Annotated in this window: 58 protein-coding genes and 1 riboswitch; of the genes, 23 read left to right on the forward strand and 35 right to left on the reverse strand. The window is 51.4% G+C overall.

The window, feature by feature from the left end; genetic code table 11:
- Window positions 1-95 precede the first annotated feature (95 nt).
- Window positions 96-199: riboswitch (yybP-ykoY riboswitch) on the forward strand.
- 131 nt (window positions 200-330) lie between these two features.
- A complete protein-coding gene (gene mntP / locus NNO08_RS14720; protein ID WP_260864149.1) occupies window positions 331-897 on the forward strand; it encodes a manganese efflux pump MntP in 567 nt (188 codons plus the stop codon).
- Here mntP and rlmA read toward each other — a convergent pair.
- From rlmA to mgrB, 6 genes are all read right to left on the reverse strand, one after another.
- On the reverse strand, window positions 894-1,703 hold the full coding sequence (gene rlmA / locus NNO08_RS14725) for a 23S rRNA (guanine(745)-N(1))-methyltransferase (protein ID WP_271456996.1): 810 nt from the start codon (window positions 1,701-1,703) through the stop codon (window positions 894-896). The genes mntP and rlmA overlap by 4 nt on opposite strands.
- A gap of 63 nt (window positions 1,704-1,766) precedes the next feature.
- Window positions 1,767-3,512, reverse strand: coding sequence for a peptidoglycan glycosyltransferase FtsI (gene ftsI, locus NNO08_RS14730; RefSeq protein WP_271456997.1), 1,746 nt, complete (start codon window positions 3,510-3,512; stop codon window positions 1,767-1,769).
- A gap of 219 nt (window positions 3,513-3,731) precedes the next feature.
- On the reverse strand, window positions 3,732-3,941 hold the full coding sequence (gene cspE / locus NNO08_RS14735) for a transcription antiterminator/RNA stability regulator CspE (protein WP_001062678.1): 210 nt from the start codon (window positions 3,939-3,941) through the stop codon (window positions 3,732-3,734).
- Between the two features lie 12 nt (window positions 3,942-3,953).
- Window positions 3,954-4,097, reverse strand: coding sequence for a DUF2627 domain-containing protein (locus tag NNO08_RS14740; protein WP_003034983.1), 144 nt, complete (start codon window positions 4,095-4,097; stop codon window positions 3,954-3,956).
- 638 nt (window positions 4,098-4,735) lie between these two features.
- Complete coding sequence (locus tag NNO08_RS14745) at window positions 4,736-5,020, reverse strand: YebO family protein (protein WP_271442553.1); 285 nt, start codon at window positions 5,018-5,020, stop codon at window positions 4,736-4,738.
- Window positions 5,021-5,094: 74 nt separating this feature from the next.
- The gene (gene mgrB, locus NNO08_RS14750) at window positions 5,095-5,238 is read right to left on the reverse strand and encodes a PhoP/PhoQ regulator MgrB (RefSeq protein ID WP_202038431.1); all 144 of its coding nucleotides are present in this window, start codon (window positions 5,236-5,238) and stop codon (window positions 5,095-5,097) included.
- Window positions 5,239-5,402: 164 nt separating this feature from the next.
- Between mgrB and NNO08_RS14755 the strand changes: the two genes are divergently transcribed.
- The gene (locus NNO08_RS14755; RefSeq protein WP_061068061.1) at window positions 5,403-5,642 is read left to right on the forward strand and encodes a YobH family protein; all 240 of its coding nucleotides are present in this window, start codon (window positions 5,403-5,405) and stop codon (window positions 5,640-5,642) included.
- 106 nt (window positions 5,643-5,748) lie between these two features.
- On the opposite strand, the gene kdgR is transcribed toward NNO08_RS14755, so the two are convergent.
- Window positions 5,749-6,540, reverse strand: a complete 792-nt coding sequence (kdgR, locus tag NNO08_RS14760; protein WP_005120190.1) for a DNA-binding transcriptional regulator KdgR — start codon at window positions 6,538-6,540, stop codon at window positions 5,749-5,751.
- Between the two features lie 175 nt (window positions 6,541-6,715).
- Between kdgR and NNO08_RS14765 the strand changes: the two genes are divergently transcribed.
- Window positions 6,716-8,089 carry an MFS transporter gene (locus tag NNO08_RS14765; protein ID WP_271442554.1) on the forward strand — a complete coding sequence of 458 codons (1,374 nt, stop codon included), beginning with the start codon at window positions 6,716-6,718 and terminating at the stop codon, window positions 8,087-8,089.
- Window positions 8,090-8,136: 47 nt separating this feature from the next.
- On the opposite strand, the gene htpX is transcribed toward NNO08_RS14765, so the two are convergent.
- The 4 genes from htpX to NNO08_RS14785 form a co-directional block, all read right to left on the reverse strand.
- Window positions 8,137-9,018, reverse strand: coding sequence for a protease HtpX (htpX, locus tag NNO08_RS14770; protein ID WP_271450102.1), 882 nt, complete (start codon window positions 9,016-9,018; stop codon window positions 8,137-8,139).
- 192 nt (window positions 9,019-9,210) lie between these two features.
- Window positions 9,211-11,259: a carboxy terminal-processing peptidase gene (gene prc, locus NNO08_RS14775; protein ID WP_271456998.1), complete on the reverse strand. Its 2,049-nt coding sequence runs from the start codon at window positions 11,257-11,259 to the stop codon at window positions 9,211-9,213.
- A 19-nt stretch (window positions 11,260-11,278) separates the two neighbouring features.
- Window positions 11,279-11,965, reverse strand: coding sequence for an RNA chaperone ProQ (gene proQ / locus NNO08_RS14780; protein ID WP_137381595.1), 687 nt, complete (start codon window positions 11,963-11,965; stop codon window positions 11,279-11,281).
- Between the two features lie 96 nt (window positions 11,966-12,061).
- Window positions 12,062-12,559 (reverse strand): GAF domain-containing protein, encoded by a 498-nt coding sequence (locus tag NNO08_RS14785; RefSeq protein ID WP_048211393.1) that lies wholly within the window; start codon window positions 12,557-12,559, stop codon window positions 12,062-12,064.
- Between the two features lie 128 nt (window positions 12,560-12,687).
- Here NNO08_RS14785 and yebS point away from each other — a divergent pair, with 128 nt between their 5' ends.
- From yebS to NNO08_RS14805, 4 genes are all read left to right on the forward strand, one after another.
- Window positions 12,688-13,971 (forward strand): membrane integrity lipid transport subunit YebS, encoded by a 1,284-nt coding sequence (yebS, locus tag NNO08_RS14790; protein ID WP_271450101.1) that lies wholly within the window; start codon window positions 12,688-12,690, stop codon window positions 13,969-13,971.
- On the forward strand, window positions 13,940-16,573 hold the full coding sequence (locus NNO08_RS14795; RefSeq protein WP_271442557.1) for a PqiB family protein: 2,634 nt from the start codon (window positions 13,940-13,942) through the stop codon (window positions 16,571-16,573). Before yebS ends, NNO08_RS14795 begins: the two co-directional genes overlap by 32 nt.
- Window positions 16,574-16,711: 138 nt before the next feature.
- The gene (rsmF, locus tag NNO08_RS14800; protein ID WP_271456999.1) at window positions 16,712-18,133 is read left to right on the forward strand and encodes a 16S rRNA (cytosine(1407)-C(5))-methyltransferase RsmF; all 1,422 of its coding nucleotides are present in this window, start codon (window positions 16,712-16,714) and stop codon (window positions 18,131-18,133) included.
- A gap of 100 nt (window positions 18,134-18,233) precedes the next feature.
- Window positions 18,234-18,470 carry a YebV family protein gene (locus NNO08_RS14805; RefSeq protein WP_101742234.1) on the forward strand — a complete coding sequence of 79 codons (237 nt, stop codon included), beginning with the start codon at window positions 18,234-18,236 and terminating at the stop codon, window positions 18,468-18,470.
- Between the two features lie 27 nt (window positions 18,471-18,497).
- On the opposite strand, the gene NNO08_RS14810 is transcribed toward NNO08_RS14805, so the two are convergent.
- Window positions 18,498-19,679: an MFS transporter gene (locus NNO08_RS14810; RefSeq protein ID WP_271457000.1), complete on the reverse strand. Its 1,182-nt coding sequence runs from the start codon at window positions 19,677-19,679 to the stop codon at window positions 18,498-18,500.
- 126 nt (window positions 19,680-19,805) lie between these two features.
- Here NNO08_RS14810 and NNO08_RS14815 point away from each other — a divergent pair, with 126 nt between their 5' ends.
- Both NNO08_RS14815 and NNO08_RS14820 read left to right on the forward strand, forming a co-directional pair.
- Entirely contained in the window at window positions 19,806-20,723 is a 918-nt protein-coding gene (locus NNO08_RS14815) for a LysR substrate-binding domain-containing protein (protein ID WP_271457001.1), read from the forward strand.
- Between the two features lie 72 nt (window positions 20,724-20,795).
- Window positions 20,796-20,987 carry a YebW family protein gene (locus tag NNO08_RS14820; protein ID WP_271442561.1) on the forward strand — a complete coding sequence of 64 codons (192 nt, stop codon included), beginning with the start codon at window positions 20,796-20,798 and terminating at the stop codon, window positions 20,985-20,987.
- Here the strand turns inward: NNO08_RS14820 and pphA are convergent, their stop codons facing one another.
- From pphA to yobA, 5 genes are all read right to left on the reverse strand, one after another.
- The gene (gene pphA, locus NNO08_RS14825) at window positions 20,988-21,629 is read right to left on the reverse strand and encodes a protein-serine/threonine phosphatase (protein ID WP_271450099.1); all 642 of its coding nucleotides are present in this window, start codon (window positions 21,627-21,629) and stop codon (window positions 20,988-20,990) included.
- Between the two features lie 240 nt (window positions 21,630-21,869).
- Window positions 21,870-22,652: an HNH endonuclease gene (locus NNO08_RS14830; RefSeq protein WP_271442563.1), complete on the reverse strand. Its 783-nt coding sequence runs from the start codon at window positions 22,650-22,652 to the stop codon at window positions 21,870-21,872.
- Window positions 22,653-23,240: 588 nt separating this feature from the next.
- Window positions 23,241-23,579: a YebY family protein gene (locus NNO08_RS14835; RefSeq protein WP_040232386.1), complete on the reverse strand. Its 339-nt coding sequence runs from the start codon at window positions 23,577-23,579 to the stop codon at window positions 23,241-23,243.
- A gap of 16 nt (window positions 23,580-23,595) precedes the next feature.
- Window positions 23,596-24,468 carry a copper homeostasis membrane protein CopD gene (gene copD, locus NNO08_RS14840; RefSeq protein ID WP_271442565.1) on the reverse strand — a complete coding sequence of 291 codons (873 nt, stop codon included), beginning with the start codon at window positions 24,466-24,468 and terminating at the stop codon, window positions 23,596-23,598.
- A 3-nt stretch (window positions 24,469-24,471) separates the two neighbouring features.
- Window positions 24,472-24,846, reverse strand: a complete 375-nt coding sequence (yobA, locus tag NNO08_RS14845; RefSeq protein ID WP_271450097.1) for a CopC domain-containing protein YobA — start codon at window positions 24,844-24,846, stop codon at window positions 24,472-24,474.
- A 142-nt stretch (window positions 24,847-24,988) separates the two neighbouring features.
- On the opposite strand from yobA, the gene NNO08_RS14850 reads away from it, so the two are divergent.
- The 3 genes from NNO08_RS14850 (at window position 24,989) to exoX (ending at window position 26,668) form a co-directional block, all read left to right on the forward strand.
- Window positions 24,989-25,219, forward strand: coding sequence for a DNA polymerase III subunit theta (locus tag NNO08_RS14850; RefSeq protein WP_005120732.1), 231 nt, complete (start codon window positions 24,989-24,991; stop codon window positions 25,217-25,219).
- A 106-nt stretch (window positions 25,220-25,325) separates the two neighbouring features.
- Complete coding sequence (locus NNO08_RS14855) at window positions 25,326-25,982, forward strand: carbon-nitrogen hydrolase family protein (RefSeq protein ID WP_271450096.1); 657 nt, start codon at window positions 25,326-25,328, stop codon at window positions 25,980-25,982.
- Window positions 25,983-26,005: 23 nt separating this feature from the next.
- The gene (gene exoX / locus NNO08_RS14860) at window positions 26,006-26,668 is read left to right on the forward strand and encodes an exodeoxyribonuclease X (RefSeq protein WP_271441797.1); all 663 of its coding nucleotides are present in this window, start codon (window positions 26,006-26,008) and stop codon (window positions 26,666-26,668) included.
- Here exoX and ptrB read toward each other — a convergent pair.
- The 4 genes from ptrB to yebG all read right to left on the reverse strand — a co-directional run bounded on the left by ptrB (window position 26,650) and on the right by yebG (window position 30,330).
- Entirely contained in the window at window positions 26,650-28,725 is a 2,076-nt protein-coding gene (ptrB, locus tag NNO08_RS14865) for an oligopeptidase B (RefSeq protein WP_271457002.1), read from the reverse strand. The genes exoX and ptrB overlap by 19 nt on opposite strands.
- Before the next feature lie 86 nt (window positions 28,726-28,811).
- On the reverse strand, window positions 28,812-29,471 hold the full coding sequence (locus tag NNO08_RS14870; RefSeq protein WP_271441795.1) for a tellurite resistance TerB family protein: 660 nt from the start codon (window positions 29,469-29,471) through the stop codon (window positions 28,812-28,814).
- 91 nt (window positions 29,472-29,562) lie between these two features.
- Window positions 29,563-29,919, reverse strand: coding sequence for a protein YebF (gene yebF, locus NNO08_RS14875; RefSeq protein ID WP_271441794.1), 357 nt, complete (start codon window positions 29,917-29,919; stop codon window positions 29,563-29,565).
- A 120-nt stretch (window positions 29,920-30,039) separates the two neighbouring features.
- Window positions 30,040-30,330 carry a DNA damage-inducible protein YebG gene (gene yebG / locus NNO08_RS14880; protein ID WP_271450094.1) on the reverse strand — a complete coding sequence of 97 codons (291 nt, stop codon included), beginning with the start codon at window positions 30,328-30,330 and terminating at the stop codon, window positions 30,040-30,042.
- A gap of 132 nt (window positions 30,331-30,462) precedes the next feature.
- On the opposite strand from yebG, the gene purT reads away from it, so the two are divergent.
- On the forward strand, window positions 30,463-31,641 hold the full coding sequence (gene purT, locus NNO08_RS14885; RefSeq protein ID WP_271457003.1) for a formate-dependent phosphoribosylglycinamide formyltransferase: 1,179 nt from the start codon (window positions 30,463-30,465) through the stop codon (window positions 31,639-31,641).
- 102 nt (window positions 31,642-31,743) lie between these two features.
- On the opposite strand, the gene kdgA is transcribed toward purT, so the two are convergent.
- The 3 genes from kdgA to zwf form a co-directional block, all read right to left on the reverse strand.
- Entirely contained in the window at window positions 31,744-32,385 is a 642-nt protein-coding gene (kdgA, locus tag NNO08_RS14890; protein WP_005120716.1) for a bifunctional 4-hydroxy-2-oxoglutarate aldolase/2-dehydro-3-deoxy-phosphogluconate aldolase, read from the reverse strand.
- A 34-nt stretch (window positions 32,386-32,419) separates the two neighbouring features.
- Entirely contained in the window at window positions 32,420-34,231 is a 1,812-nt protein-coding gene (gene edd / locus NNO08_RS14895) for a phosphogluconate dehydratase (RefSeq protein WP_086523748.1), read from the reverse strand.
- Between the two features lie 234 nt (window positions 34,232-34,465).
- On the reverse strand, window positions 34,466-35,941 hold the full coding sequence (gene zwf / locus NNO08_RS14900; RefSeq protein ID WP_137381576.1) for a glucose-6-phosphate dehydrogenase: 1,476 nt from the start codon (window positions 35,939-35,941) through the stop codon (window positions 34,466-34,468).
- 540 nt (window positions 35,942-36,481) lie between these two features.
- Between zwf and NNO08_RS14905 the strand changes: the two genes are divergently transcribed.
- Both NNO08_RS14905 and pyk read left to right on the forward strand, forming a co-directional pair.
- A complete protein-coding gene (locus tag NNO08_RS14905) occupies window positions 36,482-37,351 on the forward strand; it encodes a MurR/RpiR family transcriptional regulator (RefSeq protein ID WP_137381864.1) in 870 nt (289 codons plus the stop codon).
- A 119-nt stretch (window positions 37,352-37,470) separates the two neighbouring features.
- Window positions 37,471-38,913 carry a pyruvate kinase gene (gene pyk, locus NNO08_RS14910; RefSeq protein ID WP_137381575.1) on the forward strand — a complete coding sequence of 481 codons (1,443 nt, stop codon included), beginning with the start codon at window positions 37,471-37,473 and terminating at the stop codon, window positions 38,911-38,913.
- Window positions 38,914-38,997: 84 nt separating this feature from the next.
- Here pyk and lpxM read toward each other — a convergent pair whose 3' ends face one another.
- The 3 genes from lpxM to znuA form a co-directional block, all read right to left on the reverse strand.
- A complete protein-coding gene (lpxM, locus tag NNO08_RS14915; RefSeq protein ID WP_271457004.1) occupies window positions 38,998-39,969 on the reverse strand; it encodes a lauroyl-Kdo(2)-lipid IV(A) myristoyltransferase in 972 nt (323 codons plus the stop codon).
- A 120-nt stretch (window positions 39,970-40,089) separates the two neighbouring features.
- Complete coding sequence (gene mepM, locus NNO08_RS14920; RefSeq protein WP_071887356.1) at window positions 40,090-41,409, reverse strand: murein DD-endopeptidase MepM; 1,320 nt, start codon at window positions 41,407-41,409, stop codon at window positions 40,090-40,092.
- Window positions 41,410-41,424: 15 nt separating this feature from the next.
- Window positions 41,425-42,369 (reverse strand): zinc ABC transporter substrate-binding protein ZnuA, encoded by a 945-nt coding sequence (gene znuA / locus NNO08_RS14925; RefSeq protein WP_005120703.1) that lies wholly within the window; start codon window positions 42,367-42,369, stop codon window positions 41,425-41,427.
- A gap of 78 nt (window positions 42,370-42,447) precedes the next feature.
- Between znuA and znuC the strand changes: the two genes are divergently transcribed.
- Together znuC and znuB are read left to right on the forward strand one after the other, a co-directional pair.
- Window positions 42,448-43,203 (forward strand): zinc ABC transporter ATP-binding protein ZnuC, encoded by a 756-nt coding sequence (gene znuC, locus NNO08_RS14930; protein ID WP_040232396.1) that lies wholly within the window; start codon window positions 42,448-42,450, stop codon window positions 43,201-43,203.
- The gene (gene znuB, locus NNO08_RS14935) at window positions 43,200-43,985 is read left to right on the forward strand and encodes a zinc ABC transporter permease subunit ZnuB (protein ID WP_137381571.1); all 786 of its coding nucleotides are present in this window, start codon (window positions 43,200-43,202) and stop codon (window positions 43,983-43,985) included. The genes znuC and znuB overlap by 4 nt, the downstream gene beginning before the upstream one ends.
- A gap of 87 nt (window positions 43,986-44,072) precedes the next feature.
- Here znuB and ruvB read toward each other — a convergent pair whose 3' ends face one another.
- From ruvB to aspS, 6 genes are all read right to left on the reverse strand, one after another.
- Window positions 44,073-45,083 (reverse strand): Holliday junction branch migration DNA helicase RuvB, encoded by a 1,011-nt coding sequence (gene ruvB / locus NNO08_RS14940; RefSeq protein ID WP_271450086.1) that lies wholly within the window; start codon window positions 45,081-45,083, stop codon window positions 44,073-44,075.
- 8 nt (window positions 45,084-45,091) lie between these two features.
- Complete coding sequence (ruvA, locus tag NNO08_RS14945; protein WP_137381569.1) at window positions 45,092-45,703, reverse strand: Holliday junction branch migration protein RuvA; 612 nt, start codon at window positions 45,701-45,703, stop codon at window positions 45,092-45,094.
- Between the two features lie 80 nt (window positions 45,704-45,783).
- On the reverse strand, window positions 45,784-46,305 hold the full coding sequence (ruvC, locus tag NNO08_RS14950; RefSeq protein ID WP_003034867.1) for a crossover junction endodeoxyribonuclease RuvC: 522 nt from the start codon (window positions 46,303-46,305) through the stop codon (window positions 45,784-45,786).
- Window positions 46,306-46,339: 34 nt separating this feature from the next.
- Window positions 46,340-47,083, reverse strand: coding sequence for a YebC/PmpR family DNA-binding transcriptional regulator (locus NNO08_RS14955; protein WP_003833836.1), 744 nt, complete (start codon window positions 47,081-47,083; stop codon window positions 46,340-46,342).
- Window positions 47,084-47,111: 28 nt separating this feature from the next.
- Window positions 47,112-47,555, reverse strand: coding sequence for a dihydroneopterin triphosphate diphosphatase (nudB, locus tag NNO08_RS14960; RefSeq protein WP_271457005.1), 444 nt, complete (start codon window positions 47,553-47,555; stop codon window positions 47,112-47,114).
- Window position 47,556: 1 nt separating this feature from the next.
- A complete protein-coding gene (gene aspS / locus NNO08_RS14965) occupies window positions 47,557-49,329 on the reverse strand; it encodes an aspartate--tRNA ligase (RefSeq protein ID WP_271441788.1) in 1,773 nt (590 codons plus the stop codon).
- Between the two features lie 286 nt (window positions 49,330-49,615).
- Between aspS and NNO08_RS14970 the strand changes: the two genes are divergently transcribed.
- The 5 genes from NNO08_RS14970 to cmoB all read left to right on the forward strand — a co-directional run bounded on the left by NNO08_RS14970 (window position 49,616) and on the right by cmoB (window position 53,316).
- Window positions 49,616-50,182, forward strand: a complete 567-nt coding sequence (locus tag NNO08_RS14970) for a hydrolase (RefSeq protein WP_271457006.1) — start codon at window positions 49,616-49,618, stop codon at window positions 50,180-50,182.
- Window positions 50,179-50,997, forward strand: a complete 819-nt coding sequence (locus NNO08_RS14975) for a DUF72 domain-containing protein (RefSeq protein WP_271457007.1) — start codon at window positions 50,179-50,181, stop codon at window positions 50,995-50,997. The genes NNO08_RS14970 and NNO08_RS14975 overlap by 4 nt, the downstream gene beginning before the upstream one ends.
- A 174-nt stretch (window positions 50,998-51,171) precedes the next feature.
- On the forward strand, window positions 51,172-51,567 hold the full coding sequence (locus NNO08_RS14980; RefSeq protein WP_003833847.1) for an MAPEG family protein: 396 nt from the start codon (window positions 51,172-51,174) through the stop codon (window positions 51,565-51,567).
- Window positions 51,568-51,607: 40 nt separating this feature from the next.
- Window positions 51,608-52,351, forward strand: coding sequence for a carboxy-S-adenosyl-L-methionine synthase CmoA (cmoA, locus tag NNO08_RS14985; RefSeq protein WP_271441785.1), 744 nt, complete (start codon window positions 51,608-51,610; stop codon window positions 52,349-52,351).
- Window positions 52,348-53,316 (forward strand): tRNA 5-methoxyuridine(34)/uridine 5-oxyacetic acid(34) synthase CmoB, encoded by a 969-nt coding sequence (gene cmoB / locus NNO08_RS14990; RefSeq protein ID WP_271457008.1) that lies wholly within the window; start codon window positions 52,348-52,350, stop codon window positions 53,314-53,316. The genes cmoA and cmoB overlap by 4 nt, the downstream gene beginning before the upstream one ends.
- A 235-nt stretch (window positions 53,317-53,551) precedes the next feature.
- On the opposite strand, the gene cutC is transcribed toward cmoB, so the two are convergent.
- Both cutC and NNO08_RS15000 read right to left on the reverse strand, forming a co-directional pair.
- Entirely contained in the window at window positions 53,552-54,298 is a 747-nt protein-coding gene (cutC, locus tag NNO08_RS14995; protein WP_271457009.1) for a copper homeostasis protein CutC, read from the reverse strand.
- A gap of 3 nt (window positions 54,299-54,301) precedes the next feature.
- Complete coding sequence (locus NNO08_RS15000; protein ID WP_202038388.1) at window positions 54,302-54,868, reverse strand: VOC family protein; 567 nt, start codon at window positions 54,866-54,868, stop codon at window positions 54,302-54,304.
- Between the two features lie 238 nt (window positions 54,869-55,106).
- On the opposite strand from NNO08_RS15000, the gene argS reads away from it, so the two are divergent.
- Window positions 55,107-56,840, forward strand: a complete 1,734-nt coding sequence (gene argS, locus NNO08_RS15005) for an arginine--tRNA ligase (protein WP_271441781.1) — start codon at window positions 55,107-55,109, stop codon at window positions 56,838-56,840.
- Window positions 56,841-57,083: the final 243 nt, after the last annotated feature.

Consider the following 57,083-nt stretch of genomic DNA (forward strand, 5'->3'; position numbering starts at 1 on the left):
ATCTATAAATAAACCTAAATGAAAATTGTTTTCATTTAGAAGTCAAATAATATTTCTGCGTTTCTTGTTTTATATTCCAAAAATATGTTAAGGTTGCGCCCGTCGTTGGGGAGTAGCCGATTTCCAGACTCCGGAAATGTACGTGTCAACATACTCGTTGAAAAACGTGGCACGTACGGACTGAACATCACGTTTAGTCAGGCGAGACCATAGGCACATCAACTGCAATGCATATTTGAATGGCTCTGTATAGACAGTGGGTCCGCTCAGTGTGCATGGTTACTGGGGGCAGTGATGTGTTTTATGGAATACCCCGGTCAGGACGCTGTTATGAATATCACCGCAACTGTTCTTCTCGCTTTCGGCATGTCGATGGATGCTTTCGCGGCATCAATTGGCAAAGGCGCCACCTTACATAAACCTAAATTCTCTGAAGCCCTGCGTACCGGCCTTATTTTTGGTGCAGTCGAGACCCTTACGCCGCTAATTGGCTGGGGAATGGGCATGCTTGCCAGCAAATTCGTGTTGGAGTGGAACCACTGGATCGCCTTCATCCTGCTGATCTTTTTAGGTGGCCGAATGATAATCGAAGGTTTCCGCGACAATGGCGATGAAGACGAAGAGCCACAGCGCCGCCACGGTTTTTGGCTACTGGTTACCACCGCAATCGCCACCAGTCTCGATGCAATGGCCGTCGGCGTAGGTCTGGCCTTTCTTCAGGTGAACATCATCGCGACTGCGCTTGCTATCGGCTGCGCCACATTAATTATGTCTACTCTCGGGATGATGATCGGGCGTTTTATTGGCCCGATGTTGGGCAAACGCGCGGAAATTCTGGGTGGGGTAGTCCTGATTGGTATCGGTGCCCAGATTCTCTGGGCACACTTTCACGGTTAATCTACACGTTGCCAGATATGAATACTAAAGTCTGTCTGGCAGTCAAATACCGATTTCTCCGCCAACGCCTCCCAGACTTCCGGTTTTGCTCGCCAGGCAAACGGCGTCATTTGCAGTAATGCGACCGCCTCACTACCATTGAGCTGCATCGGATACCCCAGTGCAATACTCTGTTGCAGGACAAAGCCGTCAAGCTGCTCTGTATGAGGCGCATGCAGACGCACCTCATCATAAATCAGCCCCTTAAGCTCCATTAAATGCCGTGGGCCTGGCGTTGCCGTAATCACCCACCCACCCGGTTTAACCACACGAGCCAGCTCTTGCGCTTTGCAGGGGGCGTAGATCCTGATAATGGCGTCCATTGACGCATCGGCAAACGGCAGACGATGGCTTGAGGCAACGCAAAAAGTCACTTGTGGATAGCGCCGGGCTGCAGCCTTAATCGCCACCTTCGAAACGTCCAGACCAAAGGTCGAGCCATTCGCTATCGCATCCGCGAAAGCGCGGGTGTAGTACCCTTCCCCACAGCCGATATCCAGAATCGACACATGACTTTTTCCCAGCCTCTCGCTGAGCGCGTTCACAATCGCATCGCGCAGCGGTTGATAGTGCCCGGCATCCAGAAATGCCCGGCGAGCCTGCATCATTTCCGCACTGTCACCCGGATCGCGTGACCGCTTATGCTGAACCGGTATCAGGTTGACATACCCCTCTTTTGCCACGTCAAACTGATGCCGTCCAGGGCACACAAAACTGTTATTCGCTTGAGTAAGAGGCTGATGACAAAGGGGACAGGAAAACGACATGACAACTCCGGCTGGTGATTTAAGGGCGCAAGTGTAACGCGATTCGCGCCCCGCGAAAATAACTTACAGCGACGGTGAGGCCTGGCTACTACCATGCATCACCAGCAGATGGTCAGAATCGGCTGGCATCCCGTCGGGTTTCACGTTTTCCAGACGCAGGACATCCCCCATGATCTGGCTGAACACCGGGGCCGATACCGCACCGCCGTAGTAAGCGCCGTTTTGTGGGTTATTTATCACCACGACCAGCGCGAATTTCGGATCACTGGCAGGGGCAACCCCTGCCGTATAAGCCACGTATTTATCGACGTACTTACCGTCATCGCCTATTTTTTTTGCCGTCCCGGTTTTCACCGCAACACGATAATCCCTCACCGCAGCCTTGGTCCCACCGCCGCCGGGTAGCGCAACGCTCTCCATCATATGTTCAACCTGATGCACCAGCGCCTCTGGCATTACACGAGTTCCTATCACTGGTGGGTCGATACGTGTAATTGAAAGCGGTCGGTAGACGCCAAAACTGCCGATAGTGGCATAGACATGTGCCAGTTGGAGCGGTGTCACCATTAACCCATAGCCGAATGCAAAGGTCGCGCGGTCCAAATCGCTCCAGTAACGTCGCTGGGGCATTAAGCCGCTACTTTCCCCGGTGAGACCTAAGCCAGTTGGATCACCGAAGCCAAAGCTTTTATAGGTATCCAGCAGTTTCTGTACCGGCATTGCCAGCGAAAGGTGCGACACGCCGGTATCGCTCGATTTCTGCAAAATACCGGTAAGCGATAGCTCAGGGTAAAACCCGACGTCGCGGATACGATGGCCATCAACATTAAAGGGGTGGGTATCAATCACGCTGTCAGGCTGTACAATCCCCTGCTGCAGAGCGGTCATAATCACTAATGGTTTGACTGTTGAGCCAGGTTCAAAGGTGTCACTAATTGCACGGTTGCGGAAATCATCCAGTACCGCGCCTTCGCGGTTATTAGGGTTAAAATCGGGAAAACTTGCCATCGACAGGATTTCACCGGTGGCAATACTTACCAGCACCGCCGCACCAGAATCCGCTTTATTCCATGTCACGGCATTGTCCAGCGCATCTTCAGTCACCGTCTGCAAACGCTCATCAATACTGAGCTGCAATTCGTGCGCGGGGACCGGCATCACTTCCGTGATATTTTCAATCACATGCCCAAACTTGTCTTTGCGCACAAGACGAGAGCTGGGTTTACCCATCAACTGACTGTTGAAGCTTTTCTCCAGGCCTTCAATACCTTGTCCATCAATGTTCGTAAAGCCGATGAGATTCGCCGCCACATGACCTGCGGGATAGAAACGGCGGGATTCTTCGCGCAGATTGATCCCCGGGAGATTAAGATCATCGACCCACTCTGCCTGCTGCGGAGAAATCTGTCGTGCCAGATAGATAAAACGTCCGCCAGGGTTACTGTTTACACGTTCCGCCAGTGAACTGAGTGACAGATGCAGGGTTCTGGCCAGTGCTTGCCAACGTTCGTTATAACCCACGCCCCCCTTGCTAATAATGGTCTTGGGATCGGCCCAAACTGCATTCACCGGCACGCTTACTGCGAGGGGACGTCCTTCTCTGTCGGTAATCATCCCGCGCGGTGAGGCGATTGTGACTTCACGTAACGAACGCATATCCTCCTGCTTGACCAGACTCGTAGGGGTGACGATTTGTAACCACGCAACCCGACCAAGCAACAATCCCAGACTCAACAATATTGCCACACAAAGCAGGGCAAAACGTACGGGAGTAAAATTGCGCGCATCGCCGTCGTTTTTCTTTTTCACCGGGGCTCCAGCAAGATAGTTTTTCAGGTGACTGATTTAACGGGAATTGCCGGGATAAAGCGGGGAAAACAATGCTACGAACATCACGCCTTTGCAACAAAGCACTAATGGAGAGGCATTCAGAAATATTTTGACGTAACTTGAATTAAAAAGCCCCGCATAAGCGAGGCTTTATATCTGAATTGGTTGCGCCTGAGCGCTTCAAATCAGTGGTGTCGATCAGATAGCTGTTACGTTAACAGCAGCCGGACCTTTCTGGCCGTCCTGAATTTCGAACTCAACGTTCTGGCCTTCAGCCAGAGTTTTGAAGCCGTTACCCTGGATAGCGGAGAAGTGTACGAACACGTCTTTGCTGCCATCAGCCGGAGTAATGAAACCAAAACCTTTAGACTCGTTGAACCACTTAACTTGACCTTTAATCTTTGCCATTTGCAAAATTCCTTAGAGTATTTTCTTCGCCCGCAGGCATAACATAGATAAAACTGAGACATTACTGCTTGAGGCACTAATATAAGGTTCGGCAGAGAAGCGGTATTCAACGTCAACGTGTTTACTCAGGACTTCTTTACTGAAAATGCCACACATAAACAGAACTGTACCTCGTTTAACCCAAACCGTGTTATCACATACAACGTTAATAATGGCAAGCCATTTTTAAACGTGTCTCGATCGGTCGCACAAATCCCGCAGTTCATCAAACAACAACTGCACAGTTATGCGCCAGGCCAAGTAGAGATATATCCCCGCCTCTCACCCTTGCCCCGGCAGGCCTGCGCCGTAGCAGGGACTTTTCTACCATAGCTCATCAGGTTGAACTGTTCCAGATTATCTGTCACAGCCTCTGCCGGATATCATTTTTTATGCTGAGTAATGCATAAAATATCACAAGCATAAAAATGAGATCAGCATTCTGGTTTTGCACCAAAATAATGAAAGAATGATGACAATGCACAAAAAAAAGTAAGAGAAACGTTTCGCTGATAATAAAACGATCGGTATCACAAAAATGACACAATCATATTATTAATCTATGGATAATTATATTTATGTCGAACCAGAGATAAGATATTAATTGGTCAGAGCATCTGGAAAAGCGCAGGTTCCACGTGTGCCAGCGCAGTAATTACTGGATTGTTGCAGAAGAAAATAATCTGATATCGTTGACGACAGGATGAAGCATCTGAGAATAGCATCTACAGACTCTCACCCTGTCTTTCTGTTTACTACCGTTCGGCTACCAGGCGAATGATGTCATCATCTTCATCCTGAGTTTGCACCGCAGCAGGCTCTTCTGCTTTTTCCGGTTCGTTAGCTTCACAAAGACGACGGAGCAATGCGTTCTGTCGTTTTTGCTGATCCAACAACGCCTCAAGCAGTTCAATCTGCTCGTTAGTACGCGAACTTGCCCGATTGATGAAAAACCACAATACAAGCCCGATTACCAGAACCACCACCGATACCGCTAAAGACGCAAAACTCAACGCGCCAGAATTCAAAACTTCGTTCATTTCACCACCTCAATGTAGACAGCGTAGTTTACCATTGCCGCACAAGAAGGTAATCAACTGTTACTGAAATGCGCTTACCAGGGAATAAATTTATTGATGGCGCAAATTCCGCTGAAAAATTGTACGTCCTGATCGCACATGATGTTGAACACCTGCGCCCACATCAGCATGCATACCAGCACGACAACTATCAGGACCACCCATCGAATTTTTTTCACTCCAACTCCACTCTCCAAACCTACAGCTTATGTTGATAAATTATCATGAGTTACCTAAACCCTAAGTTAACTGTAACGGCATTAAATGTTTTTAGGAATGATTCACTTGTTTCATCCCGTGTACAGGCTAATCTAAGAATAACGAGAAAAGATAAGAGGTTGTAATGCGTCTGATTATCCGCGCTATTGTGTTGCTCGCTCTGGTTTGGATCGGTTTATTACTGAGTGGCTACGGCGTTTTGATAGGAAGTAAGGAGACTGCAGCAGGTCTGGGCCTGCAATGTCAATATCTGACCGCCCGCGGGACCAGCACCGCGCAATACGTCCATACCAACAGCGGCATCATTGGCCTATCAGATTGTCCCCTGTTGAGGAAAAGCACCGTAGTTATCGATAACGGTTAATATAGCAGCAAAAAGTCAGTACGTTATTTGCTCCGGCTACGACGGCAGGTCGTAAAAAAACCCGATACGCTGTATCGGGTTTTTTGCGTTTCGCAACGCGTTAAAATCAGAACGGGTAATCGTTGTAACCCATTTGCTCTGAAATCTTACGCGCTGCGGTGTGCAGCATTTCGACATATTCGTGCAAACGTTCTTCAGAAAAACGCAGCGTCGGGAATGAGATACTCAGACCCGCAATAACCACGCCGAAACGATCAAATACCGGTACACCGATGCAGCGCAGTCCTTCTTCCTGCTCTTCGTTGTCTTCGCCATAGCCCTGCTCACGGACTTTGTCCAGCAATACCAGTAATTCATCGGTGTTCGTGATTGTACGATCTGTACTGCGTTTGTACTCAATACCATCCAGAATTTGTTTCACTTCATCGCGGTCACGCCATGCCAGCAGTACTTTACCAATAGCGGTACTGTACAGCGGATTACGACGACCTACGCGGGAATACATGCGCAAATTGTACATCGAGTCAATTTTATGGATGTAGACAATGCTGTCTTCATCCAGCGCACCAAGATGTACTGTTTCTTTGGTCAGACGCGAAAGTTCACGCATCTGGATGTCAGCGCTACGGATCAGATCAACGTTCTGTAATGCACGCGCGCCCAGCTCAAATAGTTTCAGGGTCAGGGAATATTTCTCAGACTCGCCTTCTTGTGCCACATAACCCAGCGTTTTCATGGTCTGCAAAAAGCGATAAACGGTGCTTTTCGACATCATGACGCGTTGTGACAATTCGGTAATACCAATTTCGCGCTCTTCACCCAGCGCCTGCAGGATGCCAAAAACCTTCAGCACAGAAGATACAGAATCGGGTTGTTTATCCAGATCTGCGATAGCCATTTACCACCTCATTGCGAGTGTTTTATAAAAATCAGAACCGGTTTTTATTATAATTTCACGTACCAACCGCCGCAATCTGTCTTTGCTCACTTAGTTACAAATCTGCGACCTAACGCCTGAATATCAATGCTAAAATTATTATTCTCATCATAATTTCCGACAAAATTGACTTCCTATGGAAAAAATTCAGGCCGATGGCCTGCCATTGCCCCAGCGATATGGTGCAATTTTAACCATTGTTATTGGCATCTCTATGGCAGTACTGGACGGCGCAATTGCTAACGTTGCCCTGCCGACGATTGCCACCGATCTTCAGGCCTCCGCAGCCAGCTCAATCTGGGTCGTTAACGCCTACCAAATCGCGATTGTCGTATCACTCCTGTCTCTCTCATTTTTGGGTGATATGTTTGGCTACCGACGCATATACAAGTGCGGACTGGTGGTATTTCTGCTCGCATCACTCTTCTGTGCCCTCTCCGATTCGCTGCACATGCTCACACTGGCGCGAGTGGCTCAGGGTTTCGGCGGCGCGGCATTGATGAGCGTGAATACAGCACTCATTCGCCTGATTTATCCGCAGCGCCAGCTTGGGCGAGGCATGGGGATCAACTCCTTTATCGTGGCGGTTTCCTCAGCAGCAGGCCCGACTATTGCGGCAGCGATCCTTTCGATTGCCTCGTGGAAATGGTTGTTTCTGATTAACGTTCCACTGGGGATTATCGCGTTGCTGCTGGCCATGCGCTTCCTGCCACCTAATACACCGCGTAACAATAAGCCACGTTTTGATCTGCCCAGCGCGGTAATGAATGCACTAACGTTCGGTTTGCTAATCACCGCACTAAGTGGTTTTGCACAAGGGCAATCGCTTAAGTTAATTGGTGCTGAGCTCGTAGGTCTCATCGTGGTAGGTTTTTTCTTTATCCGTCGCCAGCTCGCACTACCGGTACCGTTATTACCGGTTGACCTGCTGCGCATTCCGCTGTTTTCGCTCTCGATTTGCACGTCAATCTGTTCATTCAGCGCGCAAATGTTGGCGATGGTTTCCCTGCCCTTCTTTTTGCAAACCGTACTGGGTCGTAGCGAAGTCGAAACAGGACTACTACTGACCCCATGGCCACTCGCAACCATGGTCATGGCACCGCTGGCTGGTTATCTGATTGAACGCGTTCATGCGGGTCTTTTAGGTGCGCTGGGTATGGCCGTCATGGCAAGCGGGTTATTCTCGCTGGTGCTACTGCCTGCAACGCCTTCTGATTTTAATATCATCTGGCCGATGATTTTATGCGGTGCGGGTTTTGGCCTGTTCCAGTCACCGAATAACCACACCATCATCACCTCCGCGCCGCGTGAACGCAGTGGCGGTGCGAGCGGGATGCTGGGAACGGCACGCTTGCTTGGACAAAGTACCGGGGCAGCACTGGTTGCATTGATGCTAAACCAATTTGGCGACAGCGGTACGCACGTCTCGCTGATTACTGCGGGCATCCTGGCAACTGTTGCGGCTATTGTTAGCGGATTACGCATAACCCAGCCCCGGATTAAGGCATAAAAAAAGCGCGTCTTTCGACGCGCTTTCTCTTTTTCGTTTACCACGGATTACTTCAGGTATTCACCACTACGCAGCGCTTCAATGCGTTTATCCAAAGGTGGGTGAGTCATAAACAGCTCACTCAACGATTTGGATTTACCGTTGATGCAGAACGCCATCATGCTGGTCGCTTCCTGCGGCTCATAACTGGTTTTCAGACGCTGCAATGCAGCAATCATCTTCTCACGACCAACCAGTTTTGCAGAACCGGCATCCGCATGGAATTCACGATGGCGTGAGAACCACATGGTAATAATGCTCGCCAGAATACCGAACACCAGTTCCAGCACCGTCGCCACGGCAAAATAGATTAATGGGTTACCGTTACTTTCCTCACCTTCATCGCGGTTCCCACCCATAAAACCAGCGGCAATTTGCGCAAGAATACGCGAAATGAAGATAACAAAGGTGTTCACTACCCCCTGAATCAGCGTCATGGTAACCATATCGCCATTGGCAATGTGGCTAATTTCATGCGCAATAACAGCTTCAGCTTCATCCGGGCTCATGTTTTGCAGCAGGCCAGTACTAACCGCTACCAGCGAAGCATCCCGGCGTGCGCCGGTAGCAAACGCGTTAATATCAGGCGCGTGATAGATAGCGACCTGCGGCATTGCAATTCCGGCCTGACGAGCCTGAGTCGCTACCGTATTCATCAGCCAGCGTTCTCTCTCATTACGCGGCTGCTCAATAACTTCTCCACCAACGGACTTTAACGCCATCCATTTGGACATCAGCAGCGAAATGAAGGAACCACCAAAACCAAACAGCAGTGCCATGATTAACAAGCCTTGAACGCTGCTTGACTGAATCCCTGTCAGGCTCAATACCAGCCCGAAAACGACCATCACAGCCAGGTTCGTCAGCAGGAAGAGCGCGATTCGCATCATAATTTTCTTTTAACCTCAATTTAACAAAACGCACTATGCGATTACCCATATCGTATGGGTCTTACGGCTATTTTCAAGCATGCATAGGTGCTAAGTCACCAGAAAGACACAACTTTACATTTTATCGTATCAGACTGACGACTTCATGCGCTTGTTAAAAAAACAGGCACAATTTCTTGTGCCTGTTTGACGTTATTGACTGGTCGCGGGCTGTTCCGCTGGCTTTTCTTTTTCAAGATGCGCCAGGTCGAGCGCGATTTTCACCGTTTCATCCAGATACGGATCTGGCTCCTGGTAATCCTTCGGCAGATCGTCCAGTTTCTTCAGCAACGGCTTTCCTTCTCGCTTAAACCGATCGTTGATACGCGCCAGACGCATTGCGTCATCTTCGTTATTCTCTTTCTCACGCTGGGCGTAATTCAAAGAGGCGATGTTGCGCTTATCCTTCATTGCGTTGAAACGCGCAATGTCTTTCATGATGTACTGGAACTCAGGATCGTTCGCAATACGTGCATTGTGCTCTTTCAGCAATTCCGGCCCAAACGGCGTCAGGTTATCGGACTTGGTGTAGGTTGCAGCATCAATGCTGTCCCACGGCAGCGCGTTATCTTCGAACTTCTCACCGGTTTCGGTTTCTTCATTACCTGTTGGCATGATGATATCCGGCGTTACGCCCTTACGCTGCGTACTGCCACCATTAACGCGGTAGAACTTCTGAATGGTGTACTGAACAGAACCCAGTGCCGGCCATTCCGGACGCAGCATCTGATCGTAAATACGATTCAGAGAACGATACTGCTGTACGGTACCCTTACCAAACGTCGGTTCACCGACAATCAGTGCACGGCCGTAATCCTGCATCGCTGCGGCAAAAATCTCTGATGCAGAGGCACTGAAGCGGTCAACCAGCACCACCAGCGGGCCTTTGTAGTAAACAACGCCATCGGTATCGCTGTCTTCGCGCACCTTGCCGTTGTTATCACGGACCTGGACAACCGGACCAGAAGGGATAAACAGACCGGAAAGCGAGACCGCTTCGGTCAGTGCGCCACCACCGTTGGTACGCAGATCGATAATCACGCTGCTGACATTCTGTTTTTCCAGTTTCTGCAGCTGAACTTTGACGTCATCCGTCAGGCCAACATAGAAACCAGGAATATCCAGTACGCCGACTTTTTCTTTGCCAACGGTTTTCACCGACATTTTAACGGCACGGTCTTCCAGACGAATACGCTCACGCGTCAGCGTAACTGTACGTGTCTTGGTGCCCTTACCCGCAGGCAGGATCTCAAGGCGAACTTTGCTGCCTTTTGGTCCTTTGATCAGTGCGACAACATCATCCAGACGCCAGCCAATCACATCGACCATGCCTTTACCGGTCTGACCGACGCCAACAATACGATCGCCAACGCTTATCGCTTTGCTCTTCGCTGCCGGGCCACCTGCAACCATGGAATTAATGACGGTGTAGTCATCATCCATTTGCAGAACCGCGCCAATACCTTCCAGAGACAAGCTCATTTCAGTATTGAACTGCTCAGTATTACGTGGAGACAGGTAGTTAGTATGTGGATCAATTTCACGTGCAAACGCGGTCATCGCCAGTGAGAACACATCTTCACTGTTTGTCTGCGCCAGACGGCGGATGGCGAATTTGTAACGACGTGTCAGTGTTTCACGGATTTCAGCGTCGGTTTTACCCGTCAACTTCAGGCTGAGTTCGTCAAATTTAACCTTGCCGTCCCACTGCGCATTCAGCTCTGCTTCGCTTTTCGGCCACGGAGCTTTACTCCGATCGAGGTTAAAGTTGTCGTTACCGGTGAAATCCATTGGACGAGCCAGTACGCTTAATGCGTACTGGTAGCGTTCAAACCGACGCTTTTGCGCCAGATTATAGAGATCGTAAAAGACATCGAGCTTGCCCGAACGCAGTTCATCACCGAGGACGGTTTTCTTTTTGGCAAACTGCTCGATATCGCTCGCCAACAGCACGTTATGGCTGTAGTCGAGCAGATTCAGATAGCGGTCAAAAATTTTCGCCGAAAACGCCTGATCCAGATCGAACTGGCGATAATGTGAACGCGTAAAGCGTGATGTCACACGTTCACTCACCGTCGCATGCTGGGTTTCTTCCTTTAAAACGGGGATTTGATCGGCACGCGTGATGTCTTCCACAGCGAGTGCCTGGCCTGCAAATGCAAGCAGACCAGCTAACGCAGTAAGCCTAAAAAAAGTGTTCATGCCAGGCCTGGCCTCCGTTTCAGAACACCAGGTGTTCTGCGCGTACAATCAAAGACATACCCGAATTCAGCTGTACACGGACGCCATCTTTGGTGATTTCTAATACGGTGGCATCCATCGCATTATTACCTGCTTTCACCTTCAGAGACTGCCCTACCGTCAGCACTGAAATATCAGATACTGGGGTATGCTGTTCTTCACGAGGAGCACGCGGTGCTTTTGCCACTGGTTTTTCAGCGCGAGGTTTACGCTCAGCACTTTCTTTACGACGCGGTGCAGGACGCGGCTTGCGCTCACGACGCGGTGCGTCTTCTTTTTCACCAGCAGCGGCCGCCGCTTCGCGTTTTTTCGCCTGTTGCTCTGCACGTTGCGCCTGAACGCGGGCTTTAGCTTCTTCAAGCTGTTTACGCGCATGTTCAACGTGTTGCTCATCCAGCTCACCACATGGGTTGCCGTCGAGGTCGACACGCGTTGCGCCCAGCTTAACGCCGTACAGATAACGCCAGCTTGAAGTATAGAGACGTAAGGCCGAACGGAGCTGTGTTTTACTGAGGTTCATTTCGCCCTCAACACGCTCTACCAAATCCTGAAAAATGCCAATTTTCAGCGGGCGCGCTTCGCCTTCCGCACTAAAACACTGCGGGAAGCGTTCGGCCAGAAACGCGATGACTTCTTTACTGCTATTCAACTTAGGTTGATTTTCCATGAAATTTCCTGATTACAACGGACGTAGCCAACAAGCGCAGGCATGAACAGGCGTCATTATAATGACGTCATCAGTAATTGCTACGTTATCCGTTGATTATCCTGCGACGGTCGCAAAGAATTTTTTGTAATCCGTCGTTGCAAGCACGGTTTCAAGCTGTGCTACAAGCGTCCGCAGACCCTGTTCATCTTCTTCAGTAAAGCGACCAAACGCTGTGCTATCAATGTCCAACACGCCGATAATTTGATTCTCAACCGTAATCGGCAGAACGATTTCCGCATTGCTGGCAGCATCGCAAGCGATATGGCCATCAAAGGCATGCACGTCCTCTATACGCTGAACCTGGTTCTGCGCCACCGCAGTACCACACACGCCGCGCCCTACCGGGATGCGAACGCAGGCGATTTTCCCCTGGAAGGGACCGAGCACTAGCGTAGTGTTCTCAAGCAGGTAAAAACCTGCCCAGTTCACTTCTGCAAGACGTTCGTACAATAACGCGCTGGTATTCGCCAACGTTGCCAGAAAACTGGTTTCACCTGCCATTAATGCCTGAAAATCACGGTTCAGATCCGTGTATAGCTCTATTTTGTTCATTATGTAATCACTTAGTTGTCTTACTTAAAACTGCACCCTACTAAAATAAACATTAAATGCGTAAATGCTCAAGATCATTCCCATCATGGGTTAAGATAACATTACTTCAACACTTTGATTCGCGATACATGGCCCTAACTTATCCACGCATCACGCCGACTAAAAAAATAGCGATCAGGTCCATTGGTGAAGCGCTACCCCGTGCGCATTACCAACGATGCCCTGAATGTGACCTGCTGTTTAGCTTGCCGAAAATGCGTTCGCACCAAAGTGCATTCTGCCCTCGCTGTCAGGCCAAAATTCGTGACGGCCGTGACTGGTCGTTAACGCGGCTGGCGGCAATGGCTTTCACCATGCTGTTACTGATGCCCTTCGCATGGGGAGAGCCGCTGCTGCACATCTATTTACTAGGCATACGCATTGACGCGAATGTAGTACAGGGCATCTGGCAGATGACCCGGCAAGGCGATCCGCTAACAGCATCCTTCGTGATGTTTTGCGTCATTGGTGCTCCCGTGATACTCGTGTCATCAATCGCTTATCTGTGGTTTGGTAATATTCTCGGTATGAACCTGCGCCCGGTATTATTGATGCTGGAAAGGCTTAAAGAGTGGGTCATGCTTGATATCTATCTTGTTGGCATCGGCGTCGCCTCTATCAAAGTGCAGGACTATGCTTTTCTGCTGCCCGGAGTGGGACTCTATGCATTTATCGCACTGGTGATCCTGAGCATTTTGACGCTGTCGCACCTCAATGTTGAGCAGTTGTGGGAACGTTTTTATCCACAAAGGCCCGCACGCCGCCCCGACGGACAGCTTCGTGTATGCCTCGGCTGTCACTTTACAGGTTATCCTGATGCCCGAGGCCGCTGTCCCCGTTGCCATATTCCATTACGCTGGCGCAGAAATCAGAGCATCCAAAAGTGCTGGGCAGCTCTGCTGGCCTCGATTGTCCTGTTGCTGCCTGCTAATCTGCTGCCCATCTCGGTAATTTACGTTAACGGTGCCCGTCAGGAAGACACTATTCTGACCGGTATCATGTCCCTGGCGAACAGCAACGTTGGCGTAGCGGCCATTGTTTTTATCGCCAGTATCCTGGTGCCATTCACTAAAGTGATTGTGATGTTTACGTTGTTGTTCAGCATCCAGTTTAAATGTGAACAAGGATTACGCACCCGCATCCTGCTACTCCGTATGGTGACCTGGATTGGTCGCTGGTCGATGCTGGACCTGTTTGTTATCGCCTTAACAATGTCACTGATAAATCGCGATCAGATACTTGCTTTTACTATGGGACCGGCTGCGTTTTATTTCGGTGCAGCGGTAATATTGACTATTCTTGCAGTGGAATGGCTGGACAGCCGCTTACTTTGGGATGCACATGAGTCAGGAAACGCCCGCTTCGCAGATTGAAGCGCAAATTAAAACAAAACGCCGTATCTCTCCGTTCTGGCTGCTGCCGTTCATCGCGCTAATGATTGCTGGATGGCTCATCTGGGGCAGCTATGAAGATCGTGGCAATACCGTGACCATCGACTTTATGTCCGCGGACGGCATTGTACCAGGCCGAACTCCCGTGCGCTATCAGGGTGTCGAAGTTGGCACCGTGCAGGATATCAGCCTGAGTAAAGATCTGCGTAAAATTGAAGTTCGCGTCAGTATCAAGTCCACCATGAAGGATGCTTTGCGCAAAGACACGCAATTCTGGCTGGTCACGCCGAAGGCATCACTGGCGGGGGTTTCTGGCCTCGATGCGCTGGTTGGCGGGAACTATATCGGGATGATGCCGGGCACCGGCGAACCGGAAGATCATTTCGTCGCGCTCGACACACAGCCAAAATATCGGCTGAATAATGGCGATTTAATGTTGCATCTGCAGGCTCCCGACCTCGGTTCCCTTAACAGCGGTTCGTTGGTTTATTTCCGCAAGATCCCGGTAGGCCGGGTCTATGACTACACCATCAACCCCAATCATCAAGGTGTAACCATCGATGTCCTGATTGAGCGTCGCTTTACCAATCTGGTGAAAAAAGGCAGTCGTTTCTGGAATGTGTCCGGGGTGAATGCCGATGTCAGCCTGAGCGGCGCAAAGGTAAAACTGGAAAGCCTGGCCGCGCTGGTCAATGGCGCCATAGCCTTTGACTCCCCAGAAGATTCGCAACCTGCTGCCGCCGACGATACGTTTGGGCTATATCAGGATCTCGCCCACAGCCAACGTGGCGTGATTGTCAAACTGGCGCTACCCAACGGCGATGGACTGAAGGCTGGATCAACCCCGCTGATGTATCAGGGCCTGGAAGTCGGTCAACTGACCAGACTGGATTTGAATCCAGGGGGTAAAGTCACCGGTGAAATGACCGTCGACCCCAGCGTTGTAACGCTACTGCGCGATGGCACGCGCATTGAGTTACAAAACCCCAAATTATCATTAAACGATATGAACCTGAGCTCGCTGCTAACAGGAAAAACGTTTGAACTGGTGCCCGGCGAAGGTGAGCCACGTAGCCAGTTTGTGGTGATCCCCGGTGAACAGTCCCTGCTTCATGATCCCGGCGTTATGACGCTTACGCTGACCGCCCCGGAAAGCTACGGCATCGATGCCGGCCAGCCGCTGATCCTTCATGGCGTACAGGTCGGTCAGGTTATCGAACGGAAGCTATCAAGCAATGGCGTTTCATTTATCGTTGCTATCGAGCCACAGCATCGTGCACTGGTGCAGGGTGACAGCAAATTCGTGGTTAATAGTCGAGTGGATGTCAAAGTGGGCCTTGATGGCGTTGAGTTCCTTGGTGCCAGCGCCAGCGAATGGATAAGCGGCGGTATTCGCATTTTACCCGGTACCAAAGGTGAAATGAAAAAAAGCTATCCGCTGTATGCAAACCTCGAAAAAGCCATTGAGAACAGCCTGAGCGATCTGCCCACCACCACCGTCAGCCTGAGCGCCGAGACGCTACCCGATGTGCAGACCGGGTCGGTGGTGCTATACCGCAAATTCGACGTCGGTGAAGTCATTAGCGTACGCCCTCGTGCCGATGCGTTTGATATCGATCTGCATATCAAACCGGAATACCGCAATCTGCTAACCAGCAACAGCGTATTCTGGGCTGAAGGTGGCGCAAAAGTTCAGCTTAACGGCAGCGGCCTGACCGTACAGGCCTCTCCCCTGTCGCGGGCGCTAAAAGGGGCGATTAGCTTCGATAATCTGAGCGGTGCCAGCGCCAGCCAGCGTAAAGGCGACAAGCGTATTTTGTACGCGTCAGAGACCGCTGCACGTGCGGTAGGAGGACAGATTACTCTGCACGCGTTTGACGCCGGGAAACTCGCCGCAGGGATGCCAATTCGCTACCTGGGGATCGATATAGGTCAGATCCAGACCCTTGAACTGCTCACCAGCCGTAACGAAGTTCAGGCAAAAGCGGTGTTGTATCCGGAGTATGTCCAGACGTTTGCGCGTAGCGGTACACGTTTCTCAGTCATTACCCCGCAAATTTCGGCGGCAGGTGTAGAGCATCTGGATACTATCTTACAACCATACATTAACGTGGAACCAGGACGCGGTAATCCGCGCCGTGATTTTGAACTGCAGGAAGCGACGATTACTGATTCACGTTACCTTGATGGTCTGAGTATCGTGGTAGAGGCACCAGAAGCGGGATCACTCAATATCGGTACTCCGGTTCTGTTCAGAGGTATTGAAGTGGGGACCGTCACGGGTCTGACGCTGGGTTCACTGTCCGATCGCGTGATGGTAGCCATGCGCATCAGTCAGCGCTACCAGCACCTGGTGCGCAATAACTCTGTGTTCTGGCTGGCATCTGGCTACAACCTCGATTTTGGCCTCACCGGCGGCGTCGTGAAGACGGGTACCTTCAATCAGTTCATCCGCGGTGGTATCGCGTTTGCCACCCCACCAGGTACGCCACTGGCGCCGAAAGCGCAGGCGGGTAAACACTTCCTGCTGCTGGAGAGTGAACCGAAAGAATGGCGTCAATGGGGAACCGCCCTGCCACGCTAATCTTTCCCCCGCTCCGGCGTACTCGCGCCGGAGCGGTTAGCCTTGTCATACTTCACGTAGGAACGTTGTTGTCCTGTAACTCGAATTATTGAGGGTATATGCTACACTGCGCACTTGTTTTTTTGCCGGTGGTACCAAGTGGCTTATTTTCCTGACGCCTTTCTGACGCAAATGCGTGAAGCAATGCCTTCCACGCTCTCTTTTGACGATTTTCTCGCAGCCTGCCAGCGCCCATTACGCCGCAGCATCCGCGTCAATACGCTGAAAATCTCCGTTGCTGATTTTCTCGACTTAACCGCGCCTTATGGCTGGTCACTCACTCCGGTTCCCTGGTGTGCTGAAGGCTTTTGGATTGAGCGCAACGATGAAGAGTCTGTACCGCTCGGCAGTACGGCTGAGCATTTAAGCGGACTGTTTTATATTCAGGAAGCCAGTTCGATGTTGCCTGTTGCTGCGTTATTTGCCGATAGCAATATCCCGGAGCGGGTGATGGATGTTGCCGCCGCGCCAGGCTCCAAAACCACGCAAATTGCCGCCAAAATGAATAATCAGGGTGCAATTCTGGCGAATGAATTTTCTGCCAGCCGCGTCAAAGTTCTGCATGCCAATATCAGTCGTTGCGGGATTGCGAACGTCGCACTCACTCATTTTGATGGCCGCGTGTTTGGCGCCGCGTTGCCAGAAACGTTTGATGCCATTCTCCTGGACGCACCGTGCTCAGGCGAAGGCGTCGTGCGTAAAGATCCCGATGCACTAAAAAATTGGTCCATCGAAAGCAATCTGGACATTGCTGTTACCCAGCGCGAGCTGCTTGATAGCGCCTTCCACGCCCTTCGCCCTGGCGGCACACTGGTTTATTCCACCTGCACACTTAACCGTGATGAAAATGAATCCATCATGCAGTGGCTAATAGAGACTTACCCGGGCGCCGTCGAATTTCTTCCTCTGGGTGATTTATTCCCGGAGGCCGGACGCGCCCTGACACCAGAGGGATTCCTGCATGTCTTCCCGCAAATTTATGACTGTGAAGGCTTCTTTGTCGCGCGTTTGCGAAAAACTGCCCCTATACCTGCACTGCCAGCGCCGAAATATAAGGTGGGAAATTTCCCCTTCAGCCCGCTGAAAAGCCGGGAAGTCGCACAAATCACCCAGGCCGCTACTGCCTGTGGATTGCAGTGGCAAGACAATCTGCGCCTTTGGCAGCGTGATAAAGAAATTTGGTTATTCCCGACAGACATTGAACCACTGATTGGTAAAGTTCGTTTTTCCCGCCTCGGGATTAAACTCGCTGAAACCCACAATAAGGGTTACCGCTGGCAGCATGAGGCGGTTATCGCCCTTGCTAACCCAGAACACCGCAATGCGTTTGAACTGACGCTTGAAGAAGCGGAAGAGTGGTATCGCGGCAGAGATGTCTACCCACAAACCTCTCCAACAACCGACGATGTACTGGTTACGTTCCAGCGTCAGCCGATTGGACTGGCAAAACGGATCGGATCACGGTTGAAGAACAGTTATCCACGCGATCTTGTCCGGGATGGTAAACTCTTTACGGGATAACGCACGTTTTTACTGGCGCTTTTGCTAACGTTGACTACGCTGAAAAATGGGCGGCTTAACTGGTCGTACCACAACCAGCAAATCAACGGAGAGTACGATGATGAAAACCAGTGTGCGCATTGGCGCTTTTGAAATCGACGACGCCGAGTTACATGGCGAATCGCCGGGGGACCGAACGTTAACCATTCCTTGTAAATCCGATCCGGATTTATGTATGCAACTGGACGCCTGGGATGCCGACACCAGCGTCCCGGCCCTTCTCAATGGAGAACATTCCGTTCTATTCCGCGAGCACTACGATCGTAAGTCAGATGCCTGGGTCATGCGCTTTGCCTGATTCAAAAAGAACCCGTCGCCAGACGGGTTATTTATTGGCGTTAAAACAGTTGACTCTAAGTACGCAGGCACAGAAGAAAGCGATGGTTCCCCCCGCAGCCAGCACACTATAAGCGAGTTCCCAGCTTTGCGTTGAATCCATCACCACACCAAATGACAAAGGCGCAAGAGACCCCACACCAAATCCAAGTAGCGACCGCAATCCCATCACACTCCCCAGCTTTGCCTGAGGCACATTATCGGCAATCGCGGCAGATAAAACGCCCGAATCGCCAAGAATGAAGAAACTCCCCATAAACGCAAACAGCAACGTCCACCCCGCCCCCCAGGAAGCCGATAATCCCATCAGGAGTGAACTCAACGCGCCGGCAGCGCCCATGAAGATCAACACCGTTGCGCGATTAAAATAATCGGAGATTGCTCCTACAATCAGCGTCGAGAACATCCCCGATAAATGTACGGCACAGGCGACGATCAATCCGGTGGTTATCGGCTCCATCTGCCAGGCTTGCAACGCACCCGTCACCAGGCTTGGGGTCCATGCCCAGCTCCCCAGTAACTCCCAGCAATGCGCAATATAACCCGCCATCAGCAGTATTGCGCCAACCGACAGAACATGGCGCTTTGCCGATCCCCCCTGCTTCTGCGTCCTGTGCATGTCTTCCTGATAGCCGGATAACGCCACTGAACCGGATACCGCACCAACCAATGCGCCAGCGGCACATAAATAGAACGCAAAGGACGCTCCCCAGCGCAATGCTCCCCAGGCGGAGATAAATACCGACAGCAGGTAGCCAAACGAACCTGCGGCCAGGATCATCCCAACGGCAAGTCCTCGTTTGGGCACACTGTTCATACCCATCGCCAACATCATCGCTGGCGTATAGGCCCCACCCTGGGTCAATCCGACGAAGGCCATCATGACCAGAGCGGAAGAGTAAGAGCGGGCAAAACAGGCGAAAAGCAATAAAGCGAACACACCAAACCACGAGAAAATGAGATACACCTTGCGAGCCCCCAGATAGTCACACAGCCAGGAGGCAGCAAATAAGGCACAGGCGTTTGAAATACTAAATACCGTCTGTATTGTTCCCGCAGCGGCGGCGTCGATATGCCACTCATCGCGTATTACCGGAAGTGCACCAGCAAAAGCCATTGTCCCCAGGCATGTCCCCGCCCGGCCAAGGCAAAACAAATTGAATGCTTTCACTAAAATTGCCTTCAGAAAAAGTGGATATCAATAGTGAATCAGAGCGTTGCGGGCCATGTTATGAGCAAGGGGAAGACGCTGACAAACGATCTTTATTGCGTCCATTGGTTGAGTTAGACTCAACCAATGACACGATTACTCTCGCTCCCCCATTTGCCGGCATTCGAAGCTGCTGCACGCAGAAGCAGCTTCAGTGCGGCTGCTGATGAACTGTTTATCACCACAGGAGCAGTCAGCCGACACATCCGCACACTGGAAGAACAACTGGGTGTACAACTGTTTTATCGTGCACACAAATCTGTCAGGCTGACGAGTGCCGGTGAGACCTTTTCCCGCGTCGCAACACGGTTACTCGATGAACTTGCGCAGGCAGAAAAAGAGGTCAGCGCTAACGTTTTTTCGGGAAGATTAACCGTCCAGTGCCTGCCCACATTCGCCATGCACTGGCTAATGCCAAGACTGGCTGAGCTGAATGAAGTCCACCCTGAGCTCACCGTCGATGTCACCACCAGCATCGGTCCCGTTAGCTTTGCCTCTCTCTTTGATATCGCTATTCGCCGGGATCCGGCGCATTTTTCCGGACTTAAACCTGTGCCATTTCTTCGGGAATCAAGCCTGCTGGTTTGCAGCCAGCAGTATCTGCACAGCCGACCGCTGGTCTCGCCAGATCAACTGGGCGATCATATAAAAATTCAAATTCGTGCGCGTAACGATCTCTGGAAACGCTGGCATAGCCATTTCCCAAATGATCATCATGAAAGTAACCAGATTATCACGCTGGATCATACGTTTGCGGCAATGCAGGCGGCTGAAGATGGCTTGGGTTTGGTTGTAATGCCCTATTTATTCTGTGAAAAACACCTGAAAACAGGAAGGCTGGTTGCGCCATTTGGCGATTTGACCATCGATACCGGAACCTACTCTCTGCTATGGAACGACAGACAAGATGAGGCGGTAAGAAAATTTACCCACTGGTTGCAATCTTTTGAACTGCCCGCTGAAACATCCCTGCCCTTCACGAGTGAACACACAGTGACGCGTTAACGTATTTCTCCTCGCCCCATTAACTGCAATTTCTTCTACACTATTGATACGGCAACACAATTTGAGGATGGAATGTTCACGCTGATTCTTTTTGTTTGCTACCTGGATGGCGGTTGTGAAGATATCGTGGTTGATGTCTACAATACGGAACAGCAGTGCCTAATTTCGATGGACGATCAGCGTATTCGCAACGGCGGATGCTTACCTGCCGAAAACTATATCGACAGCTTCTGGCACCCTGCTCAGGAATATAGTGATTTCTAATTATTGTAACTGTACCAACGTTAGCTCGCCGCCAAATACCGCGCCGGTATCAATATAGTGCAGATTATCGCGATCAAGCCGATGGCGCAGAGGCGTATGGCCAAACCAAAAGTGATCTGCGCCATGAATTCCACTGCCTTTATTCATTAATCGCGCACGATCCCACAACACCCGTTGTAAATCGACCTCTTTTCGCCACAGATAATCATCATCCGGGTAATCAGCGTGGGCAATCACATGTACGCCATTCTGACAATGCAGTTCCAGAATCCACGGTAATTGCTGACAGGCTTCAAGAGCAAACCTTGCCGCGGGTTGTGCTGCGTGCGAAAACCACGAACCCCCATTCATAAACCACAACTGCAGATCCCCCGTCACCAGTGCATCCAGCGCCATTTGCTCGTGATTCCCCCTGACCGCCACGATCCAGTTCCGGCGAAGCAACTGTAGGCAGCGCAGACTATCAGGCCCACGATCGGTAACATCGCCGACAGAAACCAGCAGATCGCGCCACGGATCAAACCGACACTGGCGCAGTTTATCCATCAGCATAGAAAAACAGCCGTGAAGATCCCCCACGACCCAGATGTGACGCCAGTTTGTTCCTTCTATCTTTTGGTAGACGTTATCAGGCTGCCCCATATGACCTTCTGCACTCAGATATTCCCTGCCTATAACTTTAGCAACAGCGCCATGAAATGAGGAGAATGCCGCATGCGACACGCGATGATTTGCGCAGGGTACGATTTGACATCACGACAAACCCTCTGCCGTCGATGTCATGCAGACAGAATAACTATGCTGTGAATGCTGCCCACATGTCGCCTATGCAATAGGGCTTCTTCACTTTTAATAGCGCTACTACTCTGCCTGGCCCATCCGTTACTTCATTGATAGATCAACTGGTTTCAGTGGCTCCCTCAGTTCAGTATCATGAAAATCTTTGTATCGTGGTTCAAGACGAGCTGATTCTGAAAGAATAACTCGGTTATCCCGAAAACTCAGATGGTCACTATCAAATAACTTATGGAGATCAGCAGCAAGTGCAATTCCATTTTCTACACTCGGTAATCCTTTATTGGCATGGCTAATTATATGGCAAGCTTCAACTGCCAAAGAACTGCCAGTAATTGCGCATTTACTGCCCCAATTTAACATCACCGCTTTGCGAAACTTTGCCTGCTCCCGGCGAATCTTAACCATGCGTAAACCGTCTTCCCTGCGAGCATATTTTCCAATTTGATCCTCAGGTACAGCAATCAGTAAACTGAGAACCGACACAATTTCTTCGCACAACGGAGCTTCGAATGAAACTCCCTGATGACAGAAATGTCGTTTAAAATTAGTCCACGCCTCTTTTCGATTGCTGGGGGGAAGTTGTTCACCAACAAGCACTTCATCCATTGGTAGGAAAGTATCAAGATTGGATAAGTCTTTCAGCTGAACTCGATAGGGATAAGCACTGTTTGGGTCTACTAAAGTGTCAATAATTTCGAACACACCACACAACTGGAAATCTCGCTTTCCAGAGAGTTTTTGAATAACAAAAAGGCGGTCACCCGGGTTCACTTGACGGGTTTTCCATTCCTGCCCAACCCCGTACCCATTACTGTAGTCAAAATCTTTTGTATTTTTGGGACCATGATAAGCATAGAAATATTTCATTTTTATTCCTTTTGAAGAGCCAATAAAGAGTAATATCGACAATCCCACGAGAAAACTTAACGTATAAATGCTGTACAGCGGACTGTTGTTTCATGCTACAGGTGCCGTCTGCATGAAAGCATGGTTTCAATTCTTCGCGTCAGAAAAGGGAACACATAGAGGATTTTGCTCTGAGGTTGTTTGGGGTATAAAAATTTAACAATGGCCCAAAAATACCTGGACGCACGTGGTGTAGAATATGTTATGGTTTAGACAGGATATGGAAATTTCGAGTAGTTTTCGCGGGGTTTCGTGAAAGCATCGAAAAAAATCAATGAGAATAAGCACATAAAAAGAGACCGAATACGATTCCTGTATTCGGTCCAGGGAAATGGCTCTTGGGAGAGAGCCGTGCGCTAAAAGTTGGCATTAATGCAGGCTAAGTTACCCTGCCATTTAAGAATAGATGACAGCGCCAGGTTTTCCAGTCCGCGACTAAAGTGGCCTGAAAAAAAGGGTGATTGTCACTCGCTACAATGTAAAAACCGCAAGTTCTCCTGTGAGATCCTTGCGGTTTTTTATTGGAAATCAGAGCGCTACATCTGACAATTAACAGAGCTTTTCTGCACGCTCGATAAACGGAGCAAGGCTCATTTTTTCGCCAGGTTTAGCCGGATCGTCGATCTGGATAATGTCGATCGGTTTTGCCGTGGTTTTACCACTCTCAACCTGCTGTCTGGCAACATCATTCAGCGGGTATTGCACCAGCGTGCTGGGGTTGATGACATACAGCGCGTTGCCCGGACGGCAGGTCAGCATCACCTCTTCACGATTAAACGCCCATTTATCTTTGCCAACCTCAAAACGACTGACGGTAATAACCTGCGGCGCAGCCAGTGCCGCTCCTGAACTTGCCAGTAGCAATAAAGAGATAATGATTTTTTTCATACGTTTTGCCAGTCCATCAGAACGGTTCGAGGGTTGCAAACAGGCTGACAATTGCCAGCACAGCAGCGCCTATACCCCATTCCAGCTTCGTCATCCAAATAAAATAGAGGGTCATGCAGCGATTATCCTGCTGCATACGTGGAACAAGAACATACCGATTCACCAGCGCAATCGCCACCATTAGCATGACCAGGGCACATTTTAACAACAGCAGTTTCCCATAAGCCGCATGCCAGGGAACAGAAAAACCGACAATAAACAGTGCATTCATGATGCCGGTAAGCAATACGCCAACCACAAAAAGATGCCCATAGCGGGAGAAGCGCATCATGGTCTTGATGGCTTGATCGCGCCAGCGTCCTTGTGCCATTTTCATACAGTAGAGCACCGGCAGCAAGCCGCCAAACCAGGCAGCTGCGCATATCAGATGCAGCGCATGGTTAACCTGATGAAGTGTACCCGTTACACCATCGTGTAGTGTTGCATGCCCAACGCCCGCCAGCAGAATAAACTGAGCAATCGTCAGCATTAGCAGTCGTCGCGGCATACTGCGCGGTACGATAATGGTCACCGCCAGTGTGACCAGCGCAAGGATAATTTGCCACAGCCAGACGCCCCCGAATTGTGTCTGTAGGACGGCTCCCCAAACGGTGATGGAGAGGACATCCTGCCAACCCGCGCCCATTAATCCCCCCTGAACCGCCAGCATCAGCGTCGCACTGACAAAGCTCCACGCCGCGGCGTGGCGTTGCAGATGTAAGAAACGACGCATCATCAAACGACGGAGCGAAACAGGAGCCAGCCATGCGCCATAGAGCGCACAGCCAAACACCAGCATCAGCGTGGTAAAATGGATAAAACGCAGTGCAACCCAGGTAAACGCCAGCATCGGTTATTTCACGCTAAAGCTATATTGTCCTTTCGTCTTGTGCCCATCCACTGACACAACGTGCCAATCGACCGTGTATTTTCCTGTTTCCAGTGACTGAACGAGCGGAATAATCAGTTGCGTTTTATCCTGCTCATTACGCGTTGCCTTACCCGTTTTTATCTGTTCTTTTTGCGGGCCTGTCAGCGTTGCTCCGCTGAATGCAGGTTCGACACCTTCAGAAAAATTGAGCGTCAATGCCTGGGGTGATGCCGTGACCTGCGCATTAGCCGCAGGACTTTGTTGTGTCAGATGCGCATGCGCCAGGGCTGCGGGTGTCGCCAGAATTCCGGCAAGAGCGATGAGAGCATAGCGAAGTGAAGATGCAGATGAAGCCATATCAACTATTCCTTTTTGTTATGTCTAATCTGTAGAGAATAACCTTCTACAATGATCGAGTCGAGAATCATCATTTCAGGCTTGCCATTAATGCGCACTCTTAGTAACTTTTGCGCGCCAATGGAGAGATAAGGAGAAACGTATGAATATTAATCTGGCCAAACTTGAGCAAGCAGAAATGGACAAGGTTAACGTCGATCTAGCTGCGGCAGGCGTCGCATTTAAAGAGCGCTACAACATGCCTGTCGTTGCTGAAGTTGTCGAGCGTGAACAGCCTGCACATTTACGCGACTGGTTCCGTGAACGCCTGATCGCGCACCGTTTAGCTTCCGTTTCCCTCTCACGTTTACCTTACGAGCCTAAAGTAAAATAAACCTTATATTAAGTTACGATTCCTTACATGATGCCTGCTACAGTATAAGCACATTCTTAATCTATTATTTAAGGATGGTTGTAGACACTATGAAAAGGAAATCATTATGTCACACTGGAAAATTGCTGCAGCGCAGTACGAACCACTTCAAAGATCATTAAGCGAACACGTCGCCCATCATTTGCAGTTCATTCATGAAGCGGCTAAATGCCAATGCGAATTGTTGGTTTTTCCATCATTGTCCCTGTTGGGATGTGTGGACGAAGACGACGCTCTCCCAGCCCCGCCCGATGAAGAGTTATTGCAACCCCTCGCCCACGCCGCGGCCACGTATCGTATGACCATCATTGCCGGGTTGTCGGTAGAGCATCACGATCGATTTGTGAAGGGAATAGCGCTTTTCTCTCCCTGGATGAGCTCGCCGTTAATGTTTCATCAAAGCCATGGCGCCTGTATCGCCAGGCAACGAAATGCCATCAGCGTGGTCGACAGCCAGCCGGAAGGTATTGATATCGACCCGACATTTTCGCTATTCACAACCTGTCAGTCCGTCAGCGAACCAGAACTGCTCTCTTCCGCTTCGCGCCTGCAAAGTTTTTCGCATAAATTCGCCATTGCGGTACTGATGGCCAATGCCCGTGGCAGCAGCGCATTGTGGGATGAACGTGGTCGGTTAATTGTACGCGCCGACAGCGGTTCATTACTGTTAACCGGTCAACGCACGCCACGGGGTTGGCAAGGTGATATCATTCCATTACGCTAGTCGTTTTTGGTCTGGAGCCCGGCATGTTGCGCATAATAGATACAGAAACCTGTGGTCTGCAGGGAGGCATTGTTGAGATTGCATCTGTCGATGTCGTTGACGGAACGATCGTTAATCCCATGAGCCATCTGGTGCGCCCTGACCGTCCCATCAGTCCACAAGCCATGGCTATCCATCACATCACTGAAGCGATGGTAGCGGATAAACCGTGGATTGAAGATGTCATCCCGCACTATTACGGCAGCGAGTGGTACGTGGCGCATAACGCCAGTTTTGATCGGCGTGTGCTGCCCGAAATGCCGGGGGAATGGATTTGCACCATGAAGCTTTCCCGTCGCCTGTGGCCGGGGATCAAATACAGCAATATGGCGCTCTATAAATCCCGCAAGCTGAGCGTCCAGACACCGTCTGGTCTACACCACCACCGCGCGCTTTATGACTGCTACATCACGGCGGCACTGCTGATCGACATTATGCAGACGTCCGGCTGGACCCCGGAGCAAATGGCCGATGTCACCGGTCGTCCTGCGTTGCTAACCACATTTACCTTCGGGAAATACCGCGGGAAACCGGTATCTGAAGTCGCTGAACGCGATCCGGGCTATTTGCGCTGGCTGTTTAATAACCTTGACAATATGAGCCCGGAATTGCGCCTAACGCTGAAACACTATCTGGATAACGCCTGAGTTGCCGCCTGATCAGGCAGTGTTCCCTGCGCGAGACCAATTAAAAAAGCGAACTCGAGGGCCACACCTTCATAGGATTTATAACGTCCGGATTTACCGCCATGCCCGGAGTCCATGTCCGTACACAATAGCAACAGATGATCGTCTGTTTTCATTTCACGCAGTTTCGCCACCCACTTCGCCGGTTCCCAGTATTGCACCTGGGAATCGTGTAACCCTGTGGTAACCAACAGATGCGGATAATCCTGTGCGGTGACATTATCGTATGGGCTGTAGCTTTTCATGTAGGTGTAATATTCTTTGTCCTGCGGATTACCCCACTCTTCAAACTCACCGGTTGTCAGCGGAATTGACTCATCCAGCATGGTGGTCACCACATCGACAAACGGCACCTGGGCAATAACACCGTGAAAAAGTGTCGGACGCTCGTTGATGGCAACACCCATCAGCATCCCCCCGGCGCTTCCTCCCATCCCATAACACAATGAAGGTGATCCATAACCCAGTTTGAGCAGTGCATCACAGACGTCAAGATAGTCATTGAAGGTATTTTTCTTGCGCAGAAATTTACCATCTTCATACCATTGCTGCCCCAATTCACCACCGCCACGCACGTGGGCGATCGCGTACACAAAGCCACGATCCAATAAGCTTAAGCGGCTGCTGCTGAAATCAGCGTCCATGCTTGCGCCATATGAACCATAGCCGTACACCAATAATGGATTTTTCCCTTTACGGAAATGCTGCTTGTGGTAGACCAGCGAGACAGGTACCTCTGTACCATCGCGCGCGGTTATCCACACGTGTTCACTGCGGTAATTTGCAGCGTCGAAACCGGGGACAGTGGTCTGCTTAAGTACACGACGCTCGCCAGTATCCATATCCAGCTCGAACAGTGTGTCCGGCGTAGTCATGGAAGAATAGCCATAGCGCAGGCGCGATGTCTCCGGCTCGGGATTATAAGCCAGCCAGGTCACATAGGCGGGATCGTCAAAGGCAATCCCTATTACTTCGCGCGTTTTGCGATTGATCTGCCGCAGGCTGGTTAAACCCTGTTGCCGTTCTTCCACCACCAGCCAGTCGGTGAACAGCGTAAAGCCCTCCAGCATGACACTGTCACGCGCAGGGATTAGCGTCTCCCAGGCGTGTTCGTCTCGTACTCGGGTACGGTACAGACCGAAGTTTTTACCCTGACGGTTTGAGCGCAGATAAAACGCGTGCTGATAATGATCGAGACTGTATTCATGGTCTTTCCGACGCGTCAAAAAGACCAGTGGCTCGGCATCAGCCAGTTCTGCATCAATGAGCAAAACCTCGCTGGTGGTTGCACTCGCAATATGAATAACAACATAGTGCTGCGAGGTGGTTTTATGCAGACTGACATAAAACATATCATCAGCCTCTTCATACACCAGCTCATCATCAGTGGATGGTGAACCGACAGTATGCCGCCAGACCTGATACGGCAGCAATGTGGTTTCATGCTTGCGGACATAATAGAAAGTCTGCGAGTCGTTGGCCCAGACTAATTCCGGCTCGACGTTTTCAAGTACCTCCGGGTACCAGTTACCCGTTTGTAAGTTGCGAAAGCGCACGCCATATTGCCGGCGGGAAAGGTAATCCTCCGCCAGCGCCATAATGGTATTATCCGGTGATATTGCCAGACCACCTAATGTATAGAATTCGCTATGGGCTGCGCGCTGGTTTCCATCCAGCAAGGTATCCCATTCATCCCACTCTTCACTGAGAGCAGACTGGCGCTGATAAATGGCATATTCACACCCCGGCTCAAAGATATGGCGGTAGCGGTACCCATTTTTCACATACGGTGCGGACACATCCTGAGGGGGAATACGGTCGATAATCTCTTTCAGAACACGATCCTGCAAAGCTTGCTGCGAAGCCATCACCTGGCGGCCATACGCATTTTCTTGTTGCAGGTAATTCAATACTTCTGGCTGTGAGCGGGTGTCATCTCGCAGCCAGTAATAATTATCAACACGAGTATCGCCATGCTGCGTCATGGCGTGGGGGATACGAGGAGCTTTAGGTAGCATGTCATTGTTCTTTTGCTTAAACATTCTATAAGGGTGGCAAAAGTCAGCAATGATGCAAGCGAAACATGCTCCTGCGCAGTAACTATTTAACCCGGCAGAGCCTGTTTTTGTTGCTTAAGATCCTGCTCAATCCCTTCGCGAACATCCTGCGGGATCTTCAACGCATCACCCAACGCATTCAGATAACTGCGCTCCATAAAGTGGTCGATATCAATTGCCGCACAGCTCAGGAAGTAAATTTCCAGTGCCTCTTCTTCATTACGGACCCCCTGAGCCAGACGCTGCGGGTCGAGTGGTTGTTCAATCGCACGCTCAATCAGAACACGCCCCTGCTCTTCGACACCTGCTTCACGGAGTTGATGTTCAATGGCCGCACGCTCTTTAGCATCGATATGCCCATCGCTTTTCGCCGCAAAAACCAGCGCCAGGATCAGACGCTCAGTTCGCTCATCCAGCGGTGAGCTCTGTGCACCAAATTGTGGTTCCCCCTGATGCGCCGCACGAACCTTATCTTTGTACTTGTTCCATAACACCGTGCCGGCCACTGCGCCCCCACCGACCAGCAGCGCACTGGTTCCGTATTTACTGAGTAATTTACGTGAGGATTTGTTAGCAACCAGTAATCCTGCCAGACCGCCTAGCGCGCCAGGCACCAGCAGTTTGCTAAGCCCTTGTTCACCAGAAGATGTCGCAGATGATGCTTTTTGCCCAAGAAGAGATTGTAGTTGATTCAGCCAGTTAGCCATTTTGCCCCTCAAGTACAGACGAATAATCATCAAAGCGTACCCGAGGGGATGTCAGGAAGTGTTCAGGTCATCAAAAGATGTGCAAATTCAGCTACTGACGCACCTGATACTCTGCTGTGCCAGCTTTGCAATCAAGCTTTACCTGATATTGAATGTCGCTGCTTTTGCCGCGCACGGTCAGGGGGACTGTCCACTGCCCATCTTTACCGACAATATCCTGCGGATTGGCCCACGCTACCGGGTCAAGCTGACCAAGTTTCTTTTGATCGTCGGCCCAGCGCACAATGCGATTCTGCAGATAATCACGTTTTACGCTGGCCGCGATACCATCAGCATCCAGGCCTTCACAGTTTGGAAACTTAACTGACTTACTTTCCGTATTCGCCGCAAATACTGATACGCTGGCAGATAATAACAGCAGGCTCAACAGCGCTCTTTTTTTATACATTCTTTTCTCCTTATCTCCCCTTCGTCCTTCAGGCCGCAGACCCGCGGTGTGAAGGCTGTCAGAGATTGCACAATGATTCAGGGAAAAGCATGGTACAAAATATCAGGAGCGCAAGTCGCTTCAGGCCGCCTGGGTATCATCCTCAGCAGATGTGTCGCTGTCGACCACCTGTGGAGAAGGCAGCTTGCCGTTTTTCAGGATGGCGCTTAGCACCTCTTTTTGCTCAGCAAGCCACAGAGAAAGCGCTTCACGCTGCTCATCTTCCAGCGCTACCGGTGATTGTTCCAGCCATGTGTCGAGCAGATCGGCTGTATCGAGCATCTTGTCATACGCATCGGCTTCCTTTTTGCTGGTAAACGACATTTTTTCCTCACCTTCCCGAATGACTACGTATTTAACTTCAACCGCCATTTTTGCAGCCTCTTAAATTACCTGTATTTATATACAGCATATTCTTTTTCATCCCTGAAATCAACCTGGTAATAAAGACAGACGCAAACGTTTTCGTATATACTGCGCCTAGTTGAAACAGGGGATTAATTTATGACGTTATTAGGCACAGCACTGCGTCCTGCAGCAACGCGTGTGATGTTATTAGGTTCAGGTGAACTGGGTAAAGAAGTGGCGATTGAATGCCAACGCCTGGGTGTGGAAGTCATTGCCGTGGATCGTTACCCCGACGCACCAGCGATGCACGTTGCTCATCGTTCCTACGTCATCAACATGTTGGATGGCGATGCATTGCGCCAGGTAGTCGAACATGAAAAACCACATTTTATCGTGCCAGAAATTGAAGCCATCGCCACAGATATTCTGGTAAAACTGGAGCAGGAAGGCCTGAACGTAGTGCCTTGTGCACGTGCGACTCAACTGACCATGAACCGGGAAGGCATCCGTCGCCTCGCCGCCGACGAGTTATCTTTACCAACATCATCTTTCCGCTTCGCCGACAGTGAAATGCGTTTTCGCGAGGCCGTAGAAGAAATCGGTTATCCCTGCATCGTAAAACCGGTAATGAGTTCTTCTGGTAAAGGACAGAGCTTTATCCGCTCCGCCGAACAGCTAACCGAAGCCTGGAACTATGCCCAACAGGGTGGGCGGGCTGGCGCCGGGCGTGTTATCGTCGAAGGCGTGGTGAATTTCGATTTTGAAATCACACTGCTGACCGTCAGCGCCATTGACGGCGTACATTTTTGCGCACCGGTAGGTCATCGCCAGGAAGACGGCGACTATCGCGAATCCTGGCAGCCGCAGCAGATGAGCGAACTGGCGTTAGCCCGGGCGCAGGAGATTGCCCGGAAAGTGGTACTGGCATTGGGCGGCCACGGATTATTTGGTGTGGAGCTGTTTGTCTGCGGTGACGACGTCATTTTCAGCGAAGTCTCCCCTCGCCCGCACGACACGGGTATGGTGACGCTGATTTCTCAGGATCTGTCTGAGTTTGCCCTGCACGTGCGTGCATTCCTTGGTCTTCCCGTTGGCGCAATCCGCCAGTATGGTCCGTCAGCGTCAGCGGTGATCCTGCCGCAGCTAAGCAGTCAAAACGTTACCTTTGATAATGTGGATGCTGCCGTTGGCGCGGGTTTGCAGATACGTCTGTTTGGTAAACCCGAGATCGACGGTACGCGTCGTTTAGGTGTCGTGCTGGCAACGGCAGAAAGTGTTGAAGAGGCGGTTGAACGCGCGAAAAACGCGGCTGCACAGGTAAAAGTGGCAGGTTAAAACCGGACCCGTAGACCGGATGAGGCAGTAACCCCCCATCCGGCAAAGCCCGATATCGGCGCTAACGCCTATTATCGGGCCTTCGGTTTACACATTGATAGCTTACTGCTTCGCGCCTTCCACCGCTTCGCGAGCCAGTTTGGTAATACGATCGTAATCACCCGCTTCCAGCGCATCCGCCGGAACCAGCCAGGAACCGCCAATGCACAGCACGCTTTTCAGGGCCAGGTAATCACGGTAGTTCGCCGGGGAGATACCGCCAGTCGGGCAGAAACGAACCTGAGAGAATGGACCCGCGATTGCCTGCAGTGCTTTCGTACCGCCGTTCGCTTCAGCCGGGAAGAATTTGAACTCTTTCAAGCCGTAGTCCATACCCAGCATCAGTTCAGAAACGGTGCTGATACCAGGGATCAGCGGAATCGTCCCTTCGGTTGCTGCTTTCAGCAGCGGCTCGGTCAGACCCGGGCTAATCGCAAACTGAGCGCCAGCCGCAGTAACTTCAGCCAGTTGCTGTGGATTCAGCACAGTACCCGCACCGACGATAGCATCCGGTACTTCTTTCGCGATTGCACGAATAGCATCCATCGCACATGCGGTACGTAACGTCACTTCCAGAACGCGCACGCCCCCTGCAACTAACGCTTTTGCCATCGGCACAGCGTGTTCCAGTTTGTTAACCACAATAACCGGTACAACCGGGCCAGTGGTCAGGATTGCTTCTGCACTTGTCTTCCAGTTTTTCATCAGAGTTTTCTCTCGCCTGATTACAAATTAAGTCTTAAAAAGTGATACAGGTTGCGCCCTGCTCCGCACCGGACAGCTTTTCACGCAACGCGCTGAACATTTCACGCCCGGTACCCACGCGCGAAGCGCTAAGGTCAGGAATGTGAGGCTGACGGGAGGCAAGTTCCTCTTCATCAACCAGCAGCGTCAATTCACCTGTCTGTCCATTCACACGAATGATGTCGCCATCGCGCACTTTCGCCAGCAGCCCGCCATCGTAGGCTTCTGGGGTTACATGGATTGCTGAAGGCACTTTACCTGAAGCACCTGAAAGTCGTCCATCAGTAACTAACGCAATTTTGAAACAACGGTCCAATAATACACCAAGTGGCGGCATGAGTTTATGTAATTCTGGCATTCCGTTCGCTTTTGGTCCCTGATGGCGCACAACAACCACACAATCCCGGTCAAGCAGACCCGCATCAAATGCCGGTAACACATCATGTTGACTTTCGAAGACCACGGCAGGCGCTTCAATCACTTGATTTTCAACTGGAACAGCTGAGGTTTTCATCACCGCACGCCCCAGATTGCCACTCAGTACTTTAGTGCCGCCGTGATGGGAGAATGGCTGGTCAAAGGCAGCAATCACATTGCTGTCCAGCGATTTTTCCGCGCCTTCGCGCCAGTCCAGTTCACCGTTATTCAGCCACGGCTCCAGGGTATAACGCGATAAACCGAATCCGGCCACGGTATTCACATCTTCATGTAACAGACCCGCGTTCAGCAGTTCACGCATTAGTACAGGCACACCGCCAGCAGCCTGGAAATGGTTAATGTCTGCCGGGCCATTCGGGTACAAACGCGCCATCAGCGGCACGATATCGGACAGGTCGGAGAAGTCATCCCAGTTAATCAGAATACCGGCTGCACGCGCCATAGCCACAAGGTGCATCGTATGGTTGGTTGAACCGCCGGTCGCCAGCAGTGCCACAATACCGTTCACTACCACTTTTTCATCGATCATTTTACCGATCGGCATCCACTCGTTACCGTTACCGGTCAGACGTGTTACCTGACGGGCTGCCGCTGCAGTCAATGCTTCACGCAGTGGTGCATCCGGGTGCACAAAAGAAGAGCCTGGCAACTGCATGCCCATAAACTCCACGACCATCTGGTTAGTGTTAGCGGTGCCGTAAAACGTACAGGTACCCGGTGCATGATAAGACGCAGCCTCGGATTCGAGCAGTGCCATACGATCTACTTTGCCTTCGGCATACAGTTGACGAATACGCACTTTCTCTTTGTTCGCCAGGCCACTCGCCATCGGGCCTGAAGGGATGAAGATTGAAGGCAGATGACCGAAGGAAAGCGCCGCCATGACCAGGCCCGGGACAATCTTGTCACATACGCCAAGGAACAGCGCACCATCGAACATATTGTGTGAGAGCCCCACGGCCGCCGACATCGCAATGACTTCACGACTTAACAGAGAAAGCTCCATGCCGTCCTGACCCTGGGTCACCCCGTCGCACATCGCAGGTACGCCACCAGCAACCTGGCCCACTGCATTGGCTTCATGTAGTGCTTTACGAATGATGGCCGGATAGTGTTCATACGGTTGGTGCGCGGAAAGCATGTCGTTATAGGAGGTAATGATCGCGATATTGTTACGCAACATGCTTTTTAGCGAGGCTTTATCCTCCGGCTGACAGGCGGCAAAACCATGCGCCAGATTACCGCACGCCAGTTGTGAACGATGGACGGTAGTCGTTTTAGCCTGTTCGATTCGCGCGAGGTAGGCGGAACGCGTGTCCCGGGAACGTTCGACGATACGTTGTGTTACGCGTAACAAATTCGGATTCATAGAGGCTCCTAAAATTTATCTGTCAGAGCGGTTGGGTAAACAGTGTTACTCAGCATCACTAAATATTGCTGAATCGCTTGTTATCCGTAGCTCAGGGGCAAAATCGTTTCAGGCAGTGTAATAAAAAAAACCTCGCGGGTGAATCCACGCGAGGTTTAAAAGTGCAAAAATTATTCTACAATCTGTGTTAGATCATGTTACCGGTAAAATAACACCTAATGGCTAGATGATCTTTTACTCGAATTCGTTCCAGGAACGGCCGTCACGGGTGATCATGGCCACAGACGCAACCGGTCCCCAGGTTCCTGCCTGATAAGGCTTCGGCGACTCGTTATCCATCGCCCAGGCTTCGGTAATTGAATCCACCCACTTCCAGGCTTCTTCGACCTCATCGCGACGCACAAACAGAGCCTGAATACCGCGCATGGTTTCCAACAGCAGGCGCTCATAGGCGTCGGCCAGGTGCGTTTGGTTGAAAGTTTCTGAGTAGCTCAGATCCAGCTTAGTGATTTGCAGATTATGTTTGTGGTCCAGACCCGGCACTTTGTTCAGTACCTGGATATCAACCCCTTCATCAGGCTGCAAACGAATAGTCAGCTTGTTCTGCGGCAGATCCTGCCAGGATTCTTTAAACAGATTCAGCTCAGGTGTTTTGAAGTAAACCACCACTTCAGAGCACTTGGTTGGTAAACGTTTACCGGTACGCAGGTAGAACGGTACACCCGTCCAGCGCCAGTTATCGATATCGACGCGGATCGCCACAAACGTTTCCGTGTTGCTGCTCTTATTCGCGCCCTCTTCTTCCAGGTAACCCGGTACCTTTTTACCCTGGGCAAAACCGGTGGTGTACTGACCGCGAACCGTTTTTTCACGCACGTTCGAGCGATCGATGCGACGCAGCGATTTCAGTACCTTTACTTTCTCATCGCGAATGCTGTCGGCGCTCAGATCAGCCGGAGGAGACATTGCGATCATGCATAGGATCTGCAGCAGGTGGTTCTGGATCATATCCCGCATTTGACCTGCCTGGTCAAAATAGCCCCAGCGTCCTTCAATACCCACTTCTTCCGCCACCGTAATTTCTACGTGGTCGATAGTGCGATTATCCCAGTTATTTACAAACAAGGAGTTAGCGAAACGCAGCGCCAGCAGGTTCAGAACCGTCTCTTTACCAAGATAGTGGTCGATGCGGTAAACCTGGCATTCTTCGAAATACTCACCCACCTGGTCGTTGATTTCACGGGATGTCGCGAGCGAAGTACCCAGCGGTTTTTCCATCACGACACGCGCAGGTTTAGCATTAAGTTTTGCTTCACCCAAACCTTTGCAGATCGCGCCAAAGGTGCTTGGCGGCATTGCGAAATAGTTAATCGTGGTACGTGATTTTTGATCCAACATCTCGCCCAGACGGCTAAATGCGGCGGTGTCATTGACGTCCAGGTTACAAAAATCCAGACGGCCGCTGAGGGTTTCCCATAAACTTTCATCAATTTTTTCTTTCATGAAAGTTTCGAGCGCTTCGCGTACAACCTTGGTATAGGCAGCTTTGTCCCAATCAGCACGCCCTACTCCAATGATACGGGTATCCGGGTTAATCTGACCGGCCTTTTCCAGTTGATACAGGGAAGGCAGCAATTTCCGTCGCGCCAGGTCGCCCTTCGCGCCGAAAATGACCAGGTCACATGCCTGGGCTGTTTGCGTTACCGCCATGTCATTCTCCTCAATTGAGTGCCTGGTGCTTTTGCCAGACACTGGTTGTAATTTTCTTACAATGCACTGTACTGCTTTTACGTGATTCCGTGAACCGTAAACGCTTATCCAGCCGTGCTGTTACCGAAAACAGCGGCTAAAGAGGCGCCAGTTAGGCTCAAAATGGATAAAAAAGTCGTTTTTTTTCGTACCCATGAAGAAGTATGAAAACCAGACTTCGATCATGTAATGAAAAAAAACAACAACTATTCTCTCCATTTTGCCCCGTTCCTTCGCTCCCAGGGGTAGTATCTATACACAAAATAATTCGCGTTGCAGGACAGCGGCAAGAGTGTGACAAACTCGTCAGGAACGAATTTTCCCTGCAGAAGGATGTCCCTCATTCCCTCCCGATGAGCTTACTCAAGTAAGTGATTCAGGTGAGTTAACATAGCCAACGCCCCTGCGGCTCGAAGTATGCCGTGTATAACAAAATTATGCCCCGATTTCCCCATATTGCTGAAATCGCTTTTGCCCATGACCCATGAGTCCACCTACATCATGAATATGCTGGAAAAAATCCAGTTAAAACTGGAACATTTGAGCAAGTCAGAACGTAAAGTTGCTGACGTTATTCTTACCTCACCAGACCAGGCAATCCATTCGAGCATTGCTGCGCTGGCGCTGGAAGCCAATGTCAGCGAACCGACCGTTAACCGCTTCTGTCGCAGCATGGATACGCGTGGCTTTCCTGATTTTAAACTGCATCTGGCGCAAAGTCTGGCAAATGGTACCCCATATGTTAATCGCAATGTGGATGAGGATGACAGCGTTGAATCCTACACGGGGAAAATCTTCGAGTCTGCAATGGCAAGCCTTGACCATGTTCGTCAGTCTCTGGATAACGTGGCGGTAAATCGTGCGGTTGATTTGCTCACTCAGGCGAAGAAAATAGCCTTTTTTGGGCTAGGTTCCTCCGCTGCGGTGGCGCATGACGCCATGAATAAATTTTTCCGTTTTAACGTTCCGGTTATCTATTCCGACGACATCGTTCTGCAACGCATGAGCTGTATGAATTGTAGTGATGATGATGTCATTGTGCTCATTTCACACACCGGAAGAACCAAAAGTCTGGTGGAACTGGCACAACTGGCAAGAGAAAACGATGCCATGGTGATTGCCCTGACATCTCCTGGTACTCCGCTGGCACGTGAAGCAACGCTGGCAATTACCCTCGATGTACCGGAAGATACTGACATTTATATGCCCATGGTCTCTCGACTTGCTCAACTTACCGTGATAGATGTGCTGGCTACGGGATTTACTTTGCGCCGTGGGGCAAAATTTAGAGATAACTTGAAGCGTGTCAAGGAAGCGCTCAAGGAATCGCGTTTTGATAAAGAATTACTCATCAAGAGTGATGACCGCTAAAAGCAATAACAATGTTCTACCCTTTTATCATCCGGGTCGTTCATTTTACCGTTTATGTTCGAGAACGGCCGGATCAATGTTCACGCAACACCTAGTTGTTTCAGTCAACGGAGTATTACATGTCCAGAAGGCTTCGCAGAACCAAAATCGTTACCACGTTAGGCCCGGCAACTGACCGCGATAACAACCTTGAAAAAATTATCGCCGCTGGGGCGAACGTTGTACGTATGAACTTTTCACACGGCTCTCCAGAAGATCACAAAATGCGGGCGGATAAAGTCCGTGAGATTGCCGCCAAACTGGGACGTCATGTAGCTATTTTGGGTGACCTGCAGGGACCTAAAATCCGCGTATCGACCTTTAAAGAAGGCAAAGTATTTCTCAATGTTGGCGACAAATTCCTGTTAGACGCCAACCTCGGTAAAGGTGAAGGCGACAAAGAAAAAGTCGGCATCGATTACAAAGGTCTGCCTGCTGACGTCGTGCCGGGCGATATCCTGCTGCTGGATGATGGTCGCGTACAGCTCAAAGTGCTGGAAGTTCAGGGTATGAAAGTTTTCACCGAAGTCACTGTCGGTGGCCCGCTCTCCAACAATAAAGGCATCAACAAACTTGGCGGTGGCCTTTCTGCTGAAGCGCTGACGGAAAAAGACAAAGCAGACATCATTACTGCAGCGCAAATCAGCGTTGACTATCTGGCGGTCTCCTTCCCTCGCTGCGGCGAAGATCTGAATTATGCCCGCCGTCTGGCGCGCGACGCAGGCTGCGATGCGAAAATCGTTGCCAAGGTAGAGCGTGCTGAAGCCGTCTGCGACCAGAATGCGATGGATGACATCATCCTTGCCTCTGACGTGGTAATGGTTGCGCGTGGTGACCTGGGCGTGGAAATCGGTGACCCGGAACTGGTCGGTATTCAGAAAGCGTTGATCCGTCGCGCACGTCAACTGAACCGTGCGGTAATTACCGCAACGCAGATGATGGAGTCGATGATCACTAACCCAATGCCGACCCGTGCAGAAGTCATGGACGTGGCAAACGCCGTTCTGGATGGGACTGATGCCGTTATGCTGTCTGCAGAAACTGCCGCAGGCCAGTACCCGGCGGAAACCGTCGCAGCGATGGCTCGCGTCTGTCTGGGTGCAGAGAAAATCCCGAGCATCAACGTTTCTAAACACCGTCTCGACGTACAGTTTGATAATGTCGAAGAAGCTATCGCTATGTCAGCGATGTATGCCGCGAACCATCTGAAAGGCGTTACCGCTATCATCGCCATGACCGAGTCCGGCCGTACTGCGCTGATGACATCCCGCATCAGTTCTGGCCTGCCAATTTTCGCGATGTCTCGTCATGAGCGTACGCTGAATCTGACCTCTCTGTACCGTGGCGTTACGCCGGTCCACTTTGACAGCGAAACTGACGGTGTAGTGGCTGCCAACGAAGCGGTCAATCTGCTGCGCGACAAAGGTTACCTGGTGTCAGGCGATCTGGTGATTGTGACCCAGGGTGATGTCATGAGCACCATCGGTTCCACCAACACCACACGTATTCTGACTGTAGAATAACGACGCTGCTGACTGCCTGATATTACTCGCTATTCAGCGACGGGTCATCTGATACAAAAAAGCCTCTCGAACGAGAGGCTTTTTCTATTTCTTAGGATAAAGATCTTTGCGTTTATACGGTTCAATTTCGCCGGGTTTGCGGGTCTTTAGCAGTTTCAGAATCCAGGTGTATTGTTCGAGATGCGGGGTGACAAAAATCTCCACTTCTTCATTCATCCGTCTGGCAATGGTATGGTCATCGGCCGTCAGAATGTCATCCATGGGTGGGCGTACCTGAATCGTCAGACGATGCGTTTTGCCATCGTACACCGGGAATAGCGGTACTACGCGCGCATGACAAACCTTCATCAGACGACCAATTGCCGGTAACGTTGCTTTATAGGTCGCGAAGAAATCCACAAACTCGCTGTGCTCCGGGCCGTGGTCCTGATCCGGTAAGTAATATCCCCAGTATCCCTGCCGAACTGACTGAATAAAAGGTTTAATACCGTCGTTACGTGCATGTAAACGGCCGCCAAAACGTCGACGTACCGTATTCCAGACATAGTCAAATACCGGATTGCCCTGGTTATGGAACATCGCTGCCATTTTCTGGCCTTGAGATGCCATCAGCATTGCCGGGATATCAACACCCCAGCCGTGAGGGACGAGAAAAATCACCTTTTCCTCATTACGTCGCATCTCATCGATAATTTCCAGGCCCTGCCAGTCAACGCGGTGCTGGATTTTCTCCGGACCGCGCATGGCTAATTCTGCCATCATAACCATCGCCTGAGGCGCAGTCGCGAACATCTCATCAACGATGGCCTCACGCTCGGCTTCGCTGCGCTCAGGAAAACAGAGGGATAAATTGATAAGCGCTCTACGACGCGAACTTTTCCCCAGCCGTCCGGCAAGCCGTCCCAGTTTCGCCAGAATGGGATCGCGAAATGATGCTGGCGTTAATGCAATCCCTGCAATCGCCGCCACGCCAAGCCAGGCGCCCCAGTAGCGCGGGTGACGGAATGATTTATGAAACTCAGGGATATACTCAATACTCTTTTTTTTCGTTTCCATGCTCTTCCAGTATCGGGGGCCGCGAAAAAGTAAATCTGCTGATAGTGTAGCGGCGCACCGTGTCCCGTACAAAATAAAAAAGCCGGCACGCATAGCGTACCGGCTCTGTCCGTGTATTTATTAATCGAAGCGTAACTGAGGCAGAACCTCTTTCACCTGTGCCAGATACTCGGTACGATCTGAACCGCTCAGCCCTTCCGTACGCGGCAGTTTTGCCGTCAACGGGTTCACCGCCTGCTGGTTGACCCATACTTCGTAGTGCAGGTGCGGGCCAGTAGAACGCCCAGTGTTACCTGACAGCGCAATACGATCGCCACGTTTCACTTTTTGCCCTGGTTTAACCAGCAGCTTACGCAGGTGCATGTAACGGGTGGTGTAAGTGCGACCGTGACGAACAGCTACATAGTATCCGGCCGCGCCACTACGTTTCGCGACTACCACTTCTCCATCACCGACTGACAACACCGGCGTACCTTGCGGCATCGCAAAGTCGACACCTTTGTGCGGTGCAACCCGTCCGGTTACCGGATTCAGGCGACGTGGATTGAAGTTTGACGAAATACGGAATTGCTTCGCCGTAGGGAAACGCATAAACCCTTTAGCAAGCCCGGTCCCGTTACGGTCATAGAATTTACCGTCTTCAGCACGGATCGCGTAATAATCTTTGCCTTCAGAGCGCAAACGAACACCCAGCAGTTGACTTTGTTCGCGTTTACCGTCCAGCATCTCGCGAGACATCAAAACGGAGAACTCATCGCCTTTCTTCAGCTTGCGAAAGTCCATCTGCCATTGCATCGCTTTAATCACCGCGCTGATTTCAGAGCTGGTCAGGCCGGCATCTCTTGCACTGGCGACAAAACTACCGCCCACCGTACCGTTGATTCGGCTGTTGACCCAGTCACCCTGTTGCATTTCGCTGCTCATTTTGAAACCCGTTGCCGTACGATCATAAGTACGGGTTTCACGGCGGGAGACTTCCCAGGTCAGGCGCTGCAAATCTCCTTCCGAAGACAGTGTCCAGGAAAGTTGCTGGCCAATTTTTAGGTTACGTAAATCTTTATCAGATGCGGCAAGCTGGCTGATATCGCCCATATCAATGCCGTACTGGTTCAGAATACTGCTCAGCGTATCGCCGGTAGAAACAACATACTCATGAACCCCGGCCTCGCCAGAGGTCTTATCATCGAGTTCGTCCTGAGGGATAGCTTCATCTTCCTGAGCGGCTTGATCGATAGGTTCGCTGGCCTCTGGCAGCAGTGAACGTATCTCGCTTTTTTCCAGCTCAATAGTTTTAACGATGGGTGCAGAGTCGGGATGGTATACATAAGGCCGCCAGACTGCGACGGCCAATGTCAGAACAGTAAGCGACCCCAACATAACACGATGGGGTCGCGGCAAATTATTAAATGCCAGAGCGACAGAGCGGGCTATCTGTTGCACGTATTCACTTCCTCATTAATCTCCTTTCAGGCAGCTCGCATACTGGTTGGCTAATTGGTTCAGAAACGCTGAATAGCTTGTTTTACCCAGTTTGATATTCGTTCCGAGGGGATCCAACGTTCCCATTCGAACGGATGTCCCTCTCGCTACGGCTTCAACGACCGCTGGCCTGAACTGTGGCTCAGCAAAAACGCAGGTTGCTTTTTGCTCAACCAACTGTGTTCTTATTTCATGTAAACGCTGCGCACCAGGTTGAATCTCAGGGTTCACGGTAAAGTGACCAAGCGGCGTTAGCCCGTAGTGTTTTTCGTAGTAGCCATAGGCGTCATGAAAAACAAAATACCCTTTCCCCTTGAGCGGTGCGAGCTCGTTACCTACCTGCTTATCGGTTGCGGCTAATTGTGCCTCAAAATCCTTCAGGTTGGCGTCAAGTTTGGCTCGACTTTGCGGCATAAGTTCCACTAATTTATCATGGATTGCAACCGCTGAGGCCCGCGCTATCTCTGGGGAAAGCCAAAGATGCATGTTGTAATCACCATGATGGTGATGCTCGTCACTTTTTTCGCCGTGAGCGTCGTTATGCCCATGATCGTCATCATCATCGTCAGCGCCTTTCATGAGTAACGGTTTCACGTCATTGAGCTGCGCAATCGTTACCTGTTTTGCGTTAGGAATATTCTTGACTGACTTTTCCATAAACGCCTCCATTTCCGGACCGATCCAAACGACTAAGTCCGCGTTCTGTAAGCGTTTTACATCTGAAGGGCGCAGCGAATAATCGTGTTCGGAAGCCCCGTCAGGCAGCAGAACCTGGGTGTCTGTAACCCCATCTGCAATCGCTGAGGCAATAAAGCCCAGCGGCTTAAGTGACGCCACTACAGCGGCATTTGCAGCCTGAGTTGCACTACCCCAAAGAGCAGCGGATAATGCTGCGAAAAGAAGCGTATTTTTATGTAACATAATGCGACCAATCATCGTAACGAATGTGAGAAATGTGATATTATAACATTCTATAACTTCTGCAAGACTAAAATTGATATGACGACTTTGGTTTCACTGGAAAATGTCTCGGTCTCTTATGGTCAACGCCGCGTCCTTTCTGACGTATCGCTTGAACTTCGACCCGGCAAAATTTTAACGCTTCTTGGCCCGAATGGGGCCGGAAAGTCTACGCTGGTGCGCGTTGTATTGGGACTGGTAGCGGCTGATGAAGGGGTTATCAAGCGCAACGGGCATTTGCGGATTGGCTACGTACCGCAAAAACTGTACCTCGATACAACACTTCCGCTGACGGTGAGCCGCTTTTTGCGCTTACGTCCTGGCACAAAGAAAGCCGACATTCTCCCTGCGCTGAAGCGTGTTCAGGCCGGGCATCTGATGGATGCTCCGATGCAAAAACTGTCCGGTGGGGAAACGCAGCGTGTCTTGCTGGCCCGAGCATTGCTAAATAAACCACAGCTCCTGGTGCTCGATGAACCGACTCAGGGAGTGGATGTGAATGGTCAGGTTGCACTGTACGATCTTATCGATCAATTGCGACGCGAGCTGGATTGCGCCGTGCTGATGGTCTCCCATGACCTGCACCTGGTCATGGCAAAAACCGACGAAGTCCTGTGTCTGAACCACCACATTTGCTGCTCCGGCACACCAGAGGTGGTTTCAATGCACCCCGAATTCATTTCTATGTTCGGGCAACGCGGCGCTGAACAACTCGGAATTTACCGTCACAACCATAATCATCGCCACGATTTACAGGGTCGCATTGTTTTACGCCGGGGAAATGGTCACTCATGATTGAATTATTATTACCCGGCTGGTTAGCCGGGATCATGCTGGCCTGCGCTGCTGGCCCGCTTGGCTCGTTTGTGGTCTGGCGTCGGATGTCTTATTTTGGCGATACGCTGGCGCACGCATCACTGCTGGGCGTTGCGTTTGGTCTGCTGCTGGATGTAAACCCCTTTTATGCTGTTATCGTCGTCACCCTGCTGCTGGCCGCAGGCCTGGTATGGCTGGAGAAGCGCCCGCACCTCGCGATTGATACCCTGCTCGGTATTATGGCGCACAGCGCGCTGTCATTAGGCCTGGTGGTTGTCAGCCTGATGTCGAACATTCGTGTGGATCTGATGGCCTATCTGTTTGGCGATCTGCTCGCCGTCACCCCAGAAGATCTGGTGGCCATTGCCATTGGTGTCGTGGTTGTACTGGCTATTCTGTTCTGGCAGTGGCGTAACCTGCTGTCGATGACTATCAGCCCGGATCTGGCCTTTGTTGATGGCGTGAAGCTGCAACGTGTCAAGCTATTGCTGATGCTGGTCACAGCACTCACTATAGGTGTGGCGATGAAATTCGTCGGGGCACTGATTATCACATCACTGCTGATCATTCCTGCGGCTACCGCACGTCGTTTCGCCCGTACACCCGAACAGATGGCGGGCGTTGCCGTAGGTGTAGGGATGATAGCGGTTACAGGCGGGCTGACCTTCTCAGCGTTTTATGACACACCGGCGGGGCCATCCGTGGTGCTTTGCGCTGCGCTGCTGTTTATCTTTAGTATGATGAAGAAGCAAGCGAGCTGAGCATGTGTTGCCCGGTGGCGCTGCGCTTACCGGGCCTACAAAATCGCCAGGCCTGATTAGCGTAGCGCCATCAGGCATTATTGGGGCTTAAGGCATTTCCGGCGGTGTAATGCCAAAGTGGTTCCATGCCCGCACCGTTGCCATGCGCCCACGTGGGGTACGTTGTAGAAAGCCTTGCTGAATCAAATACGGTTCCAGCACGTCCTCAATGGTTTCACGTTCTTCGCCGATTGCCGCCGCCAGGTTATCCAACCCGACCGGACCACCAAAGAATTTATCGATCACCGCCAGCAACAGCTTGCGGTCCATATAATCGAAGCCTTCAGCATCGACATTGAGCATATCCAGTGCCTGGGCCGCGATATCCGCCGAGATGGTGCCGTCATGCTTCACTTCGGCGAAATCACGCACACGACGCAGTAAACGGTTAGCAATACGCGGCGTACCGCGTGCCCGGCGTGCAACCTCCAGCGCCCCTTCGTCACTCATCTCCAGCCCCATAAAGCGGGCACTGCGTCCAACAATGTGCTGAAGATCAGCGACCTGATAGAACTCCAGGCGCTGCACAATGCCAAAGCGATCACGCAGTGGAGACGTTAACGAACCCGCACGCGTTGTGGCGCCAATCAGGGTAAACGGCGGCAGATCGATTTTAATTGAACGTGCTGCCGGGCCTTCGCCAATCATGATATCCAGCTGATAGTCTTCCATTGCCGGATACAACACCTCTTCCACTACCGGTGACAAGCGATGGATTTCATCAATAAACAGCACATCATGGGGTTCGAGATTGGTGAGCATAGCCGCCAGATCGCCTGCTTTTTCCAGCACCGGACCGGACGTAGTACGCAGGTTGACGCCCATTTCATTGGCAACAATATTGGCAAGCGTGGTTTTACCCAGACCCGGAGGACCAAAAATCAGCAGGTGATCGAGGGCATCACCGCGCAGCTTCGCCGCCTGGATAAAAATTTCCATCTGCGAACGTACCTGAGGCTGGCCGATATACTCTTCCAGCAATCTGGGGCGGATCGCACGATCCACCAGGTCTTCAGGGGTAGTGCTGGCAGCCGAAATCAGGCGATCTGCTTCAATCATCCTTTACCTCACAATGCCGCGCGAAGGGCTTCGCGAATCAGGGTTTCACTGCTGGCATCAGGGCGAGCAATTTTGCTTACCATGCGGCTGGCTTCTTGTGGTTTATAGCCTAACGCTACCAGCGCAGCAACCGCTTCCTGCTCGGCATCATCGCTTACCGGACCGGCAGGTGATGTCAGCACCAGATCGGCTGCCGGAGTAAAGAGATCGCCATGCAGTCCTTTAAAGCGGTCTTTCATTTCGACAATCAAACGCTCCGCCGTTTTCTTACCGATACCCGGTAATTTCACTAACGCACCAAGCTCTTCGCGCTCAACAGCATTTACGAACTGCTGCGCAGACATGCCGGAGAGGATCGCCAGCGCCAGCTTCGGCCCCACGCCGTTGGTTTTAATTAGCTCTTTAAACAGCGTGCGTTCTTGCTTATTGTTAAAGCCATACAGCAGTTGTGCGTCTTCGCGCACCACAAAATGCGTGAAGATGATCGCTTCCTGCCCGGCTTCCGGCAGCTCGTAGAAACAGGTCATCGGCATATGCACTTCATAGCCTACCCCGCCCGTTTCCAGAAGGACCAGTGGGGGTTGTTTTTCAAGAATGATGCCTCTGAGTCTGCCTATCACATGACGCTCCTGCGTTAAGGGCTAAAAGGTAATGCGCTATCATAAAAAAAGGCTGGATAGATATCCAGCCTCATTTGTCACTAACGTAACCTGCCGCGCGCTAAATTTAACCTCGACTCACTCATTTGCATGGCGTTCTGGCTGACATGGCAGTGGGTAATGGCAATCGCCAGCGCATCCGCAGCATCCGCCTGAGGGTTAGCCGGGAGCTTGAGCAGCGTACGCACCATGTGCTGTACCTGGCTTTTTTCCGCGCTGCCGATACCGACGACTGTCTGTTTAACCTGTCGGGCAGCATACTCAAACACCGGAAGATCCTGATTGGTCGCAGCAACAATCGCTACGCCGCGCGCCTGTCCCAGCTTCAGCGCCGAATCGGCATTTTTCGCCATAAAGACCTGCTCGATGGCAAAATAATCCGGCTGGAACTGGGTGATGATTTCCGTCACCCCCGCGTATATCAATTTCAGACGTGACGGGAGATCATCAACTTTGGTGCGAATACAACCACTGCCGAGGTAGGTCAGCTGTCTGCCGACCTGACGGATTACACCATAACCGGTAATGCGCGACCCCGGATCAATGCCGAGAATGATAGACATCACGCATCTCCTGTTATTTTATGGCTTAACCACATCATTCTAACGTAGCTGCAACCTCATCGGAGATTTCGCCGTTGTGGTAAACTTCCTGCACGTCATCGCAATCTTCCAGCATATCGATCAGACGCATCAGCTTCGGCGCTGTTTCTGCATCCATATCCGCTTTGGTGGATGGGATCATAGAAACTTCAGCCGCGTCCGCTTTCAGACCTGCCGCTTCCAGCGCATCACGAACTTTCCCCATCTCTTCCCACGCGGTGTAAACGTCAATCGCGCCGTCGTCGAAGGTTACAACATCTTCAGCACCGGCTTCCAGTGCCGCTTCCATGATGGCGTCTTCGTCGCCTTGCTCAAAGGAGATCACGCCTTTCTTGCTGAACAGGTATGCAACGGAACCGTCAGTACCGAGGTTGCCGCCTGTTTTAGTGAATGCGTGGCGCACTTCCGCAACGGTACGGTTACGGTTATCAGACAGACATTCAATCATAACGGCTGTACCACCAGGACCGTAACCTTCATAGATGATGGTTTCCATGTTGGAATCTTCATCACCGCCCACGCCGCGCGCGATTGCACGGTTCAGGGTGTCACGGGTCATGTTGTTTGCCAGCGCTTTATCAACCGCGGCACGCAGACGCGGGTTAGCATCCGGATCGCCGCCACCCAGTTTAGCCGCCGTCACCAGCTCACGAATGATTTTGGTGAAGATCTTACCGCGCTTAGCATCCTGCGCTGCTTTACGATGTCTGGTGTTGGCCCATTTACTATGACCTGCCATAAATAATCTCTCCAAAAAGCGCGCCTTCTCAGGCGACGTTAATTACAAACTCTTCAATCGCCTGCCGGTTACTCCACGACTTGGTTAACTGTGCAGCCTCGTGCGCATTAACCCAACGGTAGGTCAAATGTTCGGTGAACACGATCTTTCGTTCAGTGGGCAGAGCCAGGCAAAACCAGGACTCCATATTACGTACAATTCCTGGCGCATAGCGATGACGTAAATGACTAAAAATCTCAAACTCCACCGTGCGCTGGCAGTCAATTAAGGTCAGTTGCTCACGCGCAACATCAATGGCGACCTCTTCCTTTACTTCGCGCAGGGCGGCTTGCGACGCGGTTTCACCTTCTTCAAGGCTGCCGGTGACCGACTGCCAAAAATCAGGATCGTCGCGTCGCTGTAACATCAGCACTCTCCCGGTGTCCTTTGCATAAATCACGACTAACACCGAGACAGGCTGCTTATATGCCATATCAGTTATTCTCGGCCTTCTTAACAACCTGAATGCTCAGTTCCGCCAGCGCAGCTTCGTTGGCAAAGCTCGGCGCTTCGGTCATCAGACATGCGGCAGCTGTCGTTTTCGGGAAAGCAATAACGTCACGGATGTTATCCGTTCCGGTCAGCAGCATGGTCAGACGATCCAGGCCAAACGCCAGGCCCGCGTGCGGCGGTGTACCGTATTTTAGCGCGTCCAGCAGGAAGCCGAACTTCTCGCGCTGCTCTTGTTCGTTGATACCCAGAATACCAAATACGGTCTGCTGCATATCACCGTTATGGATACGTACAGAACCGCCGCCTACTTCGTAGCCGTTGATAACCATATCGTACGCATTGGCAACCGCATCTTCCGGCGCAGCTTTCAGCTCAGCCGCCGTCATGTCTTTCGGTGAGGTGAACGGATGGTGCATTGCGGTCAGACCACCTTCACCATCGTCTTCAAACATTGGGAAGTCGATAACCCACAACGGCGCCCATTTGGATTCGTCGGTCAGGTTCAGATCTTTACCCAGTTTCAGGCGCAGAGCCCCCATCGCGTCGGCAACCACTTTCTTGTTGTCGGCACCGAAGAAGATCATATCGCCGTCTTGTGCGCCAGTACGTTCCAGAATAGCTTCAATGATTTCAGCATTCAGGAACTTGGCCACCGGGCTGGTTATCCCTTCCAGACCTTTTGCACGCTCGGTGACTTTAATGTATGCCAAACCTTTCGCACCGTAGATCTTAATGAAGTTACCGTAATCGTCGATCTGCTTACGGCTAAGTGCGGCGCCGCCAGGTACGCGCAGAGCCGCTACACGCCCTTTCGGATCGTTAGCCGGACCAGAGAACACGGCGAATTCAACAGATTTCAGCAGATCAGCAACGTCCACCAGCTCCATCGGGTTACGCAGATCCGGCTTATCGGAACCGTAACGACGCTCTGCTTCAGCAAAGGTCATGATCGGGAAATCGCCCAGGTCCACACCTTTTACTTCCTGCCACAGATTACGCACCAGCGCTTCCATCACTTCACGCACCTGCGGTGCGGTCATGAAGGAGGTCTCAACATCGATCTGAGTAAATTCAGGCTGGCGGTCAGCACGTAAATCTTCATCACGGAAGCATTTTACGATCTGGTAGTAACGGTCGAAGCCAGACATCATCAGCAGTTGTTTGAACAACTGAGGAGACTGTGGCAGAGCGTAGAATTTACCTTTATGTACGCGAGACGGTACCAGGTAGTCGCGCGCACCTTCTGGCGTCGCTTTCGTCAGCATCGGCGTTTCAATGTCGAGGAAGCCGTGGTCGTCCATGAAGCGACGCACCAGGCTGGTAATTTTGGCACGCGTTTTCAGACGCTGCGCCATTTCAGGGCGACGCAGATCGAGGTAGCGATACTTCAGACGAGCTTCTTCAGTATTTACGTGGTTAGAGTCGAGCGGCAGTGAATCTGAACGGTTGATAATGACCAGATCGGATGCCAGCACTTCAATTTCGCCCGTCGCCATATCGGCGTTGACGTTTTTCGCGTCACGCGCACGCACGGTGCCCGTTACCTGAATGCAGAACTCATTACGCAGTTCGGAGGCCAGCTTTAACGCGTCCGCACGGTCCGGATCGAAAAATACCTGCACGATACCTTCGCGGTCGCGCATATCGATAAAGATCAGGCTACCAAGATCACGACGACGGTTGACCCAACCACACAGAGTCACCTGCTGCCCCTCGTGGGACAGACGTAGCTGTCCGCAATATTCTGTACGCATGAGATATCCCTTAACTTTGCCGCAGGCGGATTGTCACCTGCCCGGCAGATGACGAAGTCGCAGCTTTAGCTGAATGTCACAACTGAATGAAAAAAGGCGGCTATTATACTGGAAATTCTGCCGCACGATAAGAGCCTACTGGGGTAGACTCTCAGTCCGGTACTGACTGTACGCGTGTTTCCTAAGCGGGTATTGCGTAATCTCACAAAAAATAACAAAAATTGTCGCCCCTTTCACACAGATTCGCGATTAAGGTGTAACGGAAATCTTTTTTACTGGAGTCACCATGCTGGAACTGAACGCAAAAACAACCGCACTTGTCGTCATCGATCTACAGGAAGGGATCTTGCCTTTCGCGGGTGGGCCTCATTCGGCAAACGACGTCGTCGCTCGCGCAGCACAACTAGCGGAAAAATTCCGTACCCACGGTTCACCGGTGGTGATGGTTCGTGTCGGCTGGTCTGCGGATTATGCCGAAGCGCTAAAACAACCGGTTGATGCCCCCGCGCCAGCCAAAGCATTACCCGACAACTGGTGGGAATACCCGCAAGCGCTGGGAAAATGTACGACAGACCTGGAGGTTACCAAGCGCCAGTGGGGAGCATTCTACGGTACTGACCTGGAACTACAGCTGCGCCGTCGCGGTATCGACACCATCGTCCTTTGCGGGATCTCCACCAATATCGGCGTCGAATCCACTGCGCGTAACGCCTGGGAGCTGGGTTTTAGCCTGATCGTTGCCGAAGACGCCTGCAGTGCCGCCAGCGCCGACCAGCATCAGGGCAGCATGACGCATATTTTCCCACGCATTGCCCGTGTACGTCGCGTTGACGAGATCCTACAAGCGTTATGATCTATATCGGCTTACCCCAGTGGTCACACCCGAAATGGGTGCGTCTGGGGATCACCAGCCTTGAAGAGTATGCCCACCACTTTAACTGCGTGGAGGGTAATACCACGCTGTACGCCTTGCCGAAAGCCGAGATTGTTGACCGCTGGTTTGCACAAACCAGCGACGATTTTCGCTTCTGTTTCAAATTCCCGGCCACCATCTCGCATCAGGCCGCACTGCGGAATTGCGATGGCCTGGTACAGGAATTTTTTACGCGCATGTCACCGCTGGATGCCCGTATCGGACAATACTGGTTGCAGCTACCTGCCACGTTCGGCCCGCGTGACCTCCCTGCCCTGTGGCAATTCCTCGATGCTCTCCCTAAAACGTTTACCTACGGTGTCGAGGTTCGTCATCCGGATTTCTTTGCGAAAGGTGAATCAGAGGTTCAGCTCAATCGGGGTCTGCATGAACGCGGGGTTAATCGGGTCATTTTAGACAGTCGTCCGGTCCATGCCGCGATCCCACACACGGAAGCAATTCGCGATGCTCAACGTAAGAAACCGAAGGTCCCGGTCCATGCGGTAGTCACGGCAAACCACCCGATGGTCCGTTTTATCGGTAGTGATAACATGACACAGAATCGGCAGTTCTTTGCCGCCTGGTTGGCAAAGTTGTCACTCTGGCAACAGACCACCACGCCTTATCTGTTTTTGCACACGCCGGATATTGCACAGGCTCCACAGCTGGTAGACACGCTATGGGCGGATTTGCGTAGTGCCCTGCCAGAGATCGGATCAGCACCCTCGATTCCACAGCAATCTTCTCTTTTCTGAAAATGCCACCTATCATAGTCAATGCCATCAACCCAACCGTACTCTAAATAATTCGAGTTGCAGGAAGATGGCAAGGGAGAGAATCCCCTGGAGCTTACATAAGTAAGTGACTGGGGGGAGCGAGTACAGCCACCGCGCATGCAACTTGAAGTATGACGAGGAAAGGGAGTTTGTATGGTAAGCGCGCTTTATGCCGTCCTGGGTGCGTTATTGTTAATAAAGTTCTCCTTTGACGTCGTTCGCCTGCGCATGCAATATCGCGTTGCCTATGGTGATGGCGGCTTTAGTGAGCTGCAAAGCGCTATTCGCATTCACGGTAATGCAGTGGAATATATTCCCGTTGCATTAGTGTTGCTGCTTTTTATGGAAATGAACGGCGCTGAAACGTGGATGGTGCATATTTGCGGGTTGATGTTGATAGCCGGGCGACTGATGCACTATTACGGATTCCATCACCGTCTTTTCCGCTGGCGTCGTTCCGGCATGAGCGCCACCTGGTGTTCACTGTTGCTAATGGTGCTGGCGAATCTTTGGTATATGCCCTGGGAGTTGGTTTTCTCCCTGCATTAGCGCACAATACGCCACTTTATTTTTCCCGGATTTTTACGTTATGTCTCACCGCGACACGCTTTTTTCTGCGCCTATCGCCAGTCTGGGTGACTGGACCTTTGATGAACGGGTAGCTGAAGTCTTCCCGGATATGATCCAGCGTTCCGTTCCCGGCTATTCCAATATCATCTCCATGATTGGCATGCTGGCCGAACGTTTCGTGCAACCCAACACGCAGGTCTACGATCTGGGCTGCTCTTTGGGCGCAGCGACGCTCTCGGTGCGTCGCAATATCCATCATGAGAATTGCAAAATTATCGCCGTTGATAACTCGCCGGCGATGGTTGAACGCTGTCGTCGTCATATCGATGCCTATAAAGCCCCTACGCCTGTTGACGTGGTCGAAGGCGATATTCGCAACATCACTATCGAAAACGCCTCGATGGTGGTGCTGAATTTTACCCTGCAATTCCTTGAGCCACCTGAGCGCCAGGCATTGTTGGATAAGATTTATCAGGGGTTGAACCCCGGCGGTGCGCTGGTGCTATCCGAGAAGTTCAGCTTCGAAGATGCCAAAGTTGGCGAACTGCTGTTCAACATGCACCACGACTTCAAACGCGCCAATGGCTACAGCGAACTGGAAATCAGCCAGAAGCGCAGCATGCTGGAGAACGTGATGCTGACCGACTCCGTAGAAACACACAAAGCGCGACTGCATCAGGCAGGCTTTGAGCACAGCGAATTGTGGTTCCAGTGCTTCAACTTTGGGTCACTGGTCGCGTTGAAATCTGAGGTTCCGGCATGACAGACTTTGGTAACTTTTATCAGCTGATTGCCAAAAACCATCTTTCCCATTGGCTGGAAACGCTCCCGGCGCAAATCGCCGCCTGGCAACGCGATCAACATGGGTTGTTTAAGCAGTGGTCGAATGCCGTGGAGTTTCTGCCGGAACTGACGCCGCATCGTCTGGATTTACTGCATAGCGTGACTGCCGAAAGCGAGGAGCCGCTCAGCGAAGGGCAGATCAAACGGATTGATACGCTGATGCGTCATCTCATGCCGTGGCGCAAAGGTCCATATTCGCTGTACGGCGTCAATATTGATACCGAATGGCGTTCCGACTGGAAGTGGGATCGCGTTCTGCCGCATTTATCCGATCTGACCGGGCGAACCATTCTCGACGTGGGCTGCGGTAGTGGCTATCACATGTGGCGCATGATTGGCGCGGGTGCTCATCTGGCTGTCGGTATCGATCCTACGCAGTTGTTCCTGTGTCAGTTTGAAGCAGTACGTAAATTGCTGGGTAACGATCAGCGCGCTCACCTGCTGCCGCTGGGTATCGAACAGCTTCCGGCACTGAACGCGTTTGATACCGTATTCTCTATGGGCGTGCTTTATCACCGTCGCTCACCGCTGGAACATCTCTGGCAGTTGAAAGATCAACTGGTAAAAGACGGAGAGCTGGTGCTGGAAACACTGGTGGTCGAAGGTGATGAGAATACCGTTCTGGTACCAGGTGACCGCTACGCGCAAATGCGTAACGTCTACTTTATTCCATCCGCACTGGCGCTGATAAACTGGCTGGAAAAATGTGGATTTGTGGATGTCCGTATCGCCGACGTCTGTGTCACTACCACAGAAGAGCAGCGTCGCACCGAATGGATGATAACCGAGTCACTGGCCGATTTCCTCGACCCGAATGACAGCAGTAAAACACTGGAAGGTTACCCTGCCCCATTACGTGCCGTGTTAATTGCACGTAAGCCATGATGGATTGCCGAATGACCGTTACGTATAGCACCGTTTCTCCAAAATAGTTCAAGTTGCAGCAAGGCGGCAACGCAGCAAACCCCCGGGAGCGTAGATAACTACGTGACCGGGGTGCGCGAGGCGGCCAACGCTGCTGCGGCTTGAAATATGAAGGAGAAAAAAAGGCCCCTGTTGAATTGGCAGGGGCCTGGTACGAGCAAGCATCATATTGGGCGACATGATGCAACGGTAAAAATCAGCTGGCCTGGTGGTGCGCAATGATTGCCTTCATTTCAGCAACCGCCGCCCCGTCTACCGCATAGCGGGAATATTCATCCGCCTGCGTATCCGAAGACATCGACAACCCCGAATTGCGATACCGCATGGGTGAAGCCAGCCATACTCCGGCAGAACTGTGGACTTCCTGCACTCCAGCGTTGAGGAACAGGGATAAATTCGCGGCGCGAACCCCCGCTCCGGCCATAATGATTGGAGCATCCACCTGCGCAATAAGTTCCATTATTTTTGTTAAACCTTGCGCTGCATCTGATTTTTGCCCGGAAGTCAGCACTCTGGCGACACCCAAATCGGACAATTTATTCAGCGCATTTAATGGGTTGGCGCACATATCGAAGGCCCGATGAAACGTCACATTTAGCGGGCCCGCAGCAACCATTATTTTTTCCATGCGTGGCATATCGACATTGCCGTCCACATTGAGAATGCCGGTCACCAGCCCTGAAAAACCTAAATCTCTGACCATCGCGATATCATCAAGCATCGCGGCAAATTCACCGTCGGTGTAACAAAAATCACCCCCACGCGGGCGGATAATGGGATTAACAGGAATAGAGACATGCTGGCGTACTGAGCGCAACACCCCCAGCGACGGCGTTAATCCCCCTTCTTTGGGCGCCGAGCACAGTTCAATACGATCAGCCCCCTGACGCTGCGCGGTGCGTGCGCACTCCATGCTGTAACAGCAGATTTCCAGTAATGCCATCACTCACTCCTGTTGCTCGCTTGCGACAATCGCTTCAATTGACCACGGATGAAATTTGAGGGTGACGCTGCCATCACTCACCGCCAGTGTCGGATTCGGTAAACGCTCACGCTCTCCTTTTGGCGAGCTGGTTTTCACGAAAATCCCCGGCTGACTCAATCCTTCATCAGAAAGCAGCGCCAGCGCACGCGCGTTCAGTGTTTCCGGCGCACCGGGCAGAACGATTTCGATATGCTCCCACCCCTCGTGCGGGTAACGCTTTTCACCTGGCCATGGCAACTCAACCACCGAAAACTGCCAGTGAGCGACACAAACCGGCTCATCCAGTTTGAACAGGCAAATCGGTCTGCCATTAATGATATTTTCCGATAGCAGCTCTCCACACTGTTCAAATCCCCGACGCCAGCGCTCTGCGGTGGTATTTTGATGGCAGCGCAAAGAGATATGATCGGCATCCAGCGATGAAATATCCAGACCCAGACGGGTGGAAAGTTCCGTTAACGCTTGAATGAAATGTGGTAAATCTGCGGAAATATCATGCAGTTCTGTAACTGTTTGCCAGTTCGCCATAATGAAAGCTCATATCGATGTTCAAAGCCGCTAATTTACTCTGTTGCGTAGTCCCATCCAACTGCTGATTTTTTCGAACGGAGTATGAATAATTATACGTAATAACAGTGTCTGTATTTTAGGCTGTGCGCCGTACTCGCAATGCTGACGGCAACGGGCATTTGCAGTATACTCCCGCCCTAAATTCTTAAACTGGTGCGGTGAATTTTATCCCGCTTCATAAATGTAAGGTATTCCGGTGAATATTCAGGCTCTTCTCTCAGAAAAAGTTAGTCAGGCCATGATTGCTGCAGGTGCACCTGCAGATTGCGAACCGCAGGTTCGTCAGTCAGCAAAAGTACAGTTCGGCGACTATCAGGCCAACGGCATGATGGCAGTTGCTAAAAAACTGGGTATGGCGCCGCGACAACTGGCAGAGCAGGTGCTGACTCATCTGGATCTCAGCGGGATTGCCAGCAAAGTTGAAATTGCAGGCCCAGGCTTTATCAACATTTTTCTCGATCCGGCATTCCTCGCGCAGCATGTTCAGCAGGCGCTGACTTCCGATCGCCTGGGCGTCACTCAACCGGCAAAACAAACGGTTGTTGTTGACTACTCCGCACCTAACGTGGCGAAAGAGATGCACGTGGGCCACCTGCGTTCCACCATCATCGGTGACGCCGCGGTGCGTACGCTGGAGTTTCTCGGCCATAACGTTATTCGCGCCAACCACGTCGGCGACTGGGGCACCCAGTTCGGCATGCTGATCGCATGGCTGGAAAAACAGCAGCAGGAAAATGCCGGAGAAATGGCGCTGGCAGACCTGGAAGGTTTCTACCGCGATGCGAAGAAACACTACGACGAAGATGAAGCCTTCGCCGAGCGTGCTCGTAGCTATGTAGTGAAACTGCAGGGCGGGGATGAATATTTCCGCGAGATGTGGCGCAAGCTCGTCGACATCACTATGTCGCAGAACCAGTTAACCTATGACCGTCTGAACGTCACCCTGACCCGTGACGACGTGATGGGCGAAAGCCTGTACAACCCGATGCTACCGGGCATTGTTGCTGACCTGAAAGCCAAAGGTCTGGCTGTTGAGAGCGAAGGCGCTACCGTTGTATTCCTTGATGAGTATAAAAACAAGGAAGGTGAACCGATGGGCGTCATCATTCAGAAGAAAGATGGCGGCTATCTCTACACCACGACCGATATCGCCTGTGCGAAGTATCGTTACGAAACGCTGCATGCCGACCGCGTCCTCTATTACATTGACTCCCGTCAGCATCAGCATTTAATGCAGGCATGGACTATCGTGCGTAAAGCCGGTTATGTGCCGGACTCCGTACCGCTGGAACACCATATGTTCGGCATGATGCTGGGTAAAGACGGTAAGCCATTCAAAACTCGCGCTGGCGGTACTGTAAAACTGGCCGACCTGCTGGATGAAGCGCTGGAACGTGCGCGTCGTCTGGTGGCCGAGAAGAACCCGGATATGCCCGCTGATGAGCTGGAAAAACTGGCGAATGCCGTCGGTATCGGTGCGGTGAAATATGCGGATCTGTCGAAAAACCGTACCACCGACTATATCTTCGACTGGGACAACATGCTGGCCTTCGAAGGCAATACAGCACCGTATATGCAGTATGCCTACACCCGCGTACTTTCCGTGTTCCGTAAAGCGGATATCGACGAAAACGCGCTGGCCAGCGCACAGGTTATTATCAGTGAAGATCGCGAAGCTCAGTTGGCCGCGCGCCTGCTGCAGTTCGAAGAGACGCTGACCGTTGTCGCACGTGAAGGTACGCCGCACGTAATGTGCGCTTATCTGTACGACGTTGCAGGCCTGTTCTCTGGCTTCTACGAACACTGCCCGATCCTCAGCGCTGAGAATGAAGAGATTCGTAACAGCCGTCTGAAACTGGCGCAACTGACGGCGAAAACGCTGAAACTGGGTCTGGATACGCTGGGTATCGAAACCGTAGAACGCATGTAATCGCCTCGAGTGATGTGAAAGCCCGCGCTATGTCGCGGGCTTTTTTATTATGACCTTACCTGCCCTCATAGGCCTGATAAGTGAAGCTCCATCAGGCGGTCAGACGCACCTTGCCGGATGGCGGCGTAAGCGCCTTATCCGGCCTACTGATAGCATCAATTTGTAACAACTCACAAGGAATGACACATTTCCGTAGAGGGATGGTACATTTTTTGCCTGTCATCCCGTTTACGCCTCCGTATC

It is taken from the genome of Citrobacter sp. Igbk 17 (assembly GCF_028069775.1).
In the GTDB taxonomy this organism is placed as follows: domain Bacteria; phylum Pseudomonadota; class Gammaproteobacteria; order Enterobacterales; family Enterobacteriaceae; genus Citrobacter.

Excerpts from the sequence above, each read along its gene's own strand:
- NNO08_RS14850 (WP_005120732.1), top strand. The coding sequence starts at position 24,989 with ATGAATATTAATCTGGCCAAACTTGAGCAAGCAGAAATGGACAAGGTT.
- NNO08_RS14820 (WP_271442561.1), top strand. The coding sequence starts at position 20,796 with ATGTTCACGCTGATTCTTTTTGTTTGCTACCTGGATGGCGGTTGTGAA.
- yebG (WP_271450094.1), bottom strand. The coding sequence starts at position 30,330 with ATGGCGGTTGAAGTTAAATACGTAGTCATTCGGGAAGGTGAGGAAAAA.
- cmoB (WP_271457008.1), top strand. The coding sequence starts at position 52,348 with ATGACAGACTTTGGTAACTTTTATCAGCTGATTGCCAAAAACCATCTT.
- NNO08_RS14855 (WP_271450096.1), top strand. The coding sequence starts at position 25,326 with ATGTCACACTGGAAAATTGCTGCAGCGCAGTACGAACCACTTCAAAGA.
- NNO08_RS14785 (WP_048211393.1), bottom strand. The coding sequence starts at position 12,559 with ATGAACAAAATAGAGCTATACACGGATCTGAACCGTGATTTTCAGGCA.
- NNO08_RS14905 (WP_137381864.1), top strand. The coding sequence starts at position 36,482 with ATGAATATGCTGGAAAAAATCCAGTTAAAACTGGAACATTTGAGCAAG.
- cspE (WP_001062678.1), bottom strand. The coding sequence starts at position 3,941 with ATGGCAAAGATTAAAGGTCAAGTTAAGTGGTTCAACGAGTCTAAAGGT.
- aspS (WP_271441788.1), bottom strand. The coding sequence starts at position 49,329 with ATGCGTACAGAATATTGCGGACAGCTACGTCTGTCCCACGAGGGGCAG.
- znuB (WP_137381571.1), top strand. The coding sequence starts at position 43,200 with ATGATTGAATTATTATTACCCGGCTGGTTAGCCGGGATCATGCTGGCC.
- lpxM (WP_271457004.1), bottom strand. The coding sequence starts at position 39,969 with ATGGAAACGAAAAAAAAGAGTATTGAGTATATCCCTGAGTTTCATAAA.
- yebS (WP_271450101.1), top strand. The coding sequence starts at position 12,688 with ATGGCCCTAACTTATCCACGCATCACGCCGACTAAAAAAATAGCGATC.
- pphA (WP_271450099.1), bottom strand. The coding sequence starts at position 21,629 with ATGGGGCAGCCTGATAACGTCTACCAAAAGATAGAAGGAACAAACTGG.
- NNO08_RS14815 (WP_271457001.1), top strand. The coding sequence starts at position 19,806 with ATGACACGATTACTCTCGCTCCCCCATTTGCCGGCATTCGAAGCTGCT.
- NNO08_RS14795 (WP_271442557.1), top strand. The coding sequence starts at position 13,940 with ATGAGTCAGGAAACGCCCGCTTCGCAGATTGAAGCGCAAATTAAAACA.
- yobA (WP_271450097.1), bottom strand. The coding sequence starts at position 24,846 with ATGGCTTCATCTGCATCTTCACTTCGCTATGCTCTCATCGCTCTTGCC.
- proQ (WP_137381595.1), bottom strand. The coding sequence starts at position 11,965 with ATGGAAAATCAACCTAAGTTGAATAGCAGTAAAGAAGTCATCGCGTTT.
- mntP (WP_260864149.1), top strand. The coding sequence starts at position 331 with ATGAATATCACCGCAACTGTTCTTCTCGCTTTCGGCATGTCGATGGAT.
- ptrB (WP_271457002.1), bottom strand. The coding sequence starts at position 28,725 with ATGCTACCTAAAGCTCCTCGTATCCCCCACGCCATGACGCAGCATGGC.
- htpX (WP_271450102.1), bottom strand. The coding sequence starts at position 9,018 with ATGATGCGAATCGCGCTCTTCCTGCTGACGAACCTGGCTGTGATGGTC.
- cutC (WP_271457009.1), bottom strand. The coding sequence starts at position 54,298 with ATGGCATTACTGGAAATCTGCTGTTACAGCATGGAGTGCGCACGCACC.
- NNO08_RS14970 (WP_271457006.1), top strand. The coding sequence starts at position 49,616 with ATGCTGGAACTGAACGCAAAAACAACCGCACTTGTCGTCATCGATCTA.
- prc (WP_271456998.1), bottom strand. The coding sequence starts at position 11,259 with ATGAACACTTTTTTTAGGCTTACTGCGTTAGCTGGTCTGCTTGCATTT.
- NNO08_RS14975 (WP_271457007.1), top strand. The coding sequence starts at position 50,179 with ATGATCTATATCGGCTTACCCCAGTGGTCACACCCGAAATGGGTGCGT.
- znuA (WP_005120703.1), bottom strand. The coding sequence starts at position 42,369 with ATGTTACATAAAAATACGCTTCTTTTCGCAGCATTATCCGCTGCTCTT.
- NNO08_RS14870 (WP_271441795.1), bottom strand. The coding sequence starts at position 29,471 with ATGGCTAACTGGCTGAATCAACTACAATCTCTTCTTGGGCAAAAAGCA.
- copD (WP_271442565.1), bottom strand. The coding sequence starts at position 24,468 with ATGCTGGCGTTTACCTGGGTTGCACTGCGTTTTATCCATTTTACCACG.
- NNO08_RS14830 (WP_271442563.1), bottom strand. The coding sequence starts at position 22,652 with ATGAAATATTTCTATGCTTATCATGGTCCCAAAAATACAAAAGATTTT.
- kdgA (WP_005120716.1), bottom strand. The coding sequence starts at position 32,385 with ATGAAAAACTGGAAGACAAGTGCAGAAGCAATCCTGACCACTGGCCCG.
- ruvC (WP_003034867.1), bottom strand. The coding sequence starts at position 46,305 with ATGTCTATCATTCTCGGCATTGATCCGGGGTCGCGCATTACCGGTTAT.
- zwf (WP_137381576.1), bottom strand. The coding sequence starts at position 35,941 with ATGGCGGTAACGCAAACAGCCCAGGCATGTGACCTGGTCATTTTCGGC.
- NNO08_RS14765 (WP_271442554.1), top strand. The coding sequence starts at position 6,716 with ATGGAAAAAATTCAGGCCGATGGCCTGCCATTGCCCCAGCGATATGGT.
- edd (WP_086523748.1), bottom strand. The coding sequence starts at position 34,231 with ATGAATCCGAATTTGTTACGCGTAACACAACGTATCGTCGAACGTTCC.
- znuC (WP_040232396.1), top strand. The coding sequence starts at position 42,448 with ATGACGACTTTGGTTTCACTGGAAAATGTCTCGGTCTCTTATGGTCAA.
- rlmA (WP_271456996.1), bottom strand. The coding sequence starts at position 1,703 with ATGTCGTTTTCCTGTCCCCTTTGTCATCAGCCTCTTACTCAAGCGAAT.
- NNO08_RS14755 (WP_061068061.1), top strand. The coding sequence starts at position 5,403 with ATGCGTCTGATTATCCGCGCTATTGTGTTGCTCGCTCTGGTTTGGATC.
- NNO08_RS14955 (WP_003833836.1), bottom strand. The coding sequence starts at position 47,083 with ATGGCAGGTCATAGTAAATGGGCCAACACCAGACATCGTAAAGCAGCG.
- cmoA (WP_271441785.1), top strand. The coding sequence starts at position 51,608 with ATGTCTCACCGCGACACGCTTTTTTCTGCGCCTATCGCCAGTCTGGGT.
- exoX (WP_271441797.1), top strand. The coding sequence starts at position 26,006 with ATGTTGCGCATAATAGATACAGAAACCTGTGGTCTGCAGGGAGGCATT.
- NNO08_RS14745 (WP_271442553.1), bottom strand. The coding sequence starts at position 5,020 with ATGAACGAAGTTTTGAATTCTGGCGCGTTGAGTTTTGCGTCTTTAGCG.
- NNO08_RS14805 (WP_101742234.1), top strand. The coding sequence starts at position 18,234 with ATGAAAACCAGTGTGCGCATTGGCGCTTTTGAAATCGACGACGCCGAG.
- NNO08_RS14740 (WP_003034983.1), bottom strand. The coding sequence starts at position 4,097 with ATGTGTGGCATTTTCAGTAAAGAAGTCCTGAGTAAACACGTTGACGTT.
- ruvB (WP_271450086.1), bottom strand. The coding sequence starts at position 45,083 with ATGATTGAAGCAGATCGCCTGATTTCGGCTGCCAGCACTACCCCTGAA.
- NNO08_RS14980 (WP_003833847.1), top strand. The coding sequence starts at position 51,172 with ATGGTAAGCGCGCTTTATGCCGTCCTGGGTGCGTTATTGTTAATAAAG.
- nudB (WP_271457005.1), bottom strand. The coding sequence starts at position 47,555 with ATGGCATATAAGCAGCCTGTCTCGGTGTTAGTCGTGATTTATGCAAAG.
- yebF (WP_271441794.1), bottom strand. The coding sequence starts at position 29,919 with ATGTATAAAAAAAGAGCGCTGTTGAGCCTGCTGTTATTATCTGCCAGC.
- pyk (WP_137381575.1), top strand. The coding sequence starts at position 37,471 with ATGTCCAGAAGGCTTCGCAGAACCAAAATCGTTACCACGTTAGGCCCG.
- NNO08_RS14835 (WP_040232386.1), bottom strand. The coding sequence starts at position 23,579 with ATGAAAAAAATCATTATCTCTTTATTGCTACTGGCAAGTTCAGGAGCG.
- NNO08_RS15000 (WP_202038388.1), bottom strand. The coding sequence starts at position 54,868 with ATGGCGAACTGGCAAACAGTTACAGAACTGCATGATATTTCCGCAGAT.
- purT (WP_271457003.1), top strand. The coding sequence starts at position 30,463 with ATGACGTTATTAGGCACAGCACTGCGTCCTGCAGCAACGCGTGTGATG.
- kdgR (WP_005120190.1), bottom strand. The coding sequence starts at position 6,540 with ATGGCTATCGCAGATCTGGATAAACAACCCGATTCTGTATCTTCTGTG.